This window comes from Kitasatospora sp. NPDC056446 (assembly GCF_042796115.1).
In the GTDB taxonomy this organism is placed as follows: domain Bacteria; phylum Actinomycetota; class Actinomycetes; order Streptomycetales; family Streptomycetaceae; genus Kitasatospora.
Map to the genome: position 1 here is coordinate 197,148 of NZ_JBHTRF010000003.1, position 49,131 is coordinate 246,278.

Below are 49,131 nucleotides of genomic sequence, written 5' to 3' on the forward strand. Positions count from 1 at the left end.
GGGGGGGCCGCTGCCCCCCCGCCCCCCCCGCCCCCCACCCCCGCGGGGGGGGGGGACCCACTGGGGGCCTTCTCCCCCCCCCCCTCCGGCTTTCCGTGTCCGGGCGGCGAGCGGCCCGGCCGCTCAGCAGCAGAGCGGGATGTCCGCGGCGACCGCGGCCCGCACCTCGGTCGCTGGGTTCGCCACGAGCGGGTGCGCCACGGCGGGGAGCACCGGAACCGCCACGAGGGCCGTAATCACCAGAAGAACAGTCGACAGACCCTTGAGCACGGTACTTTCCCTCACTTGCACATAAAGAAGAAATTGCCACGAACCAGATTTGGCTGGAGCGATATTGACAGTCAACGACAACGGCTGTCAAGAGATTTGGTCATGCATCGATTGGTCCGTATCCATGCGGTCTTGTCTGGTTTGTGTGGCTACCCCGCCCGCACGTGCTGCCCCGTTCCCGCACGTCAGCGTGGTGCCGACCTCTGCGGCCCGCCGTCGCCGGAAGATATTGACAAGGAGTCATAAAGTGGGACAGTATTGTCAATAATTGAGTCATAAAGGGATGGAAGGGGTGTCGGTGAGCGGCGGAGAGGCCATCTGGGTCGGCCAGGCCCTGATCGACGGACTGGCCCGGAGGGGCTACCGCCGCGCCGTGCCGCAGGCCCTGACCCCGCCCCGCCGGGAGGGCGGCCTGTTCACCGGCCCGGCCGGGCCCGACTGGCCGAAGCACCTGCTCGCTGCGGCGGCCCGGCCGGGAGCGGGTGCGGCCACCCTCGCCTGGTGCTTCGACACCGGTCGGCTCGACGCACTGCCGGCCGCCGCCCCGCCGTCCGCCCAACGTGTCGTGGGCGCGGTGCACGTCGGCCGGCAGTCGTGCGCGAGCCTCCTCGACGACGTGCTGACCGCTCTGAAGGACTGCGGCGTGGACCGCTCCGCCCTGGTGGCGGGCGTGACGGCGGCACCGGCCACCGCGACCGACAGCGCGGTGCTGCTCGCCGGCCTGGCCGCCGCCGGTGTCCCCGAGCGGACCCGGATCGACCGCCTGCCCCCGGGAGCCGCCCGCCGGCTGTGGCCCGAACGGGGGCCGTGCTTCACCCTGGAGTCCCCGGTCGGGCCGAAGTGCTCCGAGTACTGCGCGCCCGGCTGCTTCTGCGGCCGCTACGTGCTGCTCGGTTACGGGCAGTTCCTCGGCCGCTCGCTCCTGCCGGACGGCCGGACCGGCGCCCCGCCCCACCGCGCGGCCTTCGAGGTGGTGCTGCCGGAGTACGCCGTCGGCTGCGTGCGGGGCGGCGTCCGCACCCCGCTGGAACTCCCGGCCTTCCGCCCGCTGCTGGACGGCATCGGCCGCACCTTCCCGGAGCTGTCCGAGGGTCCGCGCGGCGCGGAGGCCGCCAGGACCATCGCCGACCACCTCTGCGCCGCCGCCCTCCTCCTCGGCAGTGGCATCGCCCCCGGTCCGCGCGGCACCTCCTACGTCGTTCGCAGACTCCTGCGCCGCGCGGCGAACGAGGCCTTCCTCGCGGGGGCCCGTCCCGACGGCCTGGTCGCCGCCACGGTGCTCGCCGATGCGGCGGTCCGCACCCCCCTCGGCCTCGACCCGCTGCCGACCCGGTCGCTCGCCCTCGTCCGCCGCGAGACCACGGCCTTCCAGGCCGTCCTGGAAGCCGGCCGGCGCTGGTTCCTCCGCCTCGCCGCCGGCACGCGCCCCGACGACCTGCCCCACCTCCTGTGGCGCGCGCGCCGCGAACGGGGTGTCCCGATCGCCGTCCTGCTCGGCTGGTGCGAGGAGTTGCTCCTCCCCGTCTCCGTGGCCCGGCTCGCCGCACTCGCCCCACCCCTCGCCGAACGCCGGAGCCCGGAGGAGGATTCGCATCGGCGGGCGGTGAAGTCGGCGCGTTCCAGGGCCTCTTGACCCGTGCCCCCCGGTCCGCCCCGGCGGTGGCCGCCGTGGCTGCCCGGCCGGCGCCGGCCCCGGCCGCGCGCCCCCGTCCGGGTTCCCGGGGGTGGACCCGGGGGCGGCGCAGTGGCGTAAGTCACGCCGTATTGGGGTGGTTTCGGGCGTTCTGCCCGGTGGTCGCCCACCTGTCGGCGGGGTGGTCCGCCGACCGGAGGTCGGTGATCGTGTCGGGCCTAAATATGATCGGAAGCCACGATCGTCGGATGGTCCTGGCGGTCGTATGTGCAACCTGGGAACGGTAGGGGCCGTCTCTCTGTGTGCGGTGCGCCAGATCGTCCGGGGCGTCGCTTCCGTCGGTGAAAGGTACGCGCATGTCAGGTCAGCGGGACAAGGGCCCGGCTCGGGGCGGGGACACGCCCGGCGCGGTCCCGACCGGGGGCGCCGAGAGCGGCGGCACCGTGCCGTCCCCGCGGGCCGGCGGACGCGCGGACGCCCGCCGGGCAGCCCAGGCCAAGGGCGGGCGCGGTGGCGGCGGGGCGGATTCCGGGACCGGCGGACGGGCGGCGGCGCGCAAGAACGCCAAGCCGAAGAAGAACGTGAAGAAGATCGTCGCCTGGTCGGCGGCCGGTGTGCTGGTGCTGATAGCCGGCGCGGGCGGTGCGATCTACTTCAAGCTGAACGCCAACATCAAGTCCTTCGACGCCGACGCGATAGCCACCGACCGCCCGCCCGAGGCGAAGGCCGACGCGGACGGCAACAAGCCGGTCAACGTGCTGCTGATCGGCTCGGACAGCCGCGGGAAGAACAACGCGGACCTCGGCGGCGGCGAGGACGGCGGCGCGCGCTCGGACACCACGATCCTGCTGCACGTCTACGCCGACCACAAGCACGCCGTGGGCATCTCGATCCCGCGCAACACGATGGTCCAGATGCCGTCCTGCAAGATGCCCAACGGCAAGTGGACCAAGGGCGGCAACACCGACCTGTTCAACGCGGCGTTCTCGGCCGGCGGCAGCGACGACGGCAACCCGGCCTGCACCCAGAACACCGTCGAGAAGATGACCGGGATCCGGGTCGACCACACCATGGTGGTCGACTTCAACGGCTTCTCCTCGATGACCAAGGCCGTCAACGGCGTGGACATCTGCCTGCCGCAGGCGATCTACGAGGGCGACATCAACCCCAACCTGCACAAGAAGGGCGCGCTCGTCCTGCCGCAGGGCAAGCAGACCGTGGACGGCCAGAAGGCGCTCGACTACGTCCGGCTGCGCCACGGCATCGGCGACGGCTCGGACATCGGCCGGATGAAGCGCCAGCAGGCCTTCATGAGCTCGCTCGTCGGCAAGATCAAGAAGGAGGGGATGAACCCCACCACCCTCCTGCCGCTCGCCGACGCCGCCACCAAGTCGCTGACCGTCGACCCCGGCCTGGACTCCGCCGACAAGCTGCTCTCCTTCGGCCTGTCGCTCAAGAACATCGACATGCACGACCTCAAGTTCGTGACGGCGCCCTGGCGTTACCGCACCCAGGACTCCAACATCGACCTGATCCAGCCGGACGCCAACAAGCTCTGGGAGACCCTCAAGGCCGACCAGACCATCGACGGCCAGAACGCCACCGGCCAGCAGCCGGACGCCCCCGGCAGCGGTACCGGTCCGGCCGCGCCGCCCCCCGCGCCCACCACCCCCGCCGCCCCGGCCGCCGACGCCGCCAACGCCTCGATCAAGGTCGCGGTCTACAACGGGACCGTCGTCAACGGCCTGGCCGGCAAGGGGACCGAGCAGCTGAAGGCCGCCAAGTTCGCCGCCACCACCGGGGGCCAGGCGGCGAGCACCAAGTACAAGACCACCACGGTCGAGTACGGCACCGGGCAGAAGGCGAACGCCGAGAAGGTCGCCGCGCTGTTCCCGGGCGCCGAGCTCGCGCCCGGCGGCGCGCGGGGCATCGCGGTCATCGTCGGCCAGGACTTCGCCGCCACCACCGGCCTGGCCACCGGCACGCCCGGTACCACCCCCGGCGGCCAGACGGCCCCGCAGCCGCTGCCCACCACGGTCACCAACGACGCCCGCTCGGGAGACGACGACATCTGCGCCAACACCACGTACGGCAGCGGCGGCTGACCGCACCCGTCCGGGGCAGCCGGGACGACCCCCGGGCCGGCGTCCTCCGGGCGCGTGGGCCCGGGGGTCGTGCCATGGTGGGCCCGGGGCCGTGCGGCCCCGGGAGGGGGCCGGCACGGCAGCGAGAGGCGGACCCCATGCCCGAGATCGCCCTGCAGTTCGACATCGCCGCGCCCCGGGCGGTCGTCCTCGCCGCGCTCACCACGCACGACGGGCTGACCGCCTGGTGGACCACCGCCGTGGACCGGGAGGGCGACGTCCTGCTGTTCGACTTCCCCGGGGTCCCCGAGCCGTTCCGGCTCCGGGTGGAGCGGGCCGACCGGGACCGGGTGGTGTGGACCAACGCCGGGGCCTTCCCGCCGCACTGGGCGGGCACCTGGATCAGCTGGGACCTCGCCGACCAGCCCGCGGACCGGCCCGGCGAGCCGCCGGCCGAGGGGCCCGCCGGCCCGCCCGCCGAGCCCGAGCGCACCCGGCTGCTGTTCCGGCACGGCGGCTGGCAGCCGGGCAGTGAGCAGGGCGTCCCGGCCGTGGCCGGCACCTGGGCCGAGCTGCTGGTCCGGTTCAAGGACTACGCGCAGAGCGGCAAGGCGCAGCCGTACTTCGTCACCGCCCGGCGCCACGACGCCCCGTGAACCCGTCCTGAAGCCGGAACTCGGGCCGTCGTCGGCGCCCGGCAGCGGCCCCGCGTGCCGGTCGGGCAGCGGTCGGGCGCCGGTCGCCCGCCAGGGCGCCGTCCGGTGGCGGGATCGTGGCGGCGGGCCGATGGTGGCGGTGTACCGCCGTCGTCCCGGCCGGGCCGCGCCGCCCCGGCTGCCGTCGTCCCGGCCGCCCCGCCACGCCCCGGCCGCCACCGCCGGCCACCACCGCCTCCGGGAGGCCCCGCAATGCCCGAAGTCACCGATCCGTACCTGCCCGGCACCCCGTGCTGGGTCGACCTGATGACGAGCGACCAGCAGGCCTCGCTCGACTTCTACCGCGACCTGTTCGGCTGGCAGGGCGAGGTCGGGCCGGCCGAGTTCGGCGGCTACACCGTGTGCATGCTCAACGAGCGGCCGGTCGCCGGGATCATGGCGCGGTCCGGGCCCGAGGGCCAGCCGCCGCCACCCGTCGCCTGGACCACCTACCTGGCCTCGGACGACGCCGACGACAGCGGCCGGGCGATCTCCGCGGCCGGCGGCACGATCCTGTACGAGCCGATGGACGTCGGCACGATCGGCCGGATGCTGGTCGCCGCCGACCCGACCGGAGCGGTGTTCGGCGTCTGGCAGGCGATGGACTTCATCGGCGCGGGTGTGGTCAACGAGCCCGGCGCGCTGGTCTGGAACGAGCTCAACACCGCCGACACCGGCACGGCCGGCCGCTTCTACCAGCCGGCGCTCGGGATCCGCCCGGCCACCATCCAGGGCATGGACGGCTACTTCTCGCTCAACGTCGGCGACCGCACGGTCGGCGGCATGCAGGCGATCCCCGGCTACCTGGCGCCCGGCACGCCCTCGCACTGGATGACGTACTTCTCGGTGGACGACACCGACTCCACGGTGGACGCCCTGGTCAAGGCGGGCGGCTCGGTGATCCAGCCGCCGTTCGACCTCCAGTCCGGCCGGATGGCCGTGGTCCGCGACCCGCAGGGCGCGCTCTTCGCCGTCATCCAGGCCCCCGAGGCCCAGCTGCCCGACTCCCCGTAGCCGCCCGACTCTCCCCGCGGCCCGGCCGGGCAACCGGAAGCCGCCCTTCCCGCGACGCGCCGCCGGGAAATGGGCGGCTTCCCCCCGTTCCCGGGTAAGACTGCACCCATGCTGGGGCTACCGGACGACATCCGTGCTTTCCTCTTCGACCTCGACGGGGTGCTCACCCAGACCGCGAAGGTGCACGCCGCGGCCTGGAAGGACACCTTCGACGCCTTCCTGCGCGCCGAAGCCGCCCGCACCGGCGGGCCGTTCGTCCCCTTCGACGCCGTCACCGAGTACGACACCTACGTGGACGGCCGCCCGCGCCTCGACGGCACCCGGGCGTTCCTGCGCAGCCGGGGCATCGACCTGCCCGAGGGCACCCCCGAGGATCCGCCCAACTACCGTACGGTGCAAGGCATCAGCCGGGCCAAGAACGACACCGTCCTGCGGCTGATCCGCGAGCAGGGCGTCCGGCCGTATGAGGGCTCCGTCGCCTATGTGCACCGGCTGCGCGCGGCCGGGCTGCCGCGCGCGGTGGTGTCCTCCAGTGCCAACTGCCGTGACGTGCTGCGGGCGGCGGGCATCGAGGAGCTGTTCGACGTGGTCGTGGACGGCAACGTCGCCAAGGCCGAGGGCCTGCCGGGCAAGCCGGCGCCCGACACCTACCTGTACGCCGCCCGCGCGCTCGGCGTCGAGCCCGCCCGCGCCGCTGTCTTCGAGGACGCGCTCGCCGGGGTCGCCTCCGGCCGGGCCGGCGGCTTCGGCGCGGTGGTCGGGGTGAACCGCACCGGGCAGGCGGCCGAACTGCGGCGCGACGGCGCCACCGTGGTCGTCGACGACCTTTCCGAGCTCCTGGGGGAGCAGGCATGAGCGGGCGCAGCGAGCGAACCACGGAGAGGTGCGCATGAGTCCCTCGGACAACTTCACGGTCGACCCCTGGCAGATCACCGAGCAGGGCCTGGACCTGGGTGGACTGGCCCGCGCCGAGTCCGTCTTCGCGCTCTCCAACGGGCACATCGGCCTGCGCGCCAACCTGGACGAGGGCGAGCCGCACGGCCTGCCGGGCACCTACCTGAACGGTGTCTTCGAGCTGCGCCCGCTGCCGTACGGCGAGGGCGGCTACGGCTACCCGGAGTCCAGCCAGAGCGTCATCAACGTGACCAACGGCAAGATCATCCGGCTGCTGGTGGACGACGAGCCCTTCGACCTGCGCTACGGCGAACTCATCAGCCACAAGCGCTGGTTGGACGTCCGGGAGGGGATGCTGCACCGCGAGGCGGAGTGGACCTCCCCGGCCGGGCGGACGATCCGGGTGCGCTCCTCCCGGCTGGTCTCGCTCACCCAGCGCGCCATCGCCGCCGTCGAGTACAGCGTCGAGGCGGTGGACGGGCCGGTGCGGATCGTGCTCCAGTCCGAGCTGGTCGCCAACGAGCAGCTGCCCGGCGGGCCGGAGGGCGACCCGCGCGCCGCGGCCGTCCTGGAGGCGCCGCTGCTGTCGGAGGTGCACCACGCGGGCGCCACCAAGGCCGTCCTGGTGCACCGCACCCGCTACAGCGGCATCCGGGTCGCGGCCGGCATGGACCACATCATCGAGGGTCCGGAGAAGTCCGACACCGTCGCCGAGGCCGAGGCCGACCACTGCCGGATCAGCGTCACCACCGTGCTCAAGGCCGGGCAGCGGCTGCGGCTGACCAAGTTCATCGCCTACGGCTGGTCCGGCACCCGCTCGCTGCCCGCCGTCCGGGACCAGGTGGAGGCCGCGCTGACCGCCGCCCGGTACACCGGCTGGGACGGCCTGGTCGCCGAACAGGCCGATTTCCTACGGGAGTTCTGGGAGACCAGCGACATCGAGATCGAGGGCGACGTCGAACTCCAGCAGGCCGTCCGGTTCGCCGTCTTCCACGTCCTCCAGGCCGGTGCCCGCAGTGAGGAACGGGCCATCCCGGCCAAGGGGTTGACCGGCCCCGGCTATGACGGGCACAGCTTCTGGGACACCGAGACCTTCGTCCTGCCGGTGCTCACCTACTGCCTGCCCGCGGCCGTCAACCAGGCGCTGCGCTGGCGGCACACCACGCTTCCGCTGGCCCGCGAGCGGGCGGCCCAACTGGGCCTGGCCGGCGCGGTGTTCCCGTGGCGGACGATCCGCGGCGAGGAGTGCTCCGGGTACTGGCCGGCCGGCACCGCGGCCTTCCACATCGGCGCCGACATCGCCGCCGCCGTCGCCCGTTACGTCCGGGCCACCGGGGACGCGGAGTTCGAGCGCGAGTACGGGCTCGAACTCCTGGTGGAGACCGCCCGGATGTGGCGCTCGCTCGGGCACCACGACGTCGCCGGGAGGTTCCGGATCGAGGGCGTCACCGGCCCGGACGAGTACAGCGCCGTCGCCGACAACAACGTCTTCACCAACCTGATGGCGCAGAGCAACCTGCGCGCCGCCGCCGAGGCCGCCGTCCGCCACCCGAGCGAGGCCGCCGCCCTCGGCGTGGACACCGAGGAGACCGCCGCCTGGCGGGACGCGGCCACCGCGATGTACATCCCGTACGACGAGGACCTCGGCGTGCACCCGCAGGCCGACGGCTTCACCCACCACCAGGTCTGGGACTTCGAGGACACCCCGCCGGAGAAGTACCCGCTGCTGCTGCACTACCCGTACTTCGACCTGTACCGGAAGCAGGTGGTCAAGCAGGCCGACCTGGTGCTCGCCATGCAGGTGCGCGGCGACGCCTTCACCGACGAGCAGAAGGCCCGCAACTTCGCCTACTACGAGCGGCTGACCGTCCGCGACTCCTCGCTCTCCGCCTGCACCCAGGCCGTCATCGCCGCCGAGGTCGGCCAGCTCGACCTGGCGTACGACTACACCGCCGAAGCGGCCCTGATGGACCTGCACGACCTCGGCGGCAACACCCGCGACGGCCTGCACATGGCCTCGCTCGCCGGGGCCTGCATCGCCCTGGTGGCCGGCTTCGGCGGGCTGCGCGACCACGGCGAGACGCTGTCCTTCCGGCCCCGGCTGCCGCCCGGGCTGATGCGGCTGAGCTTCTCGCTGATGGTGCGCGGGCACCTGCTCGGCGTCCGGATCGGCCACGACGGGACGACGTACACGCTGCGCCGGGGCGAGGTCCTCCACCTGCGGCACGACGGGGAGCCGGTGCAGGTCAAGGCGGGCTCCCCGGTCACGCTGCCGACCACGGCGCCGCCCGCGCAGGAGCGCTCCGCGCAGCCGCCCGGCCGGGAGCCGGCCCGGCGCCAGGCCCAGGCGGGGCTGGTCGCGGGCAAGCTCGGCCAGCAGGACCACCTGGCGGCGGAGTAGCGCCCGCGGCCGTCCGCCCGCCTCGGCCCGTCCGCCCGCCGTCACCACCGCCCGCCCGCCGTCACCCGTCCGGCCCACCCCGGCTGCGCCGGCCGCCGCCCCGGCGGAGGGTGCAGGTGCCTGTGACGAACGGCGCCCCAGCGAAGGAGTCGCACCCGTGGCGAGCGTGGCCGAACAGATGGTGGAGGTGCTCCGGCAAGCCGGGGTGGAGCGGGTCTACGGCGTCGTCGGCGACAGCCTGAACCCCGTGGTGGACGCGATCCGCCGGACCGAGGGCATCGGCTGGGTGCACGTGCGCAACGAGGAGGCCGGTGCCTTCGCGGCCGCCGCCGAGGCCGAGCTCACCGGCCGCCTCGCCGTCTGCGCGGGCTCCTGCGGCCCCGGCAACACCCATCTCGTCCAGGGCCTCTACGACGCCCAGCGCAGCGGCGTGCCGGTGCTCGCGCTGGCCTCGCACATCCCCTCCGGGCAGATCGGCACCGGCTTCTTCCAGGAGACCCACCCCGAGCGGGTGTTCACCGACTGCAGCAGCTGGTGCGAGATGCTGTCCGCGCCCGGCCAGCTGCCCCGGCTGCTGCGGATCGCCATCCAGCACGCGCTCGGCTCGCACGGCGTCTCGGTGCTCGCCTTCCCCGGTGACGTGGCCGCGCTGCCCGCCGCCGGGCCCACCGGCACCAGCCACTTCCTCACCGAGCAGGCGGTCGCCGCGCCGCCGTGGTCCCAGGTGCGGGAGCTGGCCCGGCTGCTGAACGCGGCCCGCAAGGTCGTCCTGTTCTGCGGTGCGGGGGTCCGCGGGGCGCACGCCGAGGTGATGGAGGCGGCGCGCACCCTGAACGCGCCGGTCGGGCACTCGCTGCGCGGCAAGGAGTGGATCCAGTACGACAATCCGTACGACGTCGGGATGAGCGGCCTGCTCGGCTACGGCGCCTGCCACGAGGCGCTGCACTCCGCCGACCTGGTGCTGCTGCTCGGCACCGACTTCCCGTACGACTCCTTCCTGCCGCAGGCGCACACCGTCCAGGTCGACCACGACGCGACCCGGCTGGGCCGCCGCACCGCCCTCGAGCTGGCCGTGCACGGCGACGTCGCGGCCACCCTGCGGGCCGTCCTGCCGCTGCTGGACGAGGGCCGCGACCGGGCCTTCCTCGACGGCATGCTGCGCAAGCACTGCCGCGCGCTGGAGGACGTGGTCGGCGCCTACACCCGCGACATCGAGAAGCACCTGCCGATCCACCCCGAGTACGTCGCCTCCGTCCTGGACGAGGTCGCCGCGCAGGACGCGGTGTTCACCGTCGACACCGGCATGAACAACGTCTGGGCCGCCCGCTACCTCCAGCCCAACGGCCACCGCCGGGTGATCGGCTCGTTCCTGCACGGCTCGATGGCCAACGCCCTCCCGCACGCCATCGGCGCCCAGCTGGCCAACCCCGGGCGCCAGGTGGTCGCGATGGCCGGTGACGGCGGCCTCGGCATGCTCCTCGGCGAGCTGCTCACGGTGGCCAAGCACCGGCTGCCGGTGAAGACGGTGGTCTTCAACAACGGCGCGCTCGGCATGATCAAGCTGGAGATGCTGGTCTCCGGCTACCCGGAGTCGGAGATCGACAACGGGGACGTGGACTACGCGGGGATCGCCCGGGCGATGGGGATCCCGGCGAAGCGGGTGACCGAGCCGGCCCGGGTGCGGGAGGTGCTGGCGGAGGCGTTGGAGCGGCCGGGCCCGGCCCTGGTGGACGTGGTCACCGACCCGAACGCGCTGTCCATCCCGCCGCACATCACCGCCGCCCAGTTGAAGGGCTTCGCGCTGGCGGCCGGGCGGACGGTGCTGTCGGGCGGGGTGGGGCGGATGGTCGACCTGGCCCGGAGCAATCTGCGCAACATCCCCCGGCCGTGAGCCGGGGCGCGGGCGCTCCCTGAGCGGCCGCCCGGGGCCCGGTTTGCCTCGGGGGCAAATTTCTTGCCCGTGCGGCACGGCGGGTGTCCACTGGACACATGACCAGCAGCTCCACCGGCGCCCCCGCCGCAGGCGACCAGCTCGACGACCAGGAGGTCGTCGGCCTCGCCGCCCGTCTCCGCGAGCACCGGCACAGCAGCCGCCTCACCCTGGAGGTGGCCGCCGCGCGGGTCGGCCTGTCCCCAGCCTATCTGTCCCGACTGGAGACCGGCAGGAGGCAGCCCTCGCTGCCCGTCCTGCTCGGGCTGGCCCGGGCGTACGGCACCTCGGTGTCCGGCCTGCTCGGCGAGAACGCGGCCGAGCCGGACCCGGTGGTCCGCGGCGGCGCCATCGAGCCCGGCCGGGCCGGCGGCTGGGGCTACCGCCGGGCCGGCGCCCCGGGCCGCGCGATGCAGGCCCTGCGGGTGCACGTCCCGCCGGGCGTGCAGGACTCGGTGGTCCGGGTCCACCCGGGCGAGGAGTGGCTGTACATCCTCCAGGGCGAGCTCAGGCTCACCCTCGGGGACAGCGTGCACCGGCTCGGCGTGGGCGACTCCGCCCACTACGACTCGCTCACCCCGCACTGCATCGCCGCCGACTCGGACGACGGTGTCGAACTGCTCTTCGTCCACACCCTGCTGCAGAGCCCCGGCGGCGAACTCTGCCTGGGCGGCGGCCCCGCCGCGACCCACTGATCTGCCGTCAGCACACCCTGGAGGAGATCCCCATGGCCGATCCCACCACCACCGTCAGCCCGGCCGCCGTCACCCCGGGCGCCGCCGGCGACACCGCCGCCGGTCCGAAGACCATGGACGCCGGCAAGTGGGCCAACAAGCGGGTCTACCTCCGGCTGGTGATCTACACCGCGGGCATCCACGTCTTCGCCGGGTTCATCATGCTCCTGTTCGAGCTGGGCAGCCGCAACAAGTAGTCCGCCCCCGGCCGCCCGCCCCTCTCCGTCCGCCCGCCTCCGCCCCCGAGGGAGGCGGGCGGAACGCTTTCCCCGGCGGGCCCGGCCGCCCGCCTGAGCCCCGCCCGCCTGACCCGCCGCCCACCTGAGTGCCGCCCACCTGAGTGCCGCCCGCTGACCCGCCGCCCGCTCACGCGTCCCGCAGCAGCTCGCAGAGCGCCTGGACGGCCGCCGGGAAGGCGTGGTCGGTCGGCGTGCCGTAGCCGATGACGAGCCCGGGCGGGGCGTCGTCGGGGCCCGGGGCGGCGCGGTGCCAGGCGAGGCCGCCGAGGGCGAGGCCGGCGGCCTGGGCCCGGGCGAGCAGCTCGGGCTCGGGTGTGGAGCCGGGCGGCAGCCGCAGGACGGCGTGCAGGCCGGCCGCGATGCCGGTGACCCGGACGTGCGGGGCGTGCTCGGCGAGTGCGGCGACCAGCAGGTCCCGGCGGCGCCGGTAGTGCAGGCGGCAGCGCCGTACGTGGCGGTCGTACGTCCCGGAGGTGATCAGCTCCGCCAGTGTCAGCTGGTCGAGCACCGGGGACATGGTGTCGGCCAGCACCTTCAGCCGGGCGACCGGTTCGACGAGGGCGTCCGGCAGGGCCAGCCAGGCGAGCCGCAGACCCGGGGCGAGGCTCTTGGCGGCCGTCCCGGCGTAGACCACGCGCTCCGGGTCGAGCGCCTGCATCGCGCCGAGCGGCTGCCGGTCGTAGCGGAACTCGCCGTCGTAGTCGTCCTCGACGACGTACCGGTCCTGCTCGCGGGCCCACCGCACGGCCTGCGCGCGGCGCTCGGCGGACAGCGGCGCGCCGGTGGGGTACTGGTGGGCCGGGGTGAGCAGGACGGCGCCGGAGCGGCCGTCCAGCCGTTCGACCCGGGCGCCCTCCTCGTCGAGCGGCAGCGGGACGGAGGAGAGCCCGGAGGCCCGGACGACGGCGTGCTGCGGCGGCAGCCCGTACTCCTCGACGGCCAGGGCGCGGGCGCCGCGCTCCCGCAGCGCGGCGCACAGCAGGCCGAGGCCCTGGGTGACGCCGGTGCAGACCAGCAGGTGGTCGGGGTCGGTGCGGACGCCGCGGACCCGGGCCAGGTAGTGGGTGAGCGCCTGCCGCAGTTCGATCCGGCCGAGCGGGCTGCCGTAGTCGAGGGCCTCGTGCGGCGCGGTGGCCAGGGCCCGGCGGGCGGCGGCCAGCCAGGCGGTGCGGGGGAAGAGCGAGAGGTCGGGCCGGCCGGACGTCAGGTCGTGCCGGGCGGTCCGGCGCGGCGGCACCGGCCGGGCGGCGGCGGCCCGCCGGCCCCGGGCGGGCGGTTCCGGCAGCGCACGGCGGGCGACGGTGGTGCCGGAGCCCTGCCGGGAGTCGAGCCAGCCCTCCGCGGTGAGCTGGCCGTACGCCTCGACCACGGTGTTGCGGGCGATCCCGAGGTCCTCGCCGAGGGCCCGGGACGAGGGCAGCCGGGTGCCGGGCGCGAGCCGCCCGGCCTGGACGGCCTCGCGCAGCGCGTCCTCCAGGGCGGCCCGCAGCCCGGCGCCGGCGGCGCGCCGCCCGGTGAGGTCCAGGTGCAGGTCGCCGCCGAAGGCGGTCCAGGAACTGGTCACGGGGCCCATTCTCGCGCGGCCCGCGGCCGGTCGGCGGCCACCGGGCGGGGCCGGCGGTCCGCTCGGCGGCGGGGCCGCCCGGCGCGTCCGCCACGCTTCCTCCACCGGCTGTTCGCCGTGCCGTCCGGGGCCGTCCCCGGGCCCGCGCGCTACGGTGCCGCCCATGGCGAACTTTGTACTGGTGGCGGGTGCGTGGCTCGGTTCCTGGGCCTGGGACGAGGTGGCGGCGGAGCTGCGCGCGGCCGGGCACGGGGCGTACCCGCTGACGCTCTCCGGGCTCGCGGAGAAGCGGGGCGCGGCGCCCGCCGGGCAGCAGGCGCACGTGGCGGACGTCCTGGCCGAGGTGGCGGAGCACGACCTTCGGGAGGTCGTGCTGGTCGGGCACAGCTACTCGGGCATCCCGGTGGGGCAGGCCGCCGAGCGGATCGGCGACCGGCTGGAGCGCCTGGTCCTGGTGGACGCCAACGTGCCGGTGGCGGGGGAGTCCTTCGCCGACCAGATACCGGAGCCGGCCGCGCTGCGGGCGGACCTCGCCGCGCACGGCGGCTGGTGGCCGCCGCTGCCGGTCGCCGAGTTCGCCGGGCAGGGCCTGACGACCGGGCAGATCGCCCGGATCACCGGGCGCGCCACCCCGCACCCGGGCGCTTCGCTGACCGAACCGGCGGTGCTGGAAGGCCCGTTGGGGGAGCTTCCGGCGCTGTACGTGAAGTGCCTGCTGGACTGGCCGGAGCCGCCGCCGGTGGTCGCCGGGCTGGTCGCGGACGGCCGCTGGCGGCTGGCCGAACTCGACACCGGGCACTGGCCGATGTTCTCCCGGCCGGCCGAACTGGCCCGGATCCTGGGCGGGTCCTGAGGCCGGCCGGGCCGTGCCGCGCCGGGTGCCCGGCGCGGCAGGCAGGGCTCAGAGCGACAGGTAGACCGCGCTGCCGACGCCGGCCAGGAAGCAGTAGACCGCGAACGGCGTCAGGCTGCGGGTCTCGAAGTACTTGGTGAGGAAGCGCACCGAGACGTACCCGGCCACGAACGCGGCGACGCTGCCCGCGGCCACCGGGCCGAGCACGGCGGAGTTCTCCGGCTTGAACAGCTCGGGGACCTTCAGCACCGAGGCGGCCAGGATGACCGGGGTGGCGAGCAGGAAGGAGAACCGGGCGGCGTCCTCGTGGTGCAGCCCGCGCAGGATGCCGGCGCTCATGGTGACGCCGGAGCGGCTGATGCCCGGGAACAGGGCGAGGATCTGCGCGGCGCCGATCCAGGCGCCCTGCCCGTAGCCGAGCCTGGTCAGCCGCTGGTCGGAGGCGATCGCCGGGTCGGTGCCCGGCTCGTCGGCGGGGGCGGCGTTCCCGGCCCGGCGGCGGCCGGTGCCGCCGCGCTTGAGCCGTTCGGCGCCGAGCAGCACCAGCCCGTTGAGGGCGAGGAAGACGGCGGCCGGGACGGGCTTGCCGAGCGCGTTGCGCAGCGCCTTCTCCAGGGCCAGGCCGGCCACCCCGACCGGGATGGTGGAGAGGATGAGCAGCCAGGCGAGCCGTTCGTTGCGGCTCTCGACCCGGCGGTGGCGGATCGAGGTGAACAGGCCGCCGACGATGCGGACCCAGTCCTGCCAGAAGTACACGACCAGCGCGAGCGCGGTGGCCAGGTGCAGGGCGACCAGCGCGGCGAGGTAGGAGGAGCCCTCGGCGGTCATGTCGAGGTCGTGCTGGATCTTCCCGCCGAGCAGGGCGGGCAGCAGGATGCTGTGGCCGAGGCTGGAGACCGGGAAGAGTTCCGTCACACCTTGCAGCAGGCCGACGCCTATCGCTTCCGGGTAGGTCAGGGTGGACATCGCGCACCTTCGCTCGGGGGTAGGCGGCCGGCCTGATCCGGTGGCCCTCGCGAAGCTACTACGGGCATGTAGACGATCGGGAGTCCCGCCGTCAGAAGTTCACCGACCGTACGTCCGGCCGACATCGGGCCGGGCCGCCGTCGGGCCGAGACGCCGCGGGGCCGGGCCGCTGTGGGACCGCAGGGCCGCGGCTCAGCCGGTGGCCACCCGCTGCCAGCCCGACCCGTCCGGGGCCGCCGGTACGCCCGAGAAGTCGTAGCGCAGCCGGTCCGGTCCGAGCGCGAGCAGCGAGATCGAGGAGGAGCCCCAGATCCGCCCGTCGCCGAAGTCCCGCCGCTGGACGAGCGCCGCGTCCGCGTCCGGGGCCAGTCCGTCGCCGGTGACGATCGGCAGCCAGGCGCCCCAGGCCTCGGCGACCGGCCCGTCGCCGGTCGGCCGGGGCCGGGGCGCGGCGGTGAGGCGGGCCCGGAAGCGGTCGGCGCGCGCGGCCATCAGCGCGCTGATCCGCTCGGAGGCGGAGCGGTTGGCGGCCAGGCCCTCCAGCCCGTCGTTGAGCACCACGCTGAGGCCGGTGGGCAGTTCGCGCTGCTCCAGCCGCCCGTCGCCCCAACTGGCGACCGAGGCGCCGTCCGGCCGGGCCAGGACGAGGTGGAAGGGGTCGTACGGGGTGAGGTCGAGCCCGCCGATCCCGCCCTCCGTGACGGCGGTGAGCGGCAGCCGGCCCCGGGTGCGCCGGGAGTCGGCGGGGGCGAGCGGCCCGAAGCCGTTCAGCAGGCAGGCGGCGGTCCGCCGGGCGGGGTCGACGGCCAGCCAGGTGCCGCCCGCCGCGAGGTCGAGGCCGCCGAGCAGCCCGGGCCGGTCCGGCCAGTGGCGGTCCGGCGGCAGCCAGGCGCGCCCCAGGTACTCGTCCCGGACGGAGAGCAGCAGGACCGGCGGCTCCGCGCCCGGCTCGATGCTGACGAACGCCGTACACACGACCGCGGCCCCCTGACCTCGTCCTGCCGCCGATCTTCGCACGGCCGTTCGCTCTCCGGAAGTGGCCCAAGGAACCCGCTGCCGAATGCACCAGGGACGCGGGCCACCGGGCTCCTAGGCTGGCGCTCATGACGACGAACGAGACCGTGACCACCTCCGCCGGAACGGCCGGCGCCCCCGTGCCCGCGCCGGCCCGGCGCCTCGTGCTGCCGAAGCTCGCCCCTGCCTTCTACCAGGCGATGGTCGCCGTGGACGAGGCCTCCAGGACCGGTCTCGACCCGGTGATCGTCGAGCTGGTCAAGCTGCACGCCTCGATGATCAACGGCTGCGCCTTCTGCATCGACAAGCACTCCACCGACGCCGTCGCGCAGGGCGAGCAGGACCACCGCCTGCTGTCCCTCCCGGCCTGGCGCGAGACCCCCTGGTTCACCGCCCGCGAGCGCGCCGCCCTGGCCCTCACCGAGTCGGTCACCCTGCTGACCCAGGGGCACGTGCCGGACGCCGTCTGGGCGGAGGCCGCCGAGCAGTTCGACGAGACCGAACTGGCCCAGCTGGTCGCTCTGACCGCCACCATCAACGCCTGGAACCGGATCGGCGTGAGCACCCGCATGAGCCCGGCCGCGAAGTGAGGACGGCGGACATGACGACCCCCGGGGACCGGACCGACCGCGACGGCCCGGCGGCCCGGCAGGAGAAGGCCCGGCTGCTGCGGGAGCTGCACCGCCCGGGCGAGCCGCTGGTGCTGGCGAACGTGTGGGACGCGGCGAGCGCCCGGCTGGTGGCCGCCGCCGGGGCACGGGCGGTGGCGACGGCCAGTGCGAGCGTCTGCTGGTCGCTCGGCAGCGCGGACGGCGGCGGCGCCGATCGCGAGGAGGTGCTGGCCCGGACCGCCCAGGTGGTCCGGTCGGTCGGCCTGCCGGTCACCGCCGACCTGGAGAGCGGCTACGCGGCCACCGCCGCCGGTGTCGGCGAGACCGTCGCCGCGCTGCTCGACACCGGCGCGGTCGGGGTGAACCTGGAGGACGGCGGACGCCCGGTGGCGGAGGCCGCCGAGCGGATCGCGGCGGCCCGGGCGGCGGCCGACGCGGCCGGCGTCCCGCTCTTCCTCAACGGGCGCACCGACGTGTTCCTGCTGGGGACCGGCGCCCCGGAGGACCGGCTGGACGAGGCCGTCCACCGGCTGCGGGCGTACGTCAAGGCGGGCGCGGACGGCGTGTTCGTCCCCGGCGTCGCCGACCCGGGGACCATCGCCGCGCTGGTCGCGGCCGTCCCCGTGCCGCTGAACGTGCTGGCCGGCCCCGGCTCCCCGTCGGTCGCCGAGCTGGCGAAGCTCGGCGTGGCCCGGGTCAGCCTCGGCCCCGGCCTGGCGAAGGCGGCGTACGCGGCGGTCCGCCGGGCCGCCGAGGAGGTGTACGCCGACGGCACCTACACCGCCCTCGACGGCGGGCTGACCTACCCGGAGCTCAACGGGCTCTTCTCGGGCTGAGCCCGGAGCCCGGGGTCAGGAGCCCGCAGCCTGGACTGAGCCCGGGGCCCGGACGGGCGCCCGGGCGCGGGACCGCGGGTGGCCGGCCGTACGGGGGTCGGCCGGCCACCCGCGCGGTCAGCCGAGCGCGTGGCTGACGGCGTCCCCGTTGCCGCATTCCTCGACGTGGTCGCCGAGCGAGCCGCCGAGCACCGGGACCGTCGCCACCTTCGGCAGGCAGCCGGCGGCGGCGGTGAGGTTCCAGGGCCGGGACGGGCTGGACCCGTCCCCGCCGTCCGCGGCCGTCCCGGCGAACGCGGGCGCGGCGGGGACGGCCAGGGACAGCGCGGCGAGCACCAGGGCGAGCGGCTTGGCCCCCACCCCGGTCAGCCGATCTGCCCGCTGAGCCCCGGGTGGCTCATCTGGTTGGTGCCGACGGCCTCCACCTCGTTCGCGGTGTGCCCGACGAGGGGGAGCTTGCCCGCGGTCTGGAGGGCCAGGTCGGCGGGGGAGAGGTTGAGACCGTCGGTCAGGCCGCCGGTGGCGTCCGGCGAGGAGGCGGTCTGGGTGGCGGCGGAGGCGGCCGGCACGGCGATGGCGAGGCCCGCCATGGTGAGGGCGGCCAGGGTGGCGAGTTTCTTCATGCCCTGCCGAACGACCCGGCCGCCCTCAGGTCACCGTGTGGGGCCGACCGTCACCCACAGGGTTCGCACGCTGTTGCTCACGAAGGACGGGATCGGCTCGTTCGTCCGGCCCTCCGCCAGGGCCAGGCCGGGGAACCGGGTGAACAGGTGCCGCAGCGCCGTCTCGGCCTCCAGCCGGGCCAGCCCGGAGCCGAGGCAGAAGTGCGGGCCGTGGCCGAGCGACAGGTGCCGGGCGGGCTGCCGGGTCAGGTCGAAGCGGTCGGCGTCGGGGTACTGCCCGGAGTCCCGGCCGGCCGCCGCGTAGGAGGCCAGCAGTGCCTCGCCGCGCCGGATCACCACGTCGCCGACCTCGATGTCCTCGACGGCGTAGCGCAGCGGGAACTGCCCGACCGGCGCGTCGTGGCGCAGCGTCTCCTCGACCACCGCCGACCAGGGCTGCTCGCCGTCCAGGACGAGCCGCAGCTGGTCCGGGTGGGCGAGCAGGGCGCGGACGGCGTTGGTGATCAGGTTGAGCGTGGTCTCGTGCCCGGCGACCAGCATCAGCACCAGGGTGCCGACCAGTTCGGCCTCGCTGAGCCGCTGCCGGTCGGGGCGCTGGTCGTCCTCGTGGGCGGCGATCAGGTCGGTGGTGAGGTCGTCGCCGGGCTCGGCCCGCTTGGCCGCGACCACCGAGGCCAGCAGCGCGTTCAGGTCCCGCTGCGCGGCGATCGCCGCCGCCGGGGTGGCCGAGCTGGAGACGATGGTGTCGGACAGCTCGTGCAGCGCGTCCTGCTGCTCCAGGCCGAGGCCGAGCAGTTCGCCGATCACCTGCATCGGCAGCGGGTAGGCGAAGTGCCGCCGCAGGTCGAACTCGCCCTCCAGCTCGGCGACGCCGTCGAGCAGCCGGACGGTCCGCTCCTCGATCGCGGGGGCCAGCGCGGCTATCCGGCGCGGGGTGAACGCCTGGGAGACCAGCCCGCGCAGCCGCCGGTGGTCCTCGCCGTCGGCGGTGACCATGCCGGGGACGAGGATGAAGTTGGCCAGCGGCCAGCCCTCCGGCAGCCGCCCCTCCCGGAAGGTCGTCCACAGCTGGGCGTTCTTGCCGACGCGCGGGTCGGCGAGCAGCGCCTGGAGGGTGTCGTGGTGGGTTATCGCCCAGACCACCACCCCGCCAGGGAGCTCCACCAGGACCGCGGGGCCGGCCGCGCGGAGCCGGGCGTTCTCTCCGTGCTGGTCGGCTCCGAAGGGGTCGAGTCTGACGGGTTCGGGGCGGGCTCTCCGGGAATCGACGGCGGTGTCCATGCGGGCCTTTCGGGGGCGGGCGGGCGGGGCGGGGTGAAGGCGCTGTAGAGCACCGGCAGGCCGGTCAGGGCCCGTGACCAGGGGGACGGCCGCCAGGCCAGTTCGCCGGCCGGGACGGCGAGTTGGAGGTCAGGCAGGCGGTGCAGCAGGGTCTCGACGGCGGTCTCGACGATGATCCTGGCCGGGTGCTGGGCCGGGCAGACGTGCCGGCCCGCGCCCCAGGCGAGGTGCGCCCGGTTGCCGCCGAGCGAGCCCTGCGCGGCGGCGGACACGCCCTGGGCGGCGGGGTCGGCGTTGGCCGCGGCCAGGCCGAGGACGAGCATGTCGCCGGCGCTGATGTACTGGCCGCCGAGCACGGTGTCGCCGGTGGCCCAGCGGCCGGGGAAGTTCTGCGTCGGCGGGTCGCGCCAGAGCACCTCCTCCAGCGCGTCGGACACGGTGAGCCGGCCGCCGGTGAGGGTGGCCCGGAAGCGCCGGTCGGTGAGCAGCAGCCGCAGCGTGTTGCCGGTCCAGTTGATCGAGGTCTCGTTGCCCGCGACCAGCAGCACCACCAGGTGGTGCACCGCCTCCTCGTCGGTCAGCCCGGCCGGGTGGGCGAGCAGCCAGGAGGTGAGGTCGGCGCTGGGGGCGGCGCGGCGGCGCCGGACGAGGTCGACCAGGATCCCCTGGAACTCGGCGCCGGCCCGCTGGGACTCCGCGCTGCTGTCCACGAAGTGGCTGATCAGCTTGACCAGCCGGGGGCCGGCCTCGGACGGCAGGCCGACCAGCTGGGTGAAGACCAGCAGCGGCAGCGCCCGGGCGTACTGGGCGATCAGGTCGGCGGTGCCGTCCGGCCCCCAGCTGTCGATCAGCCCGTTGGCGGCGGCCTCGGTGGTCCCGCGCAGCTGGTGGTGGTCGATCTGGGCGAGGGTGTCGGAGACGGCGGAGCGCAGCCGCTGGTGCTCGGCGCCGTCGAGGTTGAGCAGGGTCGGCCGCCAGGAGGTCATCGGCAGCAGCCGGGAGTCGGCGGACAGCCGGCCCTCGGCGGGCACCCGCCAGCGGCGCGAGTCCTTGGAGAACAGCGCCTCGTTGCGGGTGAGTTCGAGCATCTCGGCGTAGCCCAGGACGAGCCAGGCCTCGACCCCGGGCTCCAGCTCGATCGGCGCGACCGGGCCGTAGCGCTCGCGCAGCCGGGCGTACAGGCCGTGCGGGTCCTCGGCGACGGCCGGGCCGTACAGCGGGGTCAGCGGTACGCCGACGGGCAGGCCGCGGCCGGGGCCAGGGCCGGGGCCGGGTGTTCCGGGTGTTCCGGGCAGGCCGGGGCCGAGGGGCGGCGCGCCGTGGGCGACCGGGCAGCCGGGGCCGACCGGGGAGGCGGGGCCGGATTCGTGGGCGGTCATCCCTGGAGCTCCAGGATCGAGCTGCGGTGCAGGTGGTCGACGAAGTCGATCAGCAGGTCGTAGGACTGCCGCCGGTCGCGTGCGTCGCAGAACAGGATCGGGACGTCCGGCAGCAGGTCCAGTGCCGAGCGCAGCTCCTCCTCCGGGTAACTCGGGGTGTCCGGGAAGGTGTTGACCGCGACCGCGAACGGGATGCGCTGCTCCTCCAGCCGGCCGAGGACGTCGAAGCTCTCGTCCGGGTGGCGCAGGTCGACCATGGCGATGGCGCCGAGCGCGCCGCGCGAGAGGTCGTCCCAGAGCGGCCAGAACCGCTGCTGCCCGGGCGTGCCGAACAGGTACAGCGCGAGCCGCGGGTTGAGCGTGATCCGGCCGAAGTCCAGCGCGACCGTGGTGGTGGTCTTGCCGGCGCGGCCGGTGAGGTCGTCGACGCCGCTGCTGGCGGCGGTCATGGTCTCCTCGGTGCGCAGCGGGGTGATCTCGCTGAGCGAGCCGACCAGGGTGGTCTTGCCCACCCCGAACGGGCCGGTGACCAGGATCTTGACCGCGCCCTGCACCGAGGACGGCAGGTACTGCGGCCCGTCGGCGGACCCGGTGGCCTCGGGGGCGGCTTCAGCGGAGTTGGCGGAGGCCAACGAGCACCTCTTCCAGAAGGGTTGTGGGCAGGCGTTCGGCCTGCGGGACGGGCGGGAGCACCTGCACGGCGCCGAGGTCCCACAGGTCCCCGACCAGCACCTTGACGACGCCGAGCGGCAGCCCGAGGTGGGCCGCCACTTCGGCGATGGACAGCAGGCTGTGGCAGAGCCCGAGGATGCGCCGGTGCTCGCGGTTGAGCAGGACGTGGTCGGGCAGTTCCGGGGCGTCGGATAACGCGCTGACCAGGCTCTCGATGGCCAGGTCGGCGCGGGTCGGGCGGCTGCGCCCGCCGGTGATGACGTAGGGCCGGACCGGCCCGCTCACCGGTGGCCCCCCGCCGCGTGGTCGACCCGCGGCGGGCTGGTCAGGTGGGTGCCGATCCGTTCGACCAGGACCTGCATCTGGTAGGCGACCAGGCCGGCGTCGACCGCCTCGCTGGTCACCACGGCCAGGTGCGCCCCGGCGCCGGCGGCGACGATGAAGAGGTAGCCGCCGCCGTACTCGATGATGATCTGGCGGGTGGCGCTGCCCGGTCCGCCGAAGCCCGTCGCGACGCCGCGGGCCAGCGACTGGAGCCCGGAGCAGGCGGCGGCGAGCCGTTCGGCGTCCTCGCGGGCGATGCCCGTGCTGCGGCCGATCTCCAGGCCGTCGTTGGAGACGACGACGGCGTGCTGGACCTGCGGGACGGCGATGATGTCGGCGAGCAGCCAGCCGAGATCAGGGGTGGTGGTCATGGAACTCTCCGGAGCGCTGGGGAAGTCGGGGGGAAGCGGGCAGGGAAGGGTCGGGCTGGACGGCCTGGGCCCGGACGGCCGATCGGCCGCTGGCGGTCCCGGCCTGGAACATCGCCATGAACGCCTGCGCGTCCCTGGCCGAGCGGTACGGCGGGGCGGGCGGCGGTGGGGGAGCGGCGTGCTGGGCGGGGCGGTGGGCGCGGTCGCGCCGGTGGCTCCGGCGGGGCAGTGGCGGCGGGGTGTCGCCGGCGGCGGGGCCGTGGCCGAGGGGCGGGGTCTCCACCAGGGGGTGGCCGGGGGAGGCCGGCCGGGGGTCGGGGTAGAACGCCCGGTCGTCCGGCCCGAGGCCGGGGACGGTGGGCGGCAGCGGCTCGGTGAGCAGCGCGTTCGGCAGCAGGACGACCACGCGCACACCGCCGTACGGCGAGGGCGCCGAGCTGAGGGTGACCCGGAAGCCGTACTGCTCGGCGAGCCGGCCGACGGCGGCCAGGCCCAGTTGCGGCACCTCGCCGAGCCGGGAGACCTCCAGGGTGCTGCCGCCGGCGAGCGCGGCGGCGGCCTTGGCGACGGCCTGCTCGGGCATGCCGACGCCGCCGTCGTCGATCTCGATGACGGCGCCGTTGTGCACGGGCATGAGGGTGACGAACACCTGGGTGCTGGGCGGGGAGTAGCGGGTGGCGTTGTCGAGCAGTTCGGCGATCGCGTGGATCAGCGCCTCGGCCGCGGCGCCGACCACGGCGGTCTCGATCCGGCTACGGACCACCACGCGCTGGAACGGCAGGATGCGGGACTGGGCGCCGCGGACGACGTCCTCCAGCGAGACGGGTTCCGGCCAGTGCCGGCCGGCCCGCGCGCCGCACAGCACGGCCAGGGTCTGGGCCAGCCGGGCCTGCTGGGCGGCGGCGTGGTCGGCCTTGAGCAGGCCCTCCAGCAGCGCCGGGTCGTCGTGGGTGCGCTCCATCTCGTCGAGCAGCGCCTGCTGGTCGTGGGCCATGACCAGGATCCGGCGGGCGACGCTGAGGAAGGCCCGCTGGGTGGAGGCGGTGAGTTCCTGCTCCTGCTGGACGGCGGCCAGCTCGGCGCCGCGGAGGGAGAGTTCGGTGGTCAGCTGTTCCTGGAGCCGGGCGAGTTCGCGTTGCAGCCGGTCGGCGCGGCCGCGGTGGGTGACGGACACGGCGCGGTACCGCGCGGCGGCCACGAGGGCGAGGACGGCGAGCACGCCGGTTGCCGTTACGGACCACTGAGTCATCGTCACGCCGCGAATTCTAGGGTGATGATCCTACGAAGGTGTGAACGGATCTCGCCAAGTGACCGGATCTCGTCAATATCCAGTCAATCCGGCCTCAATCCGGACTCGTTCGACCCCGACCACCACGCCTGACGAGGCCTCGGGTCCACCGTGCGAGGCCGGCCGCGACGGGTCGGATCCGCGCCCGGTGGCCGAATCGCGTCCCGGTATGTGTGGGGCCTGTGCGCAGGGTGTTACGGAAGGGGCGACATCCGGTGCAGGAGCAGCAGCGCCACGTCGTCCGGCCGGGACCGCCGCTCGGTCACGTTCAGCGTCAGCAGGTCGGCCAGCCGCTCCAGCGAGGCCGCCGCGCCGAGCCGCCCGGGACCGGCCTGACGGGCCCACAGTTCGAGCCCGCCGAGCATCCGCTGCACCGACTCGTCGTAGTCCTCCTCGCGGTCCTCGACCAGCCCGTCGGTGTACACCAGCAGCGTCTCCCCGGCCGCCAGCCGGTCCACCACCAGCGGGTACGGCTGCTCCGGGTCCACGCCCAGCGGCGGCCCGCCCGGCAGCTCCAGCTCGACGGCCCGGGCGCCGGTGGTGATCCGCACCGGCGCCGGGTGCCCGGCCCGGGCCGCCGTCAGCTCGCCGCCGGCCGGGTCCAGGGTCAGGTAGAGACAGGTCGCGAACAGCTCGGTGTCCAGCTCGGACAGCAGCCGGCTGGTCCGGGCCAGGGTGGCGGCCGGGTCGTGCCCGTCCGTCGCGTACGCCCGCAGGCCGCTGCGGAGTTGGCCCATCACGGCGGTCGCCTCGGCGTTGTGGCCCTGGACGTCGCCGATCACCAGCCCGATCCGGCCGTCCGGCAGCCGCAGCAGGTCGTACCAGTCGCCGCCGATCTGCATGCCCTCGGTGCTCGGCAGGTAGCGGGCGGCGCTGGCGATCCCGGGCAGCCGGGGCAGGGTGCGCGGGAGCATCGCCCGCTGCAGCTCGGTGGCCCGGTGGTGGTGGGTGTCGTACAGCCGGGCCCGCTCCAGGGACTGCGCCAGGATGCCGGCGAACGCCGAGTACAGGGTGCGGTCCTCGCGGCTGAACGCCCGCTCGGCGGCGAAGGTGATCAGGCAGGAGCCGACCTGCTGCCCGGAAGCGACCAGCGGCAGCACCGCCCAGGCGGCCGGGGCGAGCGGGTCGCGCCGGGCCCGGGCCGCGGAGGGTTCGCTGAACAGCGGGGCGGACCGGGTCAGCGAGCGCTGCATCACGTCCGCCGACAGGTCCGCCAGACGGGTGAGCTCGGTGCGGCGCGGGCCCCCGTAGACGGTGTGCGAGACGGGCAGCAGTCGCCCCTCGTCCACCAGGTCGAGGACGATGCCGGCGGCGCCCAGCGCCGGGCGGGCGATGTCGGTGACGGCGGTGGTGACGTCCCGCACGGTCACCGCCCGCGACAGCGCCCGGGTCAGCGCCAGCAGCAGCGCCGTCCGGGCGGCGGCGGGGGAGCCCGACTCCTGGGCGGGCGGCCGCTCCCGGTGCCCGACGTCCGCGAGCAGCCCGGCGATCCGCACCGGCCGCCCGTGCACGTCCAGCATCACCTCGCCGGACTCCTCGACCCGCGCCACCCGGCCGCCCCGGCGCAGCACCCGGTAGCCGATCCGGTAGTGCCCGCCGGTGGCCAGCGCCTCGGCGAGCGCCGCCTGGACGTCCGGCAGGTCCTCGGGGTGGACCAGGCGGTCCAACTCGGGGGCGGAGCCGTCCGGTGAGACCGGCCGCCCGGTGACCCGGAACGCCGCGATGTCCCAGTAGCTCTCCCCGGTCACCAGGTCGCGCTCGAAGGCCCCGTGCCCGGCCGCCCGGACGGCGAGCGACAGCAGCGGATGGGCCGGCCCGGCGGGCCGGCCCGCGTCCGCCCCGTCGGTCCCCGCCGCCGGGCCCTCGGACGACCGGACGCCGTGCGGCGGGCGGGCGTCCCGCGGCAGCCGGGCGTCCGCGTGGTCGAGCAGGTGGGAGAGCCGGTGCCCGCAGGCCTCGGCGATGGTCTCCAGGACGTCCAGGTCGCGCCGGGGCACGGTGCCCCGGTGGGCCAGCGCGAGCGCGAGGACGCCGACCGGCCGCTCGTCCACGACCATCGGCAGGGTGATCACGGCGATCATCCCGGTGCCCATGCCGGCGTTCCGGTTCGGGTAGTCGACGCTGATGTGCTCCGGACCGAGCAGGTACGGGCGGCGCAGCCGCAGCGCGATCGCGGCGGGCAGCTCACTGTCCGGGTCGACCACGCCGTAGCGCTCGTGCGCCCACTCCGGCAGCCCGTGCGAGGCGGTCAGCCGGAGCATCCCGGTGGAGTCCAGCAGGTAGAGCGCCGAACCCTCGCCGGTGATCCACCCCGGGCCCTCGGCCAGCACGGTGCCGAGCAGTTCGGCCGCGCTGGTGCAGCCGAGCAGCAGGCGCACGCAGCGCATCGCGCTGCGCGTGGTCGGGGCGCCGAGCGGCGGCGGGGTCCGGTCCGGGGTCCGGGGCCGGTCCGCCGCCTGCGTCCGGTCCGCCGGCCGGTTCTCGTCCTCGGAGGGGGGCACTGATTCTTAATACCCCATTTCCCCAGGCGGTGACTGATGACCGAGCCGCCGCACCAGCACCAGGGTCCGGTCGTCCGCGACGTGCTCCGCCACCGTGTGCACCAGCCGCCGGGCCGCGCCGCGCACCGACTGCTGCTGCGTCCGGTGCGTGCGCACCACCGGCTCGGCGGCGGCCAGCAGCCGGCCCACCCCCTCGTCCAGGTCCCGGCCGGGCACCTCCACCAGGCCGTCGCTGAACAGCAGCAGTGAGTCGCCGTGCCGCAGCCGCCCGGACACCGCGGGGTACGGCGCGCCCGGCACCAGGCCCAGCGCCGGGCCGCCGTGCTCGGACGGCTCCCAGCCGTCGCGGCGGCAGTACCGCACGGGCGGCGGGTGGCCCGCGTTGAACAGCCGGTAGTGCCCGGTCGCCGGGTGCAGCGCCAGGTGCACGGCGGTGGCGAAGTCGTCCTCCCAGCCCATCCGGACCAGGTGGTCGTTGGCGGCCGGCAGGAACGCCTCCGGCGGGACCCGGCCCAGCAGCATCGCGAAGGCACCGGACAGGTGGGTCGACCGGGCGGCCGCCCGGCTGCCCTTGCCCGACACGTCCACCAGCACCAGCTCCAGCAGGTCCTCCTCCGGGCGGTGCGCGCACAGCAGGAAGTCCCCGGAGAACGAGGCGCCGCCGGCCGGGGCCAGCGCGCTGTCGAAGTGCCAGTCCAGCAGCCGCTCCGGGAGCCGGGCCAGCGCGCGGTTGTGCTCGGCCAGCTCCAGCAGCATCGAGTCGCCCTGGGTGCCGCGCAGCCCCAGCCGGTGCCGGAACCGGTTCGCCGCCAGCACCGTCGCGCCCGTCAGGCCCACGACCACCGTCACCCCCAGCCGCACCCCGTGCGGGTCCTGCACCGCCGCCCCCAGCAGGCTGCCCGCCAGCGCCACGCACACCAGCACCAGCAGTTGGCCGCGCCGCAGCACCAGGCCCCCGCCCACCACCGGCAGCACCAGCGCCGACGGCGGCCACCCGTACGGCAGCAGGATCGGCAGCACGCCCAGTGCCGCCGTCACCCCGAGCAGCACCCCCAGCGCCAGCCGTCCGGCCCGTATGTCCCCGTCCAGCAGCCGCCCGTACCACCGGCGCGCCCTCGCTACCAGTGCGGGCACCTACGACCTCCGGCCACGGGGGCGGTCCCCTCATGACCACCGATCAGACCGGCCACACTAACCCGTCCGCGGCCGGGCCCCTCCGCCGACCTGCGGGGCGCCGCGCGCGGGAGAAGCCTTCGGGCCCGGCTTCCCGGCCGCCGGTCCCGGGCGGCCGCCGGCCCGCCCAGGGCCGCCCGTGCCTCCCCGCGCCCGGTGCGGCGCGGGAAGTCGGCGGGCCCGACTTCCGGTGTCGCGGGCCCGGGGCCGTCGTCGAAACCCCCCGACTGCGGGCCGCCGCGCCCCGGCCTCCGGCGGGAGGCGGCCCCTCTGCTCTTCCGCGTTGCGATGCCCGCGCGCCGACGATCGAAGACGGGCCCTACGCGGGCCAGTTGCGCAGGCCGGTGGTGAGGGTGGCGATCAGGCGGTCCTGGGTGGTGGCGAGGTCCTCGGCGAGTTGGAAGGCGCCGGCGGCGGTGAGGGAGGCGAAGCCGTGGGCGAGGGAGCGGACGGTGCGGGCGGCGTGGACCGCCTCGGAGCCGTCGAGGCCGTACTCGCGCAGGACGGCGATGATCACGCCGACGAGCCTGGCGGCCGCCCCGGTCAGGTCGGCGTCGGGCTGCGGGGCCTGCGGGAGGGCGGTGTAGCGGTGGGGCCGCTCGGTGGCGTACGCGTGGTAGGCGCGCAGGACGGCGGCGACCGCGTCGTCCCCGCTGCGTCCGACGGCGGCGTCCGCGAGGCGGTCGGCCAGTTCGTCGGTGACCCGGACGGCGATCAGCCGCCGGAGTTCGGCGAGCCCGCCGCTGACGTGCTTGTAGAGGGAGGGGGTGGCGACGCCGGCCCGGGCGGCGACCGCGGCCAGGGTGAGGGTGTCGGCGCCCTGTTCGTCGATGAGGGCGAGGGCGTGGTCGACGACCTGGTCGGGGGTCAGTCCTACGCGGGGCATGGTTCGGGTCTCTCCGTACGGAAGCGGGGGGGGGCGTCGGTCTGGCGCGTCGGGGTGGGGCGAGTGGTCGGGCGTGTCGGTGTGTGGGGGCCGGGCGTGTCGGGGTGTGTCGGGTCGGGGCTGGGGAGGCCGGGGGCGGGCGGTCGGCTCAGGCGAGTCCGGCGAGGAAGGGCAGCAGCGCGTCGGCGGTGGCCCGCGGGTTGTCGGCCATCGGGTAGTGGCCGGACCCCTCGATCATCGCCTTGCGGGCGCCGAGCGCCGCGGCCTGCCGGTCGGCGACGAGTTCCGGCTTCGGGAAGTCGGGGTCCTTGCTGCCCATGACGACCAGCGCCGGGCACCGCACGGCCGCCGTCCAGCCGGTCGGCGAGGAGTCCCCGCCGACGTACCCGCGGGTGGCGGTCTTGCGGCCGGGCGTGCGCAGGGCGGCGACCAGGCCGTCGACGTACCCGTCGAAGTCGGCGGGCTTGGCGCCGGGGAAGGCCATCCGGCGCAGGTAGAAGCCCCAGAAGGCCGGCCAGTGGACGAGCGCCGCGCCCATCAGGCCCATGGCGCCGCGCATCAGGGCGCCCGGTTCGGGGTTCTCGACGAAGGCGTCGATCAGGACGATCCCGGCGACCCGTTCCGGCGCGTCCCCGGCGGCCTTGACGACGGTGGCGCCGGTGTAGGAGTTCCCGGCGAGGACGGCGCGCGGGATGCCGAGGTGGTCGAGCAGGGCGAGGACGTCGTCGGCGAGGGCGGCCGGGCCGTAGTCGTCCCAGGCGATCGAGGACTCGCCGAAGCCGCGCAGGTCCATGGTGACGACCCGGTGGCCGGCGGCGGTGAGCAGCGGGCGGAGGTGCCGGTACGCGGCCCGGCTGTCGAGCATCCCGGGGAGCAGGACGACGGGGGCGGCGTCGCCCTGGTGGGTGCCGTCGTCCGGGCGGGTGTCGTCGAAGGCGATCCGTCCGCCGGGGACGTCCAGGTACCGGGTGCTCGGGGTGGTGGCGTTCATGGTGGGCCTCCTCGGTCCGCCGCTGCGGGGCATCGGCGAATACTGCCGATAGCCATAAAGCTAAGGCTAATAGCCTTAGCCGTCAAGCACTGGTACCGACGGCGGGCCGCGCGCGCCTCAGACCCCGTCCGCCCGGAACGGGTCGTGCTCGCTCAGCAGCTTCTCCAGGCGGGCCTGGTCGACCCGGCTGACGATCTCGTTGGACTCGTGCCGGTCCCGGATCACCTTCGCCAGGGTGAACGCGGAGGTGACGGTGTAGAGGAGGCCGATCCCGAGGAAGGCCCGGGTCCATCCGCCGACCGGCAGGTAGGCGATCCCGACGGCGAGGGCGGTGCCGGAGAGGGCGAAGGAGAGGATGGCCTGGATGTAGTACGCGGCCGTGGTGCGGTTCTGCATCGGTGCGCTCATGGCGCCAGGATGCGGCCGTGCGGGCGGCTCGCACATGAGTAGGAGTACTCAGATGGAGTGCTCGGATCGGGTGCCCCGGTGAGGGGTCGTTCGTTGACGTCCGATCACGTGTTCCACAGCCGTCCCGGACGGATGGCTTGGAATCAGGGCGTCCTAGGATTAACGTTTGATAACGCAGCGCGGTCGTCAACGCCGTACCCAGACGGCACCGTGCGCCGTCGCCTAATCCCGCAGACCGGCCTCCGGGCAGGTCAGGGAGCCGGGGAACCACGTTCCTTGGGGTGAATCGGCGGGGCTCCGGCCCGGCCGTAGGAGACCTTCCTGCTCCGAACCCGTCAGCTAACCCGGTAGGCGCGAAGGAAGGAAAGGAGCGCGCCTCCGTGGCGTCGACGCACACCCCGGCACACCCGGCCGGCCCCGCAGCCGGTACCCGGCTCCTCGACCACCCCGGTACGGACGGCCCCGAGTTCCACGGCCCCGGACTCCTCGGCCCCGAGGCCGAGACCAACCGCCACCGGATGCCGCGTCAGACCCGCGGAGCCTCCCCACTGCTCGGCGTCACCGCCGTCGCCGCCACCCTGGGCGCCACCGGCTTCGCCTCGGCCACCCCGGCCGCCGCCCCCGCCGTCGAGAGCCCGGACGAGACCCCGGTCGCCCTCGCCGCCGACCCCGGCCTCGCCCTCGCCGCCCGCATCCAGCAGCAGGCCGACAGCCAGCGCACCGCCGCCGAGGAGAGCGCCCGGGTGCAGGCCGCGCAGGAGGCCGAGGCCAAGGCCGCCGCCAAGGAGGCCGAGGCCAAGCGCGCCGCCGAGGAGGCCGAACGGGCCCAGGCCGCCGCCCTCACCCTCCCGGTGAAGGACTACCGGCTCTCCGCCCACTACGGCCAGAGCGCCCGCTACTGGGCCAACCTGCACACCGGCCTGGACTTCGCCGCCGACACCGGCACCCCGGTGTACGCGCTCGGCCAGGGCACCATCACCTCGGCCGGCTGGTCCGGTTCGTACGGCTACCGGATCGTCGAGACGCTGCCCGACGGCACCGAGATCTGGTACTGCCACCTCTCCTCGATCATCAAGGGCACCGGCAAGGTCACCTCCGGCCAGCAGATCGGCAAGGTCGGCGCGACGGGCAACGTCACCGGCCCGCACCTGCACCTGGAGGTCCGCCCCGGCGGCGGCGCCCCGGTCGACCCGGAGCCCTGGCTCCAGCAGCGCGGCCTCAACCCGTAGCGAAGGCCCGGGAGCCCGAAGCCCTGAGAGTCCCGGAAGCCCGAGAGCCCCCGGCCGCACACGCGGCCGAGGGCTCTCCGCTGCGCCTCAGTCCTCGGCGGGCAACTGCGCCAGGTACGCGTCGATCTCCTCCTGGCCCGGCTCCGGCGCCAGCTCCGGGAACTCCTCCAGCAGCAGCCGGGGCAGCCCGGGCACCGTCCACTCCCCGAACAGGTCGAGCGCCACGGCGACCGCGGCCTCCTCGAACCGCCCGAAGTCCCCGGCCAGTTCGTCCGGCATCGGCCGCCCGAGCGCCGTCAGCTCGGCCAGGTTGCGGTAGCTGCGCCGCATCAGGCCCTGCTCCAGCAGCCGGCGCGCGCCGTCCGTGGCCATGCCCACCGACAGCACCCGGCCGGGCCCCCAGCCCCGCTCGTCCGGCTCGTCCAGCCAGCCCGCCGGTGCCAGCGCCTCGAACGCGGCCAGCCGTTCCTCCTCGGCGAGCCCGCCGAAACCGGCCAGCCAGTCCCGCACCGCCTCCGGGTCCGCGACGTCCACCCCGTACGCGTGCAGCAGCAGCGCGTACAGCCGGGGCCAGGTCACCAGGTCGGCGCGGCGCAGCAGCCCGGCCGCGACCTCGCCCTGCCACTCGGCCTCCGCGTGCAGCCGCTCCTGGCGCTTGGCGTTCAGCCGCCGGACCGCCCGCTGGTGGTCGACCAGCAGCCGGACGGCGTCGCCGTACGCGAGCGGGTCCTCCTCGGGCGCGGGTTGGACGTACAGGTGGAGCCGCTCGTACAGCAGGTGCTCCACCGCGTCGGAGGTCAGTTCGGGCCAGCCGTCGTGCATCCTGCCCTCGCCCAGCTCCAGCAGCGCCAGGACCGCGCGCAGCGGCCCCTCGGCCACCGGAGCGCGGTCCTGCCCGTCCGCCCAGGCGAGCAGGTCGGCGGCCCTGGTGCGCGGGGCGAGCCGCAGGTCTTCGTCGTTCATAGTCCGAACGGTAGCCGCCGGGTGCCGGTAGGGTCGGCAGCCATGGTCCCCGTACGACTCACCGGCCCCCGGCTGGCCATCCGCGAGTACCACCACACCGACGGCGACGTGGACGCGCTGCACGCGCTCTTCGGCGACCCGGAGGTCACCCGCTACCTGCCCTTCGAGCCGCGCGACCGGGAGACCTGCGCCGACCAGGTGGAGCTCTACCTGGAGGAGGCGATGGCCGGGGAGCGGGACACCTACCGGCTCGCCGTCACCAGGCTCGCCGACGCGGCGGAGCCGGCGGACGCGACGCCGATCGCGCACGCCTCGCTCACCCTCGGGAAGCACCGCTCCGCCCACCTCGGCTACGTCCTCGGCCGGGAGTTCTGGGGGCTCGGCTACGCGGGCGAGATCGCCGGCCTGCTCTGCGACCTCGCCTTCCGCGGCCTGGACGTGCACCGGCTGGCGGCCTGGGTCGACGTGGACAACGCGGCCTCCGTCAAGGTGCTGACCAGGCTCGGGTTCCGGCTGGAGGGGCGGGCGCGGCACGACCAGCTCAAGGGCGGCGTCTGGTCCGACTCGTACCTCTACTCGCTGCTCGCCGACGAGTGGCCGGGCTCGGCCGGCTGAGCGCCTCCGGCCCGCCCGGGCCGAGTGCCGCCCCGACCGCGCCGCCCCGCCCGCCCCGCCAGGGCCGCGTCGCCCCGCCAGGGCCGTGTCGCCCCGGGCGGCGGGGCCCGCAACGGACCCGGGGGTTAACCCCACCCCCGATCCGCCAGGCCTCCGGATGCCCCCCGGCCTGGGCCCTCGGCCAGACTGGACGTCGTCAGCGAACGCGGGCGACCGTCAGAACACGCCAGAACGAGGGGCCGGGGGCCGGGGACATGAGCAGCAGCCGAAGCATGCGGGACGACGAGTGGGACGTCCTGGGCGGTCGCGGCGACGACCCGCACCCCGTCCGGGCCCACCGGACCGAGCAGCCGCCGGCCTTCTGGCGGGCGCCGTTCTCCGCGCACTACTACCGCGAGATCGGCTACGCGTTCAGCGGCCTGCCGGTGGCGATAGCCGGCTTCGTCGTCACGATCACCCTGTTCTGCGTCGGCCTCGCCACCGTCGTCACCGCCGTCGGCCTGCCGGTGCTGGCCGGCCTGACCACCGCCGGCCGCGGCTTCGGCCGGCTGGAGCGGGCCCGGGTGCGCGGCATGCTGGCCCTGGACGTCCCCGGCCCGAAGGCGGTGCGCCGGATCCGCCAGGGCAACTGGGGCGCGGTCACCGCGCGGCTGGCGGACGGGGCGGGCTGGAAGGCCGCGCTGTACCAGGTGGTGATGTTCCCCTGGGCGATCTTCAGCTTCACCGTGACGCTGGTGTTCCTGCTGCTCGGCTGGCTGATGGCGCTCTACCCGGCCTACCACTGGGTCTTCCCGACCTACACCCCGTGGCGCGGGTACCGGGTGTTCGACTTCACCGACAGCCACCACGTCCGGCACGAGTACTTCATCGAGGGGACCTGGCAGATCGCCGGGCTGTCGCTGGTCGGGGTGCTGGTGGTGTTCCTCACCGCGCAGCTGGTCCGCGGCCTGACCAACGTCAACCGGGCGGCCGCCCAGGGGCTGCTCGGCCGCTGAGCGGGCCTTCCCGGCCCGGGTCCGGTCCCTGGCCCCTGTCCGCTACCCCCTGGCCCCCTGCCTCGGCCCCTGCGTCGGCCCCGGCCCCGTCCGTGCTCCGGATGCGGCCGGGGCCGACGCGTGTTCGGATGACCGGGTGGCCGCCGCAGGCATTCCCCCCGCACCCCCGGACGTCCTGGTCACCTCCCGCCCGCTCGACGAGTACTGCGCCCTGTTCGGCCTCACCCGGGCGGGGCTCGCCGCCCTGTCCGGGCCGCTGCTGGACTGCCCGGGCGGCGCGGCCGGACTGGCCGCCGAGGCGCGCGGGCTCGGCTGCCGGGTGATCGCCGTCGACCCGGCGTACGCGCTGCCGCTGCCGGAGGTCGCGGACCGCGCCCGGGCCGCCCGGGCGGCGATGGCCGCCGCGATGGCCGCCCGCCCGCACCTCTACCCCGCGCACCGGCCCGACCGCCCCGACGACCCCGGCCGGTCCGAGCGCTACCTGCGCAGCTGGGACCGCGCCCGCCGGCTGTTCGCCGCCGACTCGGCCGCGCACCCGCAGCGGTACGTGGCCGCCGCGCTGCCCCGACTGCCCTTCGCGGACGGCACCTTCGCCCTCACCCTGAGCGGCTACCTGCTCTTCGCCTACCCCGAACTGTTCGGCCCCGAGCGCCAGTTGGCGGCCCTGGCCGAGCTGGTCCGGGTCACCGCCCCGGACGGCGAGGTCCGCGTCCAGCCGCTGTGCGACGGGCGCGGCCGGCGCTGCGGGCACCTCGACCGGCTGCGGTACGCCCTCGGTGAGCGCCGGATCGCCAGCGAGGTCCACCGTCTGCCCCCGGCCGGGGGCGGCTGCCTCCGCCGGGTCCTGGTGCTGCGGGCCGCCGGCCGCCGCCACCGGGAGCAGGCCCGGCGCGCATCCGATATGTAATGGTCGAAACCCCCTAGCGATCCTATACTCCCGGCATGACCGAGACGATGATCCGGCGTGCCGAAACGGCCGACGCCGAACGGCTCACCGAGCTGATCCACGCCTGCTCCGCCTACCGCGGCGAGTACGCGCCGATGATCGACGGCTACCGGGTGACGCCCGACTACCTGGCCCGCCACGAGGTGTTCCTCGCCTCCGACCCGGACACCGGCGGCCTGCTCGGCTTCTACGCCCTGATCCGCGAACCCGCCGAGCTGGACCTGATGTTCGTCGCGGACGAAGCCCAGGGGCGGGGCACCGGCCGGCTGCTGATCGGGCACCTGCTGGAGCTGGCCCGCCGGATCGGGATCACCACCGTCAAGGTGGTCTCCAACCCGCCCGCCGAGCGCTTCTACCTCCGGGTGGGCGCCGAACGCGTCGGTGTCTTCCCCGCCGCGGGCAGGATCACCTGGGACCGGCCCGAACTGCGCTTCACCGTCCAGGACTCGGGGCCGGCGGACAGGGCCCGGCCCACCGGCTAGGAGTCGCCCCCTGCGGCGGGCGCGGGCGCCGCCGGAGCCGCCGCGCCCGGCGGGCCGGGCTGTGCCGGGACGACGGCCGGTGCCGGCGCCGGCACCGGCAGCCGGGAGAGGATCTTCTCCGCCAGCCAGCTGCGGTCCGAGCCGTACGGGATGCCCTGCGGGTCGACCAGCCGCGCCGTCACCGTGTCCCGCAGCAGCTGGGCCCCGGCGGCCGGCAGCCGGGAGAGCAACCCCCGGGCCGCCAGCAGCGCGTGGTACTGCTCGAAGTCCGAGCGCGGGTGCTCGATCGCCTCCAGCACGCTCGCCAGGTCCGCCAGCGCCGGGTCGCCCTGCATCAGCGCGAGCGCCTGGATCCGCCGGCCCTCCGAGCCGGCCGCGAAGAGGCCGCGCACCTGGTCGGCGGTCAGCGCCGACCGGCGCGCGGTCGAGCGGACCTCGGCCACCACACCGTCCGGCCCGGCCGGCGTACCCGAGGACGGCGGCAACTGCCCGGCCAGCGCGCCGGGTTGCTCGGCGCTGCCGCCCAGCAGCCCGAGCTGCTGCATCGCGCGGACCCGCAGGTCGTCCGCGCCCACCTTGTCACCGTGCCGGTCGCGGTCCTGCCCGGCGAGGAAGAGGTCCAGGGCCTGGTCGGCGTCGTTGAGCACCCGGGGCAGCGCGAGCCGGGTCACCAGCCAGCCCGCCAGGAAGCCGAAGACCAGGAAGTACAGCACCAGCGCCGCCGCGAACGGCACCGCCGCGTCGCCCCCGCCGAGGGCGGGCGCCAGGGTCGTGCCGAGCCCGTGCAGCCGCTCGCCGAGCGAGCCGAGCTGGGTCAGCCCGACGCCCAGCAGCACCTTGGTCAGCCAGTCCGAGACCTGCTCCAGATTGGTGTTCGGCACGTACGAGCCCTGCGGTTCGCCGGAGTTGCCGCGCACCCGGGGCACCCCGAACAGGAAGCCCAGGCCGCCGCCGAGCACCGCCGAGGCCCCGGCCACCACCAGGCCGCCGCCCAGCGCCTGCCAGGCCCCGTCCCGGCCGAGCGCGAACAGCAGGAGTCCGAGGAGCCCCGTCCCGGCCAGTACGGCGGCCGCCCCCCACTGCGCCGTCCGCAGCGCGGACCTGCCGCCCGTCCGTCGCGCCTTCGCCATCGCCTACCCCCTGTGCCCGCGCGGCTCCGCTCCGGAACCCCGCGCAGACTCTAGCGCCGGGGCCGCACCTCGGAAACGCCCCTGGCGCACCCCGGTTGCGGCACGGGGGACAGACGCGCAGACGCGCAGACACGCAAACGTGCAGACATGCAGACAGCCCGCAGGCTGCTCCTCGGCGCCGGCCCGTGCACTGGCCTGGCGCCGAGGCACCGGGGATGTACCGGTGAGCCTGCGGGCCGGGTGACTGCTGTGGATTTCGCCTGCCGGAGGCCAGTGGCCCCACCCTGCGCAGGCAGGGGCGGCTCTAGCGAGCAGCCACCTCACGCATCCTGAAGGTACTCAACTCAGGATCACCTCCTTTCGGTGTTGCTGCCACGATAGGCAGCCCACCGTCCGGCGGGCAACGGATTATTCGCGGAGCCCGGCGGGGGCCGCGCCGTGGCTCACGCGGCCTTGACCTGGTCCTTGAACTTGGTGAAGTCGATGGTGTTGTCGGCCGGCGGGGCCTGGATGGTCAGCGGCTTGTCGAAGTCGCTGAAGTCGACCCGGCCGTTGCCGTCCTTGGCGCCGGTGTGCTCGACCCGGACCGGGTAGGGCTTGCCCTCGGTGGCGACCTGGATGGTCGAGACCTCGCCCTTGGTGTCGGTGACCTTGAGGCTGAAGGTCTTCACACCGTTCACGGTGTCGGCGGAGCCCTTCTCGACCTTGCTGCCCTTGCTGTTCGCCTCGGTGATCTTCTTGGTGAAGTCGGCGAGGTTGCAGACACCGGTGAGCGAGCCCAGCTCCGGGTCCTTCTCGAAGCCGGTCAGGTAGCGGCCCTTGAACAGCTCGGCGGCCTTGGCGCCGTCCGGGCCGCCCATGGTGGTCCAGAACGCCTTGTCCGGCTTGACGTACGAGGTCTTGCCGTCGCTGATGATCTCGAACTTGCCCAGGCCCGGGATCGACATGGTGCCGGTGCACTGGCTCTTGTTGTCCATGGCCAGGTTCATCTCCATGGCGCCCCCGTCGCCGGGGACGGTGCCGACCAGCTTGAGGGAGGTGGCGCCGGCCAGGGCGTCCTTGGTCTGCTTCTCGATGTCCTGGGCACTGAGCTTGTCGGTGTCGAGCTTCTGCGCGGCGGCCTTGGAGTCGCCGCCCGTGCCGTCGCCCTTGTTGTCGCCGCAAGCGGCGGTGCCGGCTGCCAGGACGAGGCAGATCGCGGCGGTGCTGACCAGGCGCTTCGACAGCATGTGGTGGTTCCTGTCCGGGAGCAGCCCGAGCCACCCCCCAATCGGATGAATTTTTCCTCAGTATGGTTCAGGCGCCTGACAGCCGATCTTCAGACTGGCCGCTGTTACAGCTCTGTGGCAGGACCGTGCTCCGCCCGCACCGGGGAATGCGAAAGGCCCGGAGGACGAGTCCTCCGGGCCTTTCGTGCTACTGAGTAGCGGGGACAGGATTTGAACCTGCGACCTCTGGGTTATGAGCCCAGCGAGCTACCGAGCTGCTCCACCCCGCGTCGGTAAACACAACAGTACGTGGAAGTCGCCGAGATGGGAAATCCGTTCTCCCGGGGCCTCCCCACGCGGCCTCAGACCGCCCCGACGGAGCGCCCCGCGGGCCGCCGTCCGTCCCCCGCCGCCCGCCGGGCCGGGCGGTGCCGGACGGAGCGGGCCCTCGCCCAGGCCGCGAAGCAGACCAGTGCGACGAAGCAGGGCACCATCAGCACGCCGTACACCACCAGGAAGCCGTCCGTGCCGAGGTCGGCGGCGGCGTTCCAGGTGCCGTGCAGCACCATCGCCAGCAGCAGCCCGGTCGGGGCCGCCAGCCGGGCCAGCCAGCGCCGCCCGGTGGTCAGCGCGACGGCCAGGCCGATCCCGGTGAGCGCGGTGAACAGCGGGTGGGCGAAGGGGGAGAGCAGGGCGCGCAGGACGAAGGTCTGCACGGTGCTGTCGAAGTCGCGCAGGCTGGGCGGGTCGCCGAGGCCGATGCTGTCCAGCCGCTGGCGCTGGTCGCTGGTGAAGGCCCGGCCCAGGTAGAGGGCGTTCTCGGTGAAGGCGAAGCCGCACGCGGTCATCCCGCCGAGCACCACCCCGGCGGCGAGCGTGCGCGGCCGGGAACGGCGGTGCGGCGCAAGGCCGTTGGGCGGCGCCGGGCGGAGGTAGGGCAGCGGCCGCAGGTACGGGCGCAGCCGCAGCCGGCCCCGGGCGTGCGGCCCGACCGGGCGGCGCTGGTACGGGCGCGGGCTCCGGGGCGCGGGCAGTCGGCGCAGCAGCGGCGCGCAGGGGCGTCCGGTGCGGCGGCCGTGGCAGCGCAGCCGCCGGCCGAGCGGCAGCAGCAGCACCAGCAGGGCGGTGGCCTTGGCGGTCTCCTCGATCACCGGGGTGGCGATCCCGGCGCCGAGCAGTTCGCCGAGCGGGCCCCGGTGCCTGGTCAGGTAACTGGCCGTCCAGTTGTTGGCGAGGATGGCGACGGTGGTCGCGGCGCAGGCGCCCCAGCCGAGGCAGAACACGGTGTGCCGCAGCGGCACCCGGGCGGTGAGGTTGAGCCAGGCCAGGCCGCCGAGCACGAACGGCAGCGGCACCATCGCCAGGCCGAGGCCGACCAGCAGTCCGACGGTGCCGGTCTGCCGCTGGACCAGGTGCAGGATCAGCAGCCCGCAGCCGATCAGGGCCAGCACGGCGGTGGTGGAGACGGAGGAGAGCGCCACCGAGCGGCTGCGGCCGGGCGGCCCGCCGGGGGCCCCGGGCCCGCCCGGCACGGCCGGTGCGGCGGTTCCGCCGGGAGGGGCGGACGCCGCCGGCGCGGCGGCCGGGGTGCGGGCGTCCGACGGTGACGGCCTGCCGGGCCCGGGCAGGAGGCGGCGGGCCCGGCGCTTCCGGGGCCCCGGGATGGTCCGGGTGTCGCCGGTGCGCGGGGCCGTCTCCGGTGCGTCGGCGGCGGCCTGAAGGGTCGTCCGAACATTCGTCCGAACGGTCGGCCGGGGCCCGCCGCCGGACGGGCTGCCCATGCGGCACAGGGTAGGCCACGGCAGCCGCCCGCCGGGAGGACTCGGGACGAACCGTCGGGCCGGGGCCCGCCCGTACGGTCGCCGCGCGGCCGCCGTTCGAACGGCGGCGGGTGGGTCAGCGGCGCCGGAACAGCAGGTCGTGGACCACGTGGCCCTTGGCGATCCCGGCCCGTTCGAACTTGGTGACCGGTCGCCACTCCGGTCGCGGTGCGTAACCGGGGATGCTGCCGTCCGGGTGGTCGGCGGGCTCCAGCCAGCCGGTCCCGTCCCCCTCGGGGTGCAGGTTCTCCAGCTCCGGCGAGTCGGACAGCACGGCCAGCATCTGCTCCGCGTACGGCTCCCAGTCGGTGGCGCAGTGCACCAGGGCGCCGGGGGCGAGCCGGGGCAGCACGAGGTCGAGGAAGGCGGGCTGGACCAGCCGGCGCTTGTGGTGCTTGGGCTTGGGCCACGGGTCGGCGAAGTAGACCCGCAGGCCGGCCAGCGAGGCGTCCGGGAGCATGTCGCGCAGCAGGATCACCGCGTCGCCGGCGGCCGTCCGCACGTTCGCGGAGCCGTCGCGCTCCAGCAGGCCGAGCAGGTTGCCGTGGCCGGGGGTGTGCACGTCGGCGGCCAGGATGCCCGTGGCAGGGTCGGCGGCGGCCATCGCGGCGGTGGTCTCGCCCATGCCGAAGCCGATCTCCAGGGTCACCGGCAGCCCGTCGAACAGCTCCCGGGGGTCGAGCGGGGTGCCGTCGATCGGTATGCCGTACGTCTCCCAGCTCCGGTCCAGCGCGCTCGCCTGGGCGTTGGTCATCCGGCCCCGGCGCGGCTGGAAGCTGCGGATGCGGTGTTCCCGGTGCTGGGCCTCGGTGGCCTTGTGCGGGTACATCGGCGCGGGGTAGGCAGCCGGCGCGGCGGACATCCGGGCGGACGGCGAGGGCTGGGGGATCGGGGCGGTGGCAGTCACAATCCCCCGAGTCTACGGGGCTGCCGGGGCACTCCCGCAGGGTCTGTGACCGGGCTCATCCGCCGGTCCGGTCGCCCGCGCGCGGACGGTGAGCGGCCGGGAAGGAACCACCCCCGTGGACTCCTTCCCGGCCGCTCACCGCCCCGCCGGGGGCGTCACTCCTCCCAGGGCCAGTGGGCGTCCGCCCCGGCCTCCAGGAGGGGGATCAGACGGAAGGCCGCGTCACTCAGGCCGCCGAAGGTGTGGCGGTGGGCGCCGCCGGAGGGGCCGTGGCCCGGGGCGTAGCCGGCCAGGTTCCAGGTGTAGACGGGGACGTGGGCGGGGACGGCGGCCATGGGATCGCCGTTCCAGTGGTTCGGGCCGGTCTGCTCGTCGGTGACGATCACGACCCGGTCGTGGCCGCGGTAGTGGGCGCGGACGGCGTCGGCGGTGTTGGTGCCGCCGAGGCTGGAGAAGCGGTCCAGCACCCGCAGCACGGCCTCGCCCCGGCCGACCTCGACCACCCGGCTGGTGGAGCCGAATTCGACCAGGTCCGCCTCGGCGGCGCGGACCTTCAGCGCGGTGCCGAAGATCGCCGCCGAGTCGGCCCGGTTGAGCTCGGTCGGGCCGCCGGACCGGTCGAACATCGAGCCCGAGCGGTCCACCAGCACCAGGGTCCGGCCGGGCAGCTCCGGCACATTGGCCAGCGAGTGGCCGAGCGCGGTCTCCAGCGCGTGCCCCCAGCGCAGGGACGGCGCGTGCCGGTACGCGGACAGGTAGCGGAACGGGAACTGGCGGGAGCGCCGGACCTCGCCCTTGTCGGAGATCCGGGCCGACACCCCGGCCGCGACCGCGTCCGACACCCCGGCCCGGTCGAAGTTGCGCAGGTTGCGGACCAGCGCCATCGGGCCCATGGACGGGATGACCGCCTCCCAGGCCGGCGCGTCCAGCGGCCCCTGCAGCCAGCCGGCCAGCGCCTCCCAGGTCAGCCCGGCGGCGGCCAGCCGCTCGGCGCCGCCCTCGGCGGTCACCGCGGCCCGGCGCTCCTCGACGGGCAGTGCGAGCAGCTCGCGGTTGGCGGTCAGCAGCCGGTCGGCCGCGGGCGGCACGGCCTCGTCCGGCCGGTGCCGGCGGTCCAGCGCGTACGCGAACAGGGCGCCCTGCCACGGCTTGTCCGGGGCGGGCGAGGGGTGGGTCAGCTCGATCACGTCGCCGAAGCGGTAGCCCTTGCCGGCGGTGTCGTACTTGAGCAGCGAGCGGGCGTCGTAGAGGCGGCCGACGGCGTCCGCGACACCGCGCTTGAGCGGCTTGGGCAGGGCCCGGCCGTAGCGCGAGGTCCAGTAGGCGAGCAGCTCGCCGGGCTCGTCGGCGCGCCGCAGCACCGCGGCGACGGCCTGCCGGGAGTACCCGTGCGCGCCGGCGTCCAGCCGGGCGCGGGTGAACTCGGCGGCACCGACCAGCGCGGCGGTGCGCATGTGGGCGCCGTAGCGCAGCCAGCGCAGCAGGCCGAGCGTCCACTCCGGGTCGGTGACGGCGAGTTCGCGCACCAGCGCGGTGTAGCGGTCGTCGCGCTCGCCGCCGCGCTCGTAGAAGGTGTCCTTGCCGACCATGTTGGCCACGGCGAGCAGGAACAGCTCGGACTTGCCGTCCCGGACGAAGCCGGTGCCGCCGTTGTGGTTGGCGGTGCGCTGTCCGGTGGTGGTCACCGGCGAACTCGGGGTCGCCTCGGCCTTGCGGACACGGACGTTGAATCGGGACATGCTGCAGCCCCCCTCGGCGTGCTGGGTGGTCGACGGGAGGGAGGCATGCGGCGGTGCGGGGTGCCCGAGATCGTGCCGGCCGGGTGACGGCCGACGTCGGTGGAGGTATATGCCTTGTGCTCTACCGCTTGAGCTAACGGCCGTACTCGCGCACGGCACGTCCGGGACTCGAACCCGGAACCGCAAGATCCAGAAGTAACCCCCGCCTGCGCACCGGGCACTCCGGAGCGCGCTGCCTCCCGAGATCAGGTCGGCGGCGGTGTTTCGCGGGCTCGAACCGCTACGCCGGAGAACCGGCGTCTACCAGAAGTAACCGCTGCCGTCGCACCGGGAGGTGCGGTCGAACTATTCACGTATGGGTGTCCAGAGATCGGGGACGGCTGAGGTGACGAAGCTGCTCTGGCCACTGAGCTACACCGGCCGAAGCCGGTGACGGGATTCGAACCCGCGACCTGCCCAATTGGGAGTTGGAAGTAACCTCTGCCTGCGCACCTGGACAAGGGAGACCTTAGCCAGGCCCCTTTCGCCGACGCACCTCATTTACCGTCAGCCCGGGCCGCCCCGGCCCGGCCCGGCCCGGCCACGCCGCTGGGCGCCGGTCCGGGCCGGGCCCCGCCGCCGGTCACGCCGGGGCGACGATCACCGCCCGCGCCCGCTCGGCCAACTCCCGTACCCGGCGCTCGCCCTGGAACGGCTCCAGGCGCCGCAGCATCTCCAGCACGTACTCCCGGCTGCGCTGCGAGGAGATCCGGCCGGCCACCTCGACGGCGCGTTCGCCGGCGGCGACCGCGGCGTCCAGGTTGCCCGCCTCCGCCTCGGCCATCGCCGAGACCACCAGTCGCAGGCCGTGCGAGCGGACGAAGCCCTCGGTGGGCGTGGCCAGCGCCTCGCGGGTGAACTGCCGGACCTTGGAAGGCACTCCGAGGTCGCGGAAACACTCGGCGGCGTCGGCGGCGAGCCGGTCGTAGGCGTAGAAGTCGATCCACGCCGGATCGGGATCCCCGGCGCGTGCCCGTTCGAGCGCGCTCTCCGCGGCGCCGAGCGCCGTCGCGCACGCTGCCGCGTTGCGGGCCTTCGCCTGGGCCCGGGCCTCCACCAGGTGGAAGAAGCTCATGGTGCGGGCGGTGGCCAGCCCCCGGTTGCGCTCCAGCGCGGCCTGCGCGAGGTCGACCGCCTCCTCGGCGAAGCCCCGGTAGCCCGCCTGGAGGCTCATCGAGGCCAGCACGTAGCCGCCGAGCGGCACGTCGGCGGCGGCCCGGGCGAGCCGCAGGGCCTGGATGTAGTACCGCTGGGCGGCCTCGTGCTGACCGGTGTCGAAGGCCATCCACCCGGCCAGCCGGGTCAGTTCGGCCGTCGCGCCGAACAGCGCCCGGCCGACCGCGTCGCTGTACGAGGCGAGCAGCAGCGGTGCCGCCTCCACCCGCAGGCACTCCGGCACCATCGACGAACGCCAGTCCCCGCCGCCGTACTTGGAGTCCCAGCGGCGGGCCTCCTGGGCGGCCTCGCGGAGCTTGGCCGCGTCCGAGTGGCCGACCCGGTAGGAGGAGGTGTCGCTGGGGGAGCGCGGCACCTCGCGGGCCACCGAGCCGTCCGCCGGGGTGATCAGCCAGCGGGAGACGGGCGTCGCGTAGGCGGCGACCGAGAAGGTGCCGGCCAGGCTGTCGCTCCACCGGCCGCCGCCGGGGCCCCGGCGCAGGTCGAGGTCGACCCGCCAGAGGTCGGTGGCGGAGCGGACCGCCTCGGCGACGTCGCGCGGGAAGGCCAGGCCGAGTTCGGGCGCCGGGTCGGTGTCGCCCAGGCCGATCTCCTCCAGCGGGACGGGCCGGCCGAGCTTGCCGCCGATCGCGGTGGCGATCAGGTGCGGGACGGGCCCCTGCGGGACCATGCCCTTGCTGACCCAGCGGGCCACCGAGGTCTTGTCGTACCGCAGGGTCAGCCCGCGCTGGGCGCCGAGGTCGTTGACCCGGCGGGCCAGTCCGGCGTTGCTGATCTGGGCCAGGGTCAGGAGCGTGCCGAGCCGTTCGTTCGGTCCTCGTGGGCTGACGGTCATGGTGGCGGCGGCACCTCCTGCGGCCTTGTGCGCGGGGCCCGGGCGGCACCGGGCCGTAGCTGCTGTACCTAGAGTAGTCGGACGCGTTCCGACGGTTAAGAGGTCGCATTCCGGATGGCGGGATCGCGCACTCGCCGGTGCCGTACGGGGGTTGGTCCGGACCACTCGGATCCGGCCGACCGTGCCGCGCCCCGGAGCGTCGTGCTCCGGTCCTGTGTTCACGTGCGCCCGGCCGTGCCCCCTGGCCCGACCGGCTGGTCGGCGATTCGCTGGTGGTCGTGGGTCGGCCCGCCGTCGAGGACCCGGCGGGCCGGGGGACGCCGCCGCCTCAATCCCCGCGGGCGGTGGTGAAGTCCGGGAGGGCATGCGGATGCCCTCCCGGGCTGGGCGACGCCTTTCGGCCATCTCGCGATGCCCATGCCAAAGGCGGCCCGCGGGCGGCCCGGGCCACGGAGGGGGAGGCCCGGCCCGCCCGGTTTCCACCGGCCGTTCACCGGTGCGTCGCCCGCCGCCACGGGCCGCCGTCACGGACCGCAGGCCCGCCGCCGACGCGCAGCCTGCCGCCCGCCGACCGATCGCAGGACCGGCCGCACGACCGACCGCGCGGCCGCCCGCCGACCGATCGCGGGCCCGCCGGGCGGACCGGAACCGGAAACACCGGCCACAACGGCGCCGAGCGGTGGCACGATGTCTCCTGACGGCGCGTCGAGCTGCGAGGACGCGACGGAACGCGCGCGGGCCGCCACGGCACACCCCACCGGCCCGCCGGGGGCGAACGCGCCGCGCGGGTGCGGGTCCTCGTCCGGTGGAGGCACGATGCGGTGGCTGACGGGCTGGTGCACGGGTGCGCCCCGAGCGGGAGCGCCCGGGTACGCGACGCCCGGCACGGTCGCGCCGATCGCCGCGCGCCCGCTGTGGACCGGACCCGACCCGCTCTGGGCGGTCGGCGACTGGCGCCCCGAGGAGATCCGCCTGGTCACCCTCCGGCCCGGCGCCCCCGCCCTGGTCAGCACCGGCCCCACCGCCCCCGACCCGGTCGAGGACACCCCCGCCACCATCCGGCTCGCCGTCCTCGGCCACTGCGGCGCCACCGACGCCGAACTCGCCGCGGGCCTCGCCGCCGCCCGCGGCGGCGCCGTCCGCCACCTGACGGCCTGGCCCGGCAGCTACACCGCGGTGCTGCGCTCCGGCACCCGCTCCACCCTGCTGCTCACCGACCTCGCCGGCGCCCAGCCCGTCTTCCACACCCCCTGGGGCAGCGGCACCGCGTACGCCACCGCCGCCCTCCCGCTGGCCGACCTGGTCGGCGCCCCGCTGGACACCGGACACCTCGCCGCGCGCCTCGCCTGCCCCGAGTCCCCCGAGGCGCTCGGCACCGGCACCCCGTACCTGGGCGTCCAGCAGGTGCCGCCCGGCCAGGTGCTCGGCATCCGCGGCGGCCGCCCGTACCCGTCCTCCTACGACGACCCGATCGGCGCCGAGCAGCCCCGCGACGAGGCACCCGCCGTCCGTGAACTCACCCGCGCGCTGCTGGAGTCGGTCCGCTCCCGGGTCCGCACCACCGGGCCGGCCGCCGGCGCCGCCGGACGGGCCCGGCTCGGCGTCGACCTCTCGTACGGCACGGCCTCCGCCACCGTCGCGCTGCTCGCCGCCGCCGTGCCGCTGCCGCCGGTACCCGCCTCGGCCGCCCCGGCCCCACCGGTCCCGACCGCCGCCGGAGCCGCCGGACCCATTGGGGCCGCCGGGGCTGCCCGGGCCGAGTGGGGGGCCAGGAACGGCGCGGTCAAGGGCTCCTGGGCCCGCACCGCCGCCCGGGAACCCGCCGCCCCCGAGCAGCTGGCCGCCGTCACGCTCGGCGAGACCGAGCCCCAGGCCACCCTCGCGCTCGCCCCCGACACCCCGCGACTGCGGCACACCGTGCTCGCCCCCGGCCCCGGCACCCTCCCGTACGCCGGGCTCCGCCCCGACCCGCAGGCCGGACCGCTCACCGACGAACCCGGGCCCGAACTCGTCGCCGCCGCCCGCGCGGTGGCCCGCTTCGACGCCGGCGGCACCGACCACCTCACCGGCTACGGCGCCCGCCAGGTCCTGGACGGCCACCCGGCCCGGCTCGCCGACCTGATCCGGGCCGGCCGCCCGCGCGAGCTCCTGCCCCCGGTCGCCGCCCTGGCCGGGGCCGACCGGGCCGTCGCAGGCGTCCTGGTCGGCGCGCTGCGCACCCCGCTCACCGTGCTCCGGGCCGCCCACCGGCTGTCCCGGGTCCGGTACGCCGATGCGCTGGACGAGGCCGCCGCCAGGCTGACCGCCCGCCACGTCCCGGACGGCGGCGGGACGGCGGGCCACCGCTCGGCCGCCGACCTCGCCTGGTGCGTGCCCGGCCCGGCCGCCCGCTGGCTCTCCGACGAGGCGCTCTCCTCGGTGGCCCTGCGGCTCCGCCTGGCGGCGCGCAGGCCGGCGCCCGACGAACACCCCGGCGCACACCGCGCCCGGCACGCCCTCTACCGCCAGGCGCGCTCCTTCCGCACGCTCGTCCACGCCGCCGAGCAACCCGGCCAGCGGCTGCACGCGCCCTTCCTCGACAACCAGGTCGTCCGCGCCGCCCGGCTGCTCCCCGACGACGTCCGGCTCCAGCCCGGCGCCCGGCCCGCCCTCCTGCACGCCGTCCTCACCGGCGCGGGCCGCACCGACCTGCCCCCCGACTGGGGCCGCGGCCCCCGCCCCGACCGCACCGCCCCCGCCCGGGCCGGCCTGCGCCTCGCCGCCGACGGCCTCGCCGAACTCTTCGACGCCCCCCTCCTCGCCGAAGCAGGCCTCATCGACCTCCCCGCCGTCCGGGCCGGCCTCGCCCGCTCCGCGGACTCCGGCACCCCGCTCTCCCCCTCCGCCCTCGCGGGCCTCGCCGACCTCGTCGCCACCGAACTCTGGCTCCGCCGGGTCCGGGCCCGCCGCCACGGCGCCTGCTGGACCGGCCTGCCCCGCCCGCAGCCGCCGGCCCTGACCTCCTGACCCCCGGGGGTCTCGGCGACCCGGCACCGCCACACGGCGCGGTGGCGCCGACGTCCCCGGCGGGGCGGGCGATGATGGCCCGGGTGTGGATCCGGGGCGAGGAGGGCGTGCGGTGACCGGTGGGAGCGCGGGGCGCGAGGTGCCCGTCGTGCTGTCGGTGCTGGGCCGGCCGCCGACCGGCCGGCCGGCGGGCGTGCTGGCGGCGTGCGACGGTTCGGACGGGTCGCTGTGGGCGCTGGACCGGGCGATGACGGAGGCCGAGCTCTTCGGGCTGCCGCTGTACGTGCTCGCCGTGGTGAACCCGGCACCGGCCGGCTACCCGCCGGGAATGGCGGAGCTGGTGCAGGAGAGCGTGGAGACGCTGGTCGAGAGCACGGCGGACGGGCTGCGCCGCTCGGTGACCGCCGTGCAACGGCAGCGCCCCGCCCCGTACGCCGGGGAGATGTCGCTGCACGTCGTGCTGGGCAACGTCATCGAGGTGCTGCTGGAGGCGGCGACCCGCCAGCACACGCTGGTGGTCGGCACCCGGGGCAACGGCGGCTTCGCCCGGCTGCTGCTGGGGTCGGTGAGTTCGGCGGTGGTGCACCACGCGGCGTGCCCGGTGCTGCTGGTCCCGGCGCCGCCCGCGGGCTGAACCGGCAGGTCGGGGGAGTGCCGGGAATGTACCGAGATGGTTCATCGTTCACCCATCTCGTACACATCTGACAAGACGCCCTCTGGAGCCCCCCGTATGAAGGTCGAGATCTGGTCCGACATCGCCTGCCCCTGGTGCTACATCGGCAAGCGCCGCTTCGAGCAGGCCCTCGCCGACTTCCCGGGCAAGGAGCAGGTCGAGGTCGTCTACCGCCCGTACCAGCTGGTGCCGGACGCCCCCGCGACGGCGAGCCCGCACCGGGCCTGGCTGGCCGAGCGCTACGGCCCGCAGTCCGTGGCGATGGACGACCGGGTGACCGAGCTGGGCCGCGCCGAGGGCATCACCTACGACTTCGACGCCGCGCTGCACGCCAACACCATCCTGGGCCACCGCCTGCTGCACCTCGCCGAGGCCGAGTACGGTCCGGCGGCCCAGGGGCGGCTGAAGGAGGCGCTGCTCAAGGCGCACTTCACCGACGGCGTCGACGTCGGCGACCGCGCCGCGCTGGCCGACGTCGCCGTGGCGGCCGGCCTGGACCGGGCCCGGGTGACCGCCTACCTGGCGGGCGACGAGGGCACCGCCGAGGTCGAGGCCCAGCTCGCCGAGGGCCGGGAGCTGGGCATCAGCGCCGTCCCGACCTTCGTGTTCGAGGGCAAGTGGGCGGTCCAGGGCGGCCAGGACGCCGAGACCTTCCGCAAGGTGCTGGACCAGGTCGCCACCGAGATCGGCGAGCGCCGGCCCGCCCCGGTGCAGGTCGCCCCGGCCGGCGAGGCCTGCGCGGACGGCTCCTGCGCCATCTGACCGGCCTGACGCGGGCGCCGGCCCCGCCCCCTCAGCCGGCGCCCGAGGCCCGTTTCAGGAACACCTGAAGCGGGCCTCGGCCCAGTCCGCGACGTTCAGCGCCGACCAGATCCCGTGCGCCGGCGTGACCACCAGCCGGATCGACTTCTGCCCGGCCAGCGACACGTGCACCGGCACCGCGTCGTCGCCGACGGCGAGCGTGCGGGAGCGCCACAGGGTGCTGCCGTCGCCGCCCTGGACGGAGAAGACCACCCCGCCCGGCGAGATCGTGGCGTCGTCCACCCCGGCGACCGCGTCGAAGGACGTACAGGTGCGGTTGAGGTCGATCAGCGTGGTGGCCGGGGCGCGCACGGTCAGGGCGTGCGGGTGGAACCCGCCGCCGATCCAGCCGCCGTCGTGCTGCCAGAAGCTGTCGCTGCCCTTCTGCCGGATGCTCGGCCCGTCCGGCGGCACCCGGTTGTTGCCGGGCTTGAGCACGGGCAGCGAGTCGGCCCAGAAGTCACTGGGCGCGGGCGGCGACGGCGGGGTGATCGTCGGGGTCGGCACCGGCGGCACGGTGGGCGTCGGGACGACCGGCACGTCGGGGGTGGGGACCGGCGGCAGCGTCGGCAGCGGCACGACCGGGGGAGCGACGGTCGGCTTCGGGGCCGGCGGGCTGCTGGGCGCGGGCGTCTCCGACTTCGGCGCCTGGGTGGCGGCCGGAGCCTGCGAGGGAGCGGTGGACGGCTTCGGGGCGGGGGAGGTCGCGGGCTGCTCCGGGGCCGGCTCGGCAGCGGCGGGCTCCGGTGCCGGTGCCGTCGCGGGGGCGGGCGCCGGGGGCGCCGGGGAGGCGACGGCCGGGGCACTGGCGACGGGGGGAGCCGCCGCCGGGGGCTTCGGCTCGGGCGAGCCGGTGAGCGCGTACGCCGCGACGGCGGCCGCGGCCACCGCGACGGCGGCGGCGATCCCGGCCTTGGCGGCGGTGCCGAGGC

45 protein-coding genes, 1 tRNA gene and 1 riboswitch are annotated in these 49,131 nt (G+C 75.4%); of the genes, 20 read left to right on the top strand and 26 right to left on the bottom strand.

Features of this window, described 5'->3' with window-relative positions:
- Positions 1–123: 123 nt before the first annotated feature.
- Positions 124–270 carry a hypothetical protein gene (locus tag ACFQ6N_RS03495; protein WP_380646571.1) on the bottom strand — a complete coding sequence of 49 codons (147 nt, stop codon included), beginning with the start codon at positions 268–270 and terminating at the stop codon, positions 124–126.
- Between the two features lie 298 nt (positions 271–568).
- On the opposite strand from ACFQ6N_RS03495, the gene ACFQ6N_RS03500 reads away from it, so the two are divergent.
- From ACFQ6N_RS03500 to ACFQ6N_RS03540, 9 genes are all read left to right on the top strand, one after another.
- Entirely contained in the window at positions 569–1,903 is a 1,335-nt protein-coding gene (locus tag ACFQ6N_RS03500; protein WP_380646572.1) for an alanine--tRNA ligase-related protein, read from the top strand.
- Between the two features lie 356 nt (positions 1,904–2,259).
- Positions 2,260–4,008 (top strand): LCP family protein, encoded by a 1,749-nt coding sequence (locus ACFQ6N_RS03505; protein ID WP_380646573.1) that lies wholly within the window; start codon positions 2,260–2,262, stop codon positions 4,006–4,008.
- Between the two features lie 137 nt (positions 4,009–4,145).
- A complete protein-coding gene (locus ACFQ6N_RS03510; RefSeq protein ID WP_380646574.1) occupies positions 4,146–4,643 on the top strand; it encodes an SRPBCC domain-containing protein in 498 nt (165 codons plus the stop codon).
- A gap of 252 nt (positions 4,644–4,895) precedes the next feature.
- Positions 4,896–5,696 (top strand): VOC family protein, encoded by an 801-nt coding sequence (locus ACFQ6N_RS03515; protein WP_380646575.1) that lies wholly within the window; start codon positions 4,896–4,898, stop codon positions 5,694–5,696.
- 108 nt (positions 5,697–5,804) lie between these two features.
- Positions 5,805–6,551: an HAD family hydrolase gene (locus ACFQ6N_RS03520; RefSeq protein WP_380646576.1), complete on the top strand. Its 747-nt coding sequence runs from the start codon at positions 5,805–5,807 to the stop codon at positions 6,549–6,551.
- Positions 6,552–6,585: 34 nt separating this feature from the next.
- Complete coding sequence (locus ACFQ6N_RS03525; RefSeq protein WP_380646578.1) at positions 6,586–8,991, top strand: glycoside hydrolase family 65 protein; 2,406 nt, start codon at positions 6,586–6,588, stop codon at positions 8,989–8,991.
- A 157-nt stretch (positions 8,992–9,148) separates the two neighbouring features.
- Positions 9,149–10,882, top strand: coding sequence for a pyruvate dehydrogenase (locus ACFQ6N_RS03530; protein ID WP_380646580.1), 1,734 nt, complete (start codon positions 9,149–9,151; stop codon positions 10,880–10,882).
- A 98-nt stretch (positions 10,883–10,980) separates the two neighbouring features.
- Positions 10,981–11,616, top strand: coding sequence for a helix-turn-helix domain-containing protein (locus ACFQ6N_RS03535; RefSeq protein ID WP_380646581.1), 636 nt, complete (start codon positions 10,981–10,983; stop codon positions 11,614–11,616).
- A 32-nt stretch (positions 11,617–11,648) separates the two neighbouring features.
- Positions 11,649–11,852 (top strand): DUF6126 family protein, encoded by a 204-nt coding sequence (locus tag ACFQ6N_RS03540; protein ID WP_380646583.1) that lies wholly within the window; start codon positions 11,649–11,651, stop codon positions 11,850–11,852.
- A 169-nt stretch (positions 11,853–12,021) separates the two neighbouring features.
- On the opposite strand, the gene ACFQ6N_RS03545 is transcribed toward ACFQ6N_RS03540, so the two are convergent.
- Positions 12,022–13,467, bottom strand: a complete 1,446-nt coding sequence (locus tag ACFQ6N_RS03545) for a PLP-dependent aminotransferase family protein (protein WP_380646585.1) — start codon at positions 13,465–13,467, stop codon at positions 12,022–12,024.
- A gap of 154 nt (positions 13,468–13,621) precedes the next feature.
- On the opposite strand from ACFQ6N_RS03545, the gene ACFQ6N_RS03550 reads away from it, so the two are divergent.
- Positions 13,622–14,311 (top strand): alpha/beta fold hydrolase, encoded by a 690-nt coding sequence (locus ACFQ6N_RS03550; RefSeq protein ID WP_380646587.1) that lies wholly within the window; start codon positions 13,622–13,624, stop codon positions 14,309–14,311.
- Positions 14,312–14,359: 48 nt separating this feature from the next.
- Here the strand turns inward: ACFQ6N_RS03550 and ACFQ6N_RS03555 are convergent, their stop codons facing one another.
- Positions 14,360–15,277: an undecaprenyl-diphosphate phosphatase gene (locus ACFQ6N_RS03555; protein WP_380646588.1), complete on the bottom strand. Its 918-nt coding sequence runs from the start codon at positions 15,275–15,277 to the stop codon at positions 14,360–14,362.
- A gap of 192 nt (positions 15,278–15,469) precedes the next feature.
- Positions 15,470–16,252 carry an NRDE family protein gene (locus ACFQ6N_RS03560; protein WP_380646589.1) on the bottom strand — a complete coding sequence of 261 codons (783 nt, stop codon included), beginning with the start codon at positions 16,250–16,252 and terminating at the stop codon, positions 15,470–15,472.
- A 128-nt stretch (positions 16,253–16,380) separates the two neighbouring features.
- Here ACFQ6N_RS03560 and ACFQ6N_RS03565 point away from each other — a divergent pair, with 128 nt between their 5' ends.
- Together ACFQ6N_RS03565 and ACFQ6N_RS03570 are read left to right on the top strand one after the other, a co-directional pair.
- The gene (locus ACFQ6N_RS03565; RefSeq protein ID WP_380646591.1) at positions 16,381–16,881 is read left to right on the top strand and encodes a carboxymuconolactone decarboxylase family protein; all 501 of its coding nucleotides are present in this window, start codon (positions 16,381–16,383) and stop codon (positions 16,879–16,881) included.
- An 11-nt stretch (positions 16,882–16,892) separates the two neighbouring features.
- Positions 16,893–17,738 carry an isocitrate lyase/phosphoenolpyruvate mutase family protein gene (locus tag ACFQ6N_RS03570; protein WP_380646592.1) on the top strand — a complete coding sequence of 282 codons (846 nt, stop codon included), beginning with the start codon at positions 16,893–16,895 and terminating at the stop codon, positions 17,736–17,738.
- 117 nt (positions 17,739–17,855) lie between these two features.
- On the opposite strand, the gene ACFQ6N_RS03575 is transcribed toward ACFQ6N_RS03570, so the two are convergent.
- The 13 genes from ACFQ6N_RS03575 to ACFQ6N_RS03635 form a co-directional block, all read right to left on the bottom strand.
- A complete protein-coding gene (locus ACFQ6N_RS03575; RefSeq protein ID WP_380646594.1) occupies positions 17,856–18,098 on the bottom strand; it encodes a hypothetical protein in 243 nt (80 codons plus the stop codon).
- A gap of 5 nt (positions 18,099–18,103) precedes the next feature.
- On the bottom strand, positions 18,104–18,361 hold the full coding sequence (locus tag ACFQ6N_RS03580; protein ID WP_380646595.1) for a hypothetical protein: 258 nt from the start codon (positions 18,359–18,361) through the stop codon (positions 18,104–18,106).
- Positions 18,362–18,391: 30 nt separating this feature from the next.
- Positions 18,392–19,525, bottom strand: a complete 1,134-nt coding sequence (locus ACFQ6N_RS03585) for a cytochrome P450 (RefSeq protein WP_380646596.1) — start codon at positions 19,523–19,525, stop codon at positions 18,392–18,394.
- Complete coding sequence (locus ACFQ6N_RS03590) at positions 19,489–21,021, bottom strand: cytochrome P450 (RefSeq protein ID WP_380646597.1); 1,533 nt, start codon at positions 21,019–21,021, stop codon at positions 19,489–19,491. Before ACFQ6N_RS03590 ends, ACFQ6N_RS03585 begins: the two co-directional genes overlap by 37 nt.
- On the bottom strand, positions 21,018–21,653 hold the full coding sequence (locus ACFQ6N_RS03595; RefSeq protein ID WP_380646598.1) for an ATP/GTP-binding protein: 636 nt from the start codon (positions 21,651–21,653) through the stop codon (positions 21,018–21,020). The genes ACFQ6N_RS03590 and ACFQ6N_RS03595 overlap by 4 nt, the downstream gene beginning before the upstream one ends.
- Positions 21,631–21,978: a DUF742 domain-containing protein gene (locus ACFQ6N_RS03600; RefSeq protein ID WP_380646599.1), complete on the bottom strand. Its 348-nt coding sequence runs from the start codon at positions 21,976–21,978 to the stop codon at positions 21,631–21,633. The genes ACFQ6N_RS03595 and ACFQ6N_RS03600 overlap by 23 nt, the downstream gene beginning before the upstream one ends.
- Positions 21,975–22,388, bottom strand: a complete 414-nt coding sequence (locus tag ACFQ6N_RS03605) for a roadblock/LC7 domain-containing protein (RefSeq protein ID WP_360505840.1) — start codon at positions 22,386–22,388, stop codon at positions 21,975–21,977. Before ACFQ6N_RS03605 ends, ACFQ6N_RS03600 begins: the two co-directional genes overlap by 4 nt.
- Entirely contained in the window at positions 22,372–23,637 is a 1,266-nt protein-coding gene (locus tag ACFQ6N_RS03610) for a sensor histidine kinase (RefSeq protein ID WP_380646628.1), read from the bottom strand. Before ACFQ6N_RS03610 ends, ACFQ6N_RS03605 begins: the two co-directional genes overlap by 17 nt.
- A gap of 233 nt (positions 23,638–23,870) precedes the next feature.
- Positions 23,871–26,177, bottom strand: coding sequence for a SpoIIE family protein phosphatase (locus ACFQ6N_RS03615; RefSeq protein WP_380646600.1), 2,307 nt, complete (start codon positions 26,175–26,177; stop codon positions 23,871–23,873).
- Between the two features lie 6 nt (positions 26,178–26,183).
- Positions 26,184–27,311: a PP2C family protein-serine/threonine phosphatase gene (locus ACFQ6N_RS03620; RefSeq protein WP_380646601.1), complete on the bottom strand. Its 1,128-nt coding sequence runs from the start codon at positions 27,309–27,311 to the stop codon at positions 26,184–26,186.
- 358 nt (positions 27,312–27,669) lie between these two features.
- Positions 27,670–28,236: a TetR/AcrR family transcriptional regulator gene (locus tag ACFQ6N_RS03625; RefSeq protein WP_380646602.1), complete on the bottom strand. Its 567-nt coding sequence runs from the start codon at positions 28,234–28,236 to the stop codon at positions 27,670–27,672.
- Between the two features lie 148 nt (positions 28,237–28,384).
- Positions 28,385–29,227 (bottom strand): alpha/beta fold hydrolase, encoded by an 843-nt coding sequence (locus ACFQ6N_RS03630; protein WP_380646603.1) that lies wholly within the window; start codon positions 29,225–29,227, stop codon positions 28,385–28,387.
- A gap of 117 nt (positions 29,228–29,344) precedes the next feature.
- Positions 29,345–29,635: a YiaA/YiaB family inner membrane protein gene (locus ACFQ6N_RS03635; RefSeq protein WP_380646604.1), complete on the bottom strand. Its 291-nt coding sequence runs from the start codon at positions 29,633–29,635 to the stop codon at positions 29,345–29,347.
- Between the two features lie 209 nt (positions 29,636–29,844).
- A riboswitch (cyclic di-AMP (ydaO/yuaA leader) is annotated at positions 29,845–30,003 on the top strand.
- 12 nt (positions 30,004–30,015) lie between these two features.
- Here ACFQ6N_RS03635 and ACFQ6N_RS03640 point away from each other — a divergent pair.
- Positions 30,016–30,864, top strand: a complete 849-nt coding sequence (locus ACFQ6N_RS03640; protein ID WP_380646605.1) for a M23 family metallopeptidase — start codon at positions 30,016–30,018, stop codon at positions 30,862–30,864.
- Between the two features lie 87 nt (positions 30,865–30,951).
- On the opposite strand, the gene ACFQ6N_RS03645 is transcribed toward ACFQ6N_RS03640, so the two are convergent.
- Positions 30,952–31,827, bottom strand: coding sequence for a hypothetical protein (locus ACFQ6N_RS03645; RefSeq protein ID WP_380646606.1), 876 nt, complete (start codon positions 31,825–31,827; stop codon positions 30,952–30,954).
- Positions 31,828–31,869: 42 nt separating this feature from the next.
- Between ACFQ6N_RS03645 and ACFQ6N_RS03650 the strand changes: the two genes are divergently transcribed.
- The 4 genes from ACFQ6N_RS03650 (at position 31,870) to ACFQ6N_RS03665 (ending at position 34,865) form a co-directional block, all read left to right on the top strand.
- Positions 31,870–32,442, top strand: coding sequence for a GNAT family N-acetyltransferase (locus ACFQ6N_RS03650; RefSeq protein ID WP_380646607.1), 573 nt, complete (start codon positions 31,870–31,872; stop codon positions 32,440–32,442).
- Between the two features lie 254 nt (positions 32,443–32,696).
- Positions 32,697–33,437: a sensor domain-containing protein gene (locus tag ACFQ6N_RS03655; protein WP_380646609.1), complete on the top strand. Its 741-nt coding sequence runs from the start codon at positions 32,697–32,699 to the stop codon at positions 33,435–33,437.
- Positions 33,438–33,573: 136 nt separating this feature from the next.
- A complete protein-coding gene (locus tag ACFQ6N_RS03660) occupies positions 33,574–34,344 on the top strand; it encodes a class I SAM-dependent methyltransferase (protein WP_380646610.1) in 771 nt (256 codons plus the stop codon).
- Positions 34,345–34,379: 35 nt separating this feature from the next.
- On the top strand, positions 34,380–34,865 hold the full coding sequence (locus ACFQ6N_RS03665) for a GNAT family N-acetyltransferase (protein ID WP_380646611.1): 486 nt from the start codon (positions 34,380–34,382) through the stop codon (positions 34,863–34,865).
- Here ACFQ6N_RS03665 and ACFQ6N_RS03670 read toward each other — a convergent pair.
- The 7 genes from ACFQ6N_RS03670 to ACFQ6N_RS03700 all read right to left on the bottom strand — a co-directional run bounded on the left by ACFQ6N_RS03670 (position 34,862) and on the right by ACFQ6N_RS03700 (position 43,719).
- The gene (locus ACFQ6N_RS03670) at positions 34,862–35,995 is read right to left on the bottom strand and encodes a hypothetical protein (RefSeq protein WP_380646612.1); all 1,134 of its coding nucleotides are present in this window, start codon (positions 35,993–35,995) and stop codon (positions 34,862–34,864) included. The two genes, ACFQ6N_RS03665 and ACFQ6N_RS03670, sit on opposite strands and share 4 nt — an antisense overlap.
- Before the next feature lie 443 nt (positions 35,996–36,438).
- Complete coding sequence (locus ACFQ6N_RS03675; protein WP_380646613.1) at positions 36,439–37,224, bottom strand: hypothetical protein; 786 nt, start codon at positions 37,222–37,224, stop codon at positions 36,439–36,441.
- Between the two features lie 195 nt (positions 37,225–37,419).
- Positions 37,420–37,493, bottom strand: a tRNA-Met gene (locus tag ACFQ6N_RS03680).
- 72 nt (positions 37,494–37,565) lie between these two features.
- Positions 37,566–38,984, bottom strand: a complete 1,419-nt coding sequence (locus ACFQ6N_RS03685) for a PrsW family intramembrane metalloprotease (RefSeq protein WP_380646614.1) — start codon at positions 38,982–38,984, stop codon at positions 37,566–37,568.
- A gap of 115 nt (positions 38,985–39,099) precedes the next feature.
- A complete protein-coding gene (gene trmB, locus ACFQ6N_RS03690; protein ID WP_380646629.1) occupies positions 39,100–39,885 on the bottom strand; it encodes a tRNA (guanosine(46)-N7)-methyltransferase TrmB in 786 nt (261 codons plus the stop codon).
- 200 nt (positions 39,886–40,085) lie between these two features.
- Complete coding sequence (locus tag ACFQ6N_RS03695) at positions 40,086–41,669, bottom strand: TROVE domain-containing protein (RefSeq protein WP_380646615.1); 1,584 nt, start codon at positions 41,667–41,669, stop codon at positions 40,086–40,088.
- A gap of 622 nt (positions 41,670–42,291) precedes the next feature.
- On the bottom strand, positions 42,292–43,719 hold the full coding sequence (locus ACFQ6N_RS03700) for an MFS transporter (RefSeq protein ID WP_380646616.1): 1,428 nt from the start codon (positions 43,717–43,719) through the stop codon (positions 42,292–42,294).
- Positions 43,720–44,535: 816 nt separating this feature from the next.
- Here ACFQ6N_RS03700 and ACFQ6N_RS03705 point away from each other — a divergent pair.
- The 3 genes from ACFQ6N_RS03705 (at position 44,536) to ACFQ6N_RS03715 (ending at position 48,160) form a co-directional block, all read left to right on the top strand.
- Complete coding sequence (locus ACFQ6N_RS03705) at positions 44,536–46,725, top strand: asparagine synthase-related protein (protein ID WP_380646617.1); 2,190 nt, start codon at positions 44,536–44,538, stop codon at positions 46,723–46,725.
- Positions 46,726–46,837: 112 nt separating this feature from the next.
- On the top strand, positions 46,838–47,359 hold the full coding sequence (locus ACFQ6N_RS03710; protein WP_380646618.1) for a universal stress protein: 522 nt from the start codon (positions 46,838–46,840) through the stop codon (positions 47,357–47,359).
- A gap of 96 nt (positions 47,360–47,455) precedes the next feature.
- Positions 47,456–48,160 (top strand): DsbA family oxidoreductase, encoded by a 705-nt coding sequence (locus tag ACFQ6N_RS03715; protein ID WP_380646619.1) that lies wholly within the window; start codon positions 47,456–47,458, stop codon positions 48,158–48,160.
- Positions 48,161–48,214: 54 nt separating this feature from the next.
- Here the strand turns inward: ACFQ6N_RS03715 and ACFQ6N_RS03720 are convergent.
- Positions 48,215–49,131, bottom strand: a 917-nt coding sequence (locus ACFQ6N_RS03720) for an NPCBM/NEW2 domain-containing protein (RefSeq protein ID WP_380646620.1), incomplete at its 5' end; no start/stop codon positions are given.

What these genes read in the sequence shown, in the direction of transcription:
- ACFQ6N_RS03505 (WP_380646573.1), top strand. Translation starts at nt 2,260, where the DNA reads ATGTCAGGTCAGCGGGACAAGGGCCCGGCTCGGGGCGGGGACACGCCC.
- ACFQ6N_RS03510 (WP_380646574.1), top strand. Translation starts at nt 4,146, where the DNA reads ATGCCCGAGATCGCCCTGCAGTTCGACATCGCCGCGCCCCGGGCGGTC.
- ACFQ6N_RS03515 (WP_380646575.1), top strand. Translation starts at nt 4,896, where the DNA reads ATGCCCGAAGTCACCGATCCGTACCTGCCCGGCACCCCGTGCTGGGTC.
- ACFQ6N_RS03520 (WP_380646576.1), top strand. Translation starts at nt 5,805, where the DNA reads ATGCTGGGGCTACCGGACGACATCCGTGCTTTCCTCTTCGACCTCGAC.
- ACFQ6N_RS03525 (WP_380646578.1), top strand. Translation starts at nt 6,586, where the DNA reads ATGAGTCCCTCGGACAACTTCACGGTCGACCCCTGGCAGATCACCGAG.
- ACFQ6N_RS03535 (WP_380646581.1), top strand. Translation starts at nt 10,981, where the DNA reads ATGACCAGCAGCTCCACCGGCGCCCCCGCCGCAGGCGACCAGCTCGAC.
- ACFQ6N_RS03540 (WP_380646583.1), top strand. Translation starts at nt 11,649, where the DNA reads ATGGCCGATCCCACCACCACCGTCAGCCCGGCCGCCGTCACCCCGGGC.
- ACFQ6N_RS03545 (WP_380646585.1), bottom strand. Translation starts at nt 13,467, where the DNA reads ATGGGCCCCGTGACCAGTTCCTGGACCGCCTTCGGCGGCGACCTGCAC.
- ACFQ6N_RS03550 (WP_380646587.1), top strand. Translation starts at nt 13,622, where the DNA reads ATGGCGAACTTTGTACTGGTGGCGGGTGCGTGGCTCGGTTCCTGGGCC.
- ACFQ6N_RS03555 (WP_380646588.1), bottom strand. Translation starts at nt 15,277, where the DNA reads ATGTCCACCCTGACCTACCCGGAAGCGATAGGCGTCGGCCTGCTGCAA.
- ACFQ6N_RS03565 (WP_380646591.1), top strand. Translation starts at nt 16,381, where the DNA reads ATGACGACGAACGAGACCGTGACCACCTCCGCCGGAACGGCCGGCGCC.
- ACFQ6N_RS03570 (WP_380646592.1), top strand. Translation starts at nt 16,893, where the DNA reads ATGACGACCCCCGGGGACCGGACCGACCGCGACGGCCCGGCGGCCCGG.
- ACFQ6N_RS03580 (WP_380646595.1), bottom strand. Translation starts at nt 18,361, where the DNA reads ATGAAGAAACTCGCCACCCTGGCCGCCCTCACCATGGCGGGCCTCGCC.
- ACFQ6N_RS03590 (WP_380646597.1), bottom strand. Translation starts at nt 21,021, where the DNA reads ATGACCGCCCACGAATCCGGCCCCGCCTCCCCGGTCGGCCCCGGCTGC.
- ACFQ6N_RS03605 (WP_360505840.1), bottom strand. Translation starts at nt 22,388, where the DNA reads ATGACCACCACCCCTGATCTCGGCTGGCTGCTCGCCGACATCATCGCC.
- ACFQ6N_RS03610 (WP_380646628.1), bottom strand. Translation starts at nt 23,637, where the DNA reads ATGACTCAGTGGTCCGTAACGGCAACCGGCGTGCTCGCCGTCCTCGCC.
- ACFQ6N_RS03625 (WP_380646602.1), bottom strand. Translation starts at nt 28,236, where the DNA reads ATGCCCCGCGTAGGACTGACCCCCGACCAGGTCGTCGACCACGCCCTC.
- ACFQ6N_RS03630 (WP_380646603.1), bottom strand. Translation starts at nt 29,227, where the DNA reads ATGAACGCCACCACCCCGAGCACCCGGTACCTGGACGTCCCCGGCGGA.
- ACFQ6N_RS03635 (WP_380646604.1), bottom strand. Translation starts at nt 29,635, where the DNA reads ATGAGCGCACCGATGCAGAACCGCACCACGGCCGCGTACTACATCCAG.
- ACFQ6N_RS03645 (WP_380646606.1), bottom strand. Translation starts at nt 31,827, where the DNA reads ATGAACGACGAAGACCTGCGGCTCGCCCCGCGCACCAGGGCCGCCGAC.
- ACFQ6N_RS03650 (WP_380646607.1), top strand. Translation starts at nt 31,870, where the DNA reads ATGGTCCCCGTACGACTCACCGGCCCCCGGCTGGCCATCCGCGAGTAC.
- ACFQ6N_RS03655 (WP_380646609.1), top strand. Translation starts at nt 32,697, where the DNA reads ATGAGCAGCAGCCGAAGCATGCGGGACGACGAGTGGGACGTCCTGGGC.
- ACFQ6N_RS03665 (WP_380646611.1), top strand. Translation starts at nt 34,380, where the DNA reads ATGACCGAGACGATGATCCGGCGTGCCGAAACGGCCGACGCCGAACGG.
- ACFQ6N_RS03670 (WP_380646612.1), bottom strand. Translation starts at nt 35,995, where the DNA reads ATGGCGAAGGCGCGACGGACGGGCGGCAGGTCCGCGCTGCGGACGGCG.
- ACFQ6N_RS03675 (WP_380646613.1), bottom strand. Translation starts at nt 37,224, where the DNA reads ATGCTGTCGAAGCGCCTGGTCAGCACCGCCGCGATCTGCCTCGTCCTG.
- ACFQ6N_RS03685 (WP_380646614.1), bottom strand. Translation starts at nt 38,984, where the DNA reads ATGGGCAGCCCGTCCGGCGGCGGGCCCCGGCCGACCGTTCGGACGAAT.
- trmB (WP_380646629.1), bottom strand. Translation starts at nt 39,885, where the DNA reads ATGTCCGCCGCGCCGGCTGCCTACCCCGCGCCGATGTACCCGCACAAG.
- ACFQ6N_RS03695 (WP_380646615.1), bottom strand. Translation starts at nt 41,669, where the DNA reads ATGTCCCGATTCAACGTCCGTGTCCGCAAGGCCGAGGCGACCCCGAGT.
- ACFQ6N_RS03700 (WP_380646616.1), bottom strand. Translation starts at nt 43,719, where the DNA reads ATGACCGTCAGCCCACGAGGACCGAACGAACGGCTCGGCACGCTCCTG.
- ACFQ6N_RS03705 (WP_380646617.1), top strand. Translation starts at nt 44,536, where the DNA reads ATGCGGTGGCTGACGGGCTGGTGCACGGGTGCGCCCCGAGCGGGAGCG.
- ACFQ6N_RS03715 (WP_380646619.1), top strand. Translation starts at nt 47,456, where the DNA reads ATGAAGGTCGAGATCTGGTCCGACATCGCCTGCCCCTGGTGCTACATC.